Raw genomic sequence first — 57,671 nt, 5'->3', positions numbered from 1 at the left:
GCCCTGGTGCCCTCCCCGGTCTACCAGGCCATGGAGCAGGGCAGCATCGTGCGCTTCGAGGAGATCACTCGCTGCCCGCCCGAGATCCAGGACACGCTCGTCTCCGTGCTCTCCGAGAAGCAGCTCATGGTCCCGGAGCTGGGAGACGGGTTCCGCGTCAGTGCCGCTCAGGGATTCAACGTCATCGCCACCGCGAACCTGCGGGACCGGGGCGTCCACGAGATGTCCTCCGCGCTCAAGCGGCGCTTCAACTTCGAGACGGTCCGCCCCATCGCAGACCGCGCCTTCGAGGCCGATCTCATTGCTCGTGCCCTGGACTCCGAGCTCGGTGAGCAGCGGGTGCCCATGAGTCCCCAGGTACTCGACGTCCTGGTCACCGCCTTCGCCGACCTGCGTACCGGGACCACGCAGGCCGGCACCCCGGTCAAGCGCCCCGAGACCGTCATGTCCACCGCCGAGGCCGTCAACGTCGGTGTGGCTGCGTCGTTGAGTGCCCGCTACCTCGGCGACGGCACGGTGAGGGCATCCGACATCGCCCGCCAGATGGTGGGAGTGGCACTCAAGGGCGAGGGCGAGGACGCCACACGCATCCGTTTCTACCTCGACTCGGTGGTGCGTGAACGGGCGGAGAGCAGCGCCGAGTGGAGAGACTTCCTGGTCGCCTCCCAAGGACTGTGGGAGTGAGTGCTTCGACGACGCAGGTTCCCGCCCGGCTCCAGCACGCCTTGGACTCCCAGCGGCGCTGGGGCGAAGCGGGTGTTCACCTCGTCCCCGTCCGTCACCACTCACCCGCCTGCGCTCTGGCCCTGTCGGCGCTTCTGGAGGAGGTGCATCCCGCCACGGTTCTCATCGAGGGGCCGGTCGAGTACGCCGCCCTCCTGCCCTCCCTCCAGGACCCGCGAACCGTACCGCCGGTTGCGCTGCTCTCCCTGGGTGAGCGCACCGCCTCCTACTACCCGCTGGCCGAGTTCTCCCCGGAGTGGGTGGCTCTGCGATGGGCCGGGCAGCACGGGGCCGAGGCCGCCTTCATCGACCGCAGCGCCTGCCTTCGAGATGATGACGATCCCCGCGACGATGCTCGCGGCGCGGTCGCCCGCACGCTCCAGGCCGAGCGGTACCTGGCCCGCTCGCGCAGCCTGGACGCCCTCGCCCGGCGCCTGGGCTGCCGGGACCACGACGAGGTCTGGGAGCACCTCTTCGAGGACCGAGCCACCGCCGATATCCGATCCTGGCGCGGCTTCTTCTCCGACACACTGGCATGGTCGGGGCTGGCACGGCTCGACGTTGAGCGCGAGGTCCTCGACGCCGACGGCACCCACGCCCGCGAAGCCGTCATGTCGGCCGCCCTGAGACGGCACCTGCCGGCAGCCGCACCGACCGGTGCCGGTGAGAAGGGCACCGCTGCTCCGGCCGCCCCGGTCGTGGTCGTCACCGGGGGCTTTCACATCATGGCACTGCTCGACTGCCTCGACGCGACCGAGCACGCCGCGTGGCTGCCCGAGCCGCAGCCCCAACCCGGCGGGCCGGCATGGCTCATCCGCTACGACTTCGCCCGCCTCGACGCCTTGCGCGGATACGGCGCCGGCATGCCCTCACCGGGCCTGTGGCAGCGAGCCTGGCGGGCCCGCACCGGGGCCAGTCCTCTCGAGGGCAGTGGCACAGGCCCTCGACGAGCCACGCGGCGGACTGCCAGGTCCGTCCCGGAGCCGGCGGGAGCCGCCCGGGCCTTCGCCACCACCGTGGTCATCGATGTCGCCACCGCCCTGCGTGAGCTCGGCGAACCACTGGGGACCGCCCAGGTGCTGGCCACTGTGGAGCAAGCCATGCGGCTGGCCGCACTGCGCGGCCGGGCATGGCCCGGACGCTGCGACATCCTTGACGCCCTCACCAGCTGCCTGGTCAAGGACGAAACCGGGCTGTCGGGCAATCTGGGAGCGGCTGTCGCCTCCGTCCTGGCCGCCTCCAACGTGGGAGAGGTGCCCGACGGCATCGCCACCCCGCCACTGGTCCGCCAGGTGCGTGACCGTCTGCGCGCCGCGCGCTTCATCATCGACGACGCCGTCGAGCACCGCGTCAGCCTCGACACCAGCCGCCGACCTCGCCACCGCGAGCGCCGCGAGCTGCTCGCCCGCCTGCGTTTCGTCGGCTCCGGCTTCGCCCACCAGATCTCAGGTGCCGACCTCGTCGCCGGCACCGGCATGGGGCAGTTCCTCGAGGAGTGGGTCTACAGCTGGACCCCCATGGTGGAGGCCGCACTCGTGCGCGCGGCACAGGAGGCCCCCGATCTCGATGTCCTCGTGCGAACCCGACTGGCTGAGCGGCTCACCGGTGAGCTCAGCGCCGCGACTCTGGCAACGCTGGTCAGTGAGCTGGCGGTCATGGGGCTCGACGCCGAGGCCGGCGACGTCTGCGACCGCCTTGAGAACAGTCTCGGACAACTCAGCGACCTGGGGGAGCTCGTTGAGGCCCTGCACCGGCTGGCGGGCCTGATCGAGTCCACGTCCCGACTGCGCCTGGACCATGCCGCTGCCCGGATCCGGTCCATTCTGCACCGGGGCGACGCCATGATCGCCCGGCGTCTTTCCGATCTGGTCGGCCTGGAGGGCCAGGAGGCGCTTCAGGCCGTCGATGCCCTCATCTCGGTACGGGACCTCATCATCCGATCGGCTGCCGATGATGAGCGCATGGGTGAGGCTGCCCAGGGCGCCGGCTTCGGGGCGGTACTGCGTCAGATCGAGGTTCTGCGTCGAAGCCGCGACGCAGCCGCGGTTCTTGTCGGCTGTGCCACCGGCATCGCGGCCTCCGTCAGGGCACTCAGCCAGGAGGAGGCGGTGTGCGCCGTCGTCACTCATCTCGCAATGGGAGCGGATCCGGCACGGGCCGCAGACTTCATCGTGGGCCTGGTGCGATCCGCCCCGGACGTGCTTCTGCACTCTCCCGACGCCGTCGAGGCCGTCACCGGGGCGCTGACCGGCCTTGATGATCGGGCCTTCGTCGCCGCACTGCCCGACTTGCGGCGGGCCTTCACCGCACTGAGGCCCGTGGAGACCCATCGCCTGGCAGAGATGGTGGCACAGCTCATCGGGGCCGCCGCCTCCGATCTCGACACCGTCTGGACCGTGGATCCGGCCCACGTCGCGCTCGGGTCTCAGATCGAACGGGACCTGGTCGCCTCCCTGGTGCGCGACGGACTGGGGGAGTGGGCAGGATGACGAGCGGCACGCCGTTGAACGCCTCCGCCTCCTGGGAGGGGCCGGAGGGTGACCTGGCAGCACGTCGCTGGCGCATGGTGCTGGGCCGATACGCCGAGCCGAAACTGCCGCGCAGGCACCAGGACGCCGACCTCGATGACGCCCTGGGCTACATCTATGACCGCGAGTACACGGGCCGCGGGCACCGGCTGGGCGCCGGAGGCGGCGACGGCACGAGAGCCACCCTGGGACCATCGGTCATACGGGCGGTCGACTGGCTCGATGGCGCCCGCAGGCTCTTCCCGGCCTCCACCCTGCAACGACTTGAGAGCGACGCGCTGACCCGATACGGGCTCTCCGAGCTGCTGGCCGACCCGGACGCCATTGAGGCCATCGACACCAGTCCCGAGCTCGGGGCCGCACTGCTGCGGATCAAGGGGACGATCTTACCCCAACTCACTGACGGGCTGCGTGCCCTCATCTCCCGGATCGTCACCGACATCATGGAGCGCCTTCAGCACCCCGTGACGACGGCCCTGAGCGGAGCCCGTCGGCGCAGCAACAGTCCTCATGCCTTGGCGCGCAACTTCGACTGGCGTCGCACTATTACCGCGAACCTGGGCAACGTGGACCCGGGCACGGGCCGCATGATCGTCGAGGACGTGCGCTTCATGTCCCGCCAGAGGAGACGCAACCTGACCTGGGACGTCATCATCCTGGTGGACCAGTCCGCCTCCATGGCCTCCAACCTGCTCCACAGTGCCATCATGGCCTCGATCCTTGCGGGTCTTCCCGGCCTGTCCGTACGACTGGCCGTCTTCGACACCACCGTCGTCGACCTCAGCCACACGGTTCACGATCCCGTCGAGGTTCTCATGACCAGTCAGCTGGGAGGCGGAACGGACATAGCCAACGCCGTCGGCTACGCCGCTGGAACGGTGACCAGCCCCAGTCGGACGATTGTGACGGTCATCAGCGACTTCGAGGAGGGGGGATCGGTGTCCACCCTCGTCAAACGGGTGCGTGACCTGGTTGCCCAAGGCATGACCGTGCTGGGGCTGGTCTCCTTGGACGACAGGGGACACGCCTGGTACGACCATGACGTGGCCGAGCGCCTGTCCGAGGTCGGTATGAGGATCGCCGCCATGACCCCGGACCGGTTCGCCTCCTGGCTGGCTGAGGTGACTGTATGAACGAGCGGACCGGCCAGTCTCAACGCTCCGCCGGCGCCCCCGATGCCTCACAGACCCCGGGAGCCTGCGGTGACTCCTGGGCAGCTGCTTTCTCGGTCTATGGTGCGCTTGACGATGTCGCCCTGATCGCCCTGGGCAACCGGGGCCTGCTGCGTCGCGGACGTGCCGAGCTGGCCGCCGGCCGGGTCGAGCCCGTCAACGGGCCCATTGATCCCGAAGCAGGGGAGCAGCCAGTACCCGGGACAGTGACCATCGGAGTCGGCCGGCCAGCGGTTCCCGTCACCCTGACCGTCTCCGGCCCGCAGGACGCGCGCTGTCCCTGCCCCGTGGCCGGCATCTGCGTGCACATCCTCGCCGCCTGCCTGTGGCTGCGCGAAGCCGTCAACCGGGACGGGGCCGACGAGAGCACCACGGCCGCCGAGACGCCGACGAACCCCGCATCCCCGGATGCCTCCGTCACCCCCGCACCCGCCCAAGGGCCCCCGAGCGATCCGGTCCTGGAGGAGGTCCTCGCCTGGAAGCCGGCCGACGTCGAGAAGTCCCTGGGGGCTGAGGCCCGGCGGCGCGCGCAGGCGTCCCTGGCCGGAACCGCACCGGACCGGCTCGCTGCCCCCACCGACGTGACCAGTGCTCCTGGACGCCTGAGCATCACCTGGCCCGACGCTCCCGAGATCGTTGTGATCGCGGGACTGGGGCCACGAGGCATGATCGTCTCTGGACGTCACTCCTCGGCCGCCAAGGCGGCCTGGTGCCTTCAAGCCGTCATCCGACTCTTCGCCCGCGCAGGCCGCCCCTGGCCGTGGCCGGATGAGAAGTCCACCTTCGACGACCGGAAGCGGGACGTCGTCTCAACGGTCGCAACCGCCATTGAGACTCTCCTCTCCGCGGGGATCTCACACGCCGGCCCCCGCAGCGCCACCGACCTGGAGCGCCTGGCCCAGGTCACCCGTCTGGAGGAGCTGCCCCGACTGTCCCGGCTGCTGACCTCCGCCGCCGGGAGGCTCCGGGCTCTCGCTGAGCGTGACGACGCCGTCGATGAGGCCACCGTCCTCAGCGCCCTGGCCGCGGCCTGGGCCCTGACCCAGGCGCTCACAGCCGTCACCGGCCCACCCGACCCCGCTCTCATCGGGCCAACCGACACTGAGACGGCCCACACCGGGCTGCTGCTCCCGCTGAGCGCCACCTGGTGGACGGCCCCCTCGGGAAGCCGAGGACTGACCGTCAGACTCTGGGACCTGGACCACGACCAACCGGAGATGGTCACCACCGGGCGAGCCGCCGGGACCGACGTCGCCTTCCACTACTCACTGGACGCCACCCTCCTGTGGGGCACATCGATGAGGAACATCCTGTCCGGCCCCCTACGCCTGACCGGTGCCGAGCGCCGGCCCGACGGCTCCCTGGCCCCCTCCAACCGCACGTCCGTCACCCGCCGCAGCGCTGAGGCCGGCTACGACGACATCGACCTGGAAGCCGTGGCCGATCATCTCCAACAGACCGGATCCGGGCCGGAGGTCGCCCGCTTCGAGGCGCCCGTTCCCCGGCTCCGTCTGATCATAGTTGCCCAGGACGGCCTGGGACCTATCAGCATCGACGAGGTCCACCAGCACTACCTGCTGCCGGTGACGAGCACCGACGGGCGCAGGCACCTGCTGTGTATGGAGGTCGGCGGCGGTGAGATGCAGATGGTCTCCGACGTGCTCTCCCGCGAACTTCAGGTGCATGCCATCACCGTCGAGGGCGACCATCCATCCGGTGTCTTCGTGCGCGAGCACGACCGGATCAGCCTTCTGGTGGCCACTTTCCCTCCTTCTCGCGGCGCTTCCGGGAGGGGATACGGCCGGCTGCGCAGACGCGTGGAGGAGACGCACACTCACGAGGCCCATACGAACCGGGGCGATCGCATGCCTATACGGGCACTGGTCCAGGACGTGCGCGAGGCGCTCACCGCGCTCGCGGCCTCCGGGACGACACGGCCCACGAGCACGGTGGCGCACGTGCTGCGCGCGCGAGTCCGCATGGCCGGTGACCTCCAGCTCACCACTCTGGCGGCCGTGCTTACCGAGGTGGACGACCGGCCGAGTCCCGGCGCTGTGCTGCGGGCCTGCGCCGTCATCGACCGGCTCGACGCCTTGACGCTCTGATATCACCGGAGCCTCCGGCCGAGTGGCACACGGCCCGCACAGCCTGCACGGACCTCTCGGCGGCGGGAACCGACAGCTCGAAATGGAGAAAGCGCTCAGGGCACGATACCGCACCTGTAGGATGACTGTCTGCTGACCGGTATATCGAGTCGGATGCATGCGCTGTGCGGATGCTTATGGAGAGTGTTGTGAATCGGGAAGAAGTCGCTGAAATGTGTGAGGTCGTCCCATCCGATGAACTGGCCAGGGCGCTCCTGCCCCTGCGGGTGATCAGTGCAGACCTCCATGAGAAGGCCGTCTCCTATGTGCTCTCGGGAGAGTCTGCGGATGTCGTGGAGCAGGTGTGGCAGGAGCCGGAGACGGACGCGTTGTTCGGTGGTGTTGGCGAGCTGAATAGAACACTTCCTGTGAGGGACGATCTTGCAGATCGGCTGTCTGCAGTAGGTGTCGCATGGTCGTCGGATATGAGGGAGCCCCCTCGAGATCGTCGCCGTGTTCTGTATTCACTACGTGACAGTCTGTATCGTTGTGATGCGTTCAGTGCTCAACAGTGGTGGCGATATGGTCAGCTCCTTCGTGCGATCTGGGCTGCCGATACTCCGGGAAAACAGGACTGGCGCCGGAAGGCTTTCACCCCTCTCTGGTTACTTCTCTTGAACGAGGATGTGGTCAGAACCGTCGACCCCTGGGAAGAGGCGGCGGTGAATATGGTGAAAGAGCGATTGATGTGGGGGCCTGAGCGCTTCGCTGAGGTCTTGGCCCTGGATGGAGTCAAAGCGGGCAAAATCCCCTCCCTGGTACTGACCTTGTGGTTGTCACGATACGCGTACTTAAATGACGACAGTCGAGTTCCCTGCCGTCTCCCGGGAATCGCGGAGTACCTGCAGTCACACGGGTCGCGGATTCCGGCGTCGTTCATCCGCAGCCTGAACGAGTACGACCGACGTGATCTTGTGCTGCTCCTGGCCGGTCTTGACATGGATCTTGGGCCTGTGGCCCACCTCCTGGTCCCACTGACGCTGGAGGAGAAGCGCACGACGCGTCTCCAAGCCATCGACCTGCTGGGGCGGGTTCCCGATACCCCACGCCGTGAGGCCCTCGCCGAGCTCCTGTCCGGGAAGGCAATCCGCAGCAAAGCAGGTTTCCAACGCTCCACCGACCTGCTCGACCACCTGGCCGAGGGAGCTGATGACGATCTTCTCGACGTCGCGGCCGAGAAAAACCCCGTGCTCGCCGTGGCGGTCGAGCAGCTGCGTGCCCGTGCGGCCTTCTCCCGGTGGGCGAGTGAGGAGTCCGAGCAGGCTCCCGTCGTTCTGCCGGAGGTCGAGCACATCGCTCTCGACCAGCCGGCCGATGCCGCACGGCAGCAGCTCTGGCGCATCCTCAACCGGCTCGTCGATGACGCCTGGGATCCTCAAGGTGCGGAATCTCGGGAGGAGATCGCCGCGAGGTACCTGGCCACTGAACAGGATGTGGAGGCCTTCATCGCAGTCGCCGAGGGTCGATCAACAGGAGTCCCGGCCATTCTCAGGAAGTACCGCCTTGGGTGGTTGGGCTCCTTCGTGCCGTCCCTGTCAGTCGTCCACCTTCTGCGGCTGACCGCCGACGAGCCCTCCACCAGATGGAGAGACGCTCTGTCGTGGGGAGAGGACGCGGATGCCGATCCTCGAGCCATTGAAGCGGTGCTGAGGCACTTCAACCTCCCGATTGACGGTGCGGTCCGTGACGTGGTCTGGCGTACGGGAGATCCCGTGATCCTTTGGCCGTGGGCGTGGGAGCACCTCGATGACCTGGCCGAAGGGCTCGATAGCTCGGAGAAGGTTCTTCGTGCGCTGGACATTCTGGAGGCATTCCCCAGACTGCCCGTCGACCTCCTCCCCAGGCTCGCGCGCATGGCGGTCACGGCCTCCCCACGGCTGCGACGTCGGGTGCAGCGGCTGCTCAGCGTCTCCCCGGCCGCACCCATCCTGGCCGAGCCCATGCTGAAGGACCCGTCAGCGGAGGTCAGGCGATCCGCGGCCGAGTGGATCGCCGCTCAGGCCCCTCAGCGATCCCTTGACCCCCTTCGCGCCGCCTACGCCACAGAAGAGGATGCGGCGACTCGTGCCAGCATGCTCAAAGCCATGCGGGCCTGCGGCGAGGATCTCACCGAGCTCCTGTCTCCCGGCCGTCTCCAGCAGGAGGCTGCCGAGGGACTGGAGGCCGATCCAGCAGCCGGTCCGGACTGGCTCGACTGGGACGGCCTGCCCACTGTGCGCTGGCGAGACGGCGCCCCGGTGAGCTCGCTGGTGATCCGCTGGTGGGTGAGCCTGGCCGTGATCATGAAGGATCCCGACGGTCGGGGCCTCATCGGCCTGTATCTGTCCCTCCTCGACCCGCACGATGCCCGTCGACTGGCCCTCCATCTGGTCAGAGCCTGGGCGGCGCGGGACACCGCTCACCCGAGCCCCGAGCAGAGCCTCGCCCATGCCCAGGACATCGGGCTGAAGCGGTATCAGTACTTCCAGCGGTACTGGACCTCGGCAGCCCAGAGCGACGATCCTGAGGAACGGGAAAGGGCCAGGCAGGGGCTGGCTCGACCTCTGGAGAGTTACGTCAAGCAGATCTACGACGAGCATCAGGGGACGTATCTGGGTTCGGCGATGGCGGACAAGGGCCTCATGGCCTTCGCCGTCGGAGCCGATGGCGGCGAGCTCGCCAGCCTGACCCACAGCTACATGCGGAGCCACCGCAACCGTCGTCCCCAGTACGAGGTCCTCATTCGGGCTCTTCGAGCCAACGGCCAGGATCCCGCTCTCCAGGTGCTGATCGGCGTGGCGCAGCGTCACAAGATGGCGAGCCTGCAGAAGACCGCCCGCGAGCTGGTGGACGAGGTCGCCGTCGAACGGGGCTGGAGCGCCGAGCAGCTGGAGGATCGGACCGTCCCCACTGCAGGCTTCGGCTCTGACGGCCTGCTGCACCTGAGCTACGGAGCCCGTTCCTTCACCGGCCGGTTGACCGCGGACTTCAAGATCGCACTGACCGGGCCGGATGGGAAGACCCGGGCCTCACTGCCGGCGCCCCGGGCCGACGACGATGCGGACGCGGTCAAAGCCGCCAAGAAACAGCTCACCGCCTCCCGCAAGGAGGCCAAGAACGTGCTCTCCCTTCAAAGCAGCCGGCTCTACGAGGCCATGTGCGTGCGACGCGGATGGAGTCCTGTCGAATGGCGTGACCTTCTGCTCGCCCACCCGCTCATGAGGCACCTCGTCACTCGGGTCATCTGGCAGCTCGACCCGGCTGACGGCGGCGAGTCGATCGTCTTCCGTCCCACACCGGAAGGGGACCTGCTGGGAGTCGACGACGCCGTCGTCGACCTCCCGGGCCAGGGGGAGATCACGGTGGCGCACGGGACCATCATCTGGCCCGACGCCGTGGCGGCGTGGCGAGAGCACCTGGCCGACTACGAGGTCGAGCCGCTGTTCGACCAGCTCTCCGCGCTCGCACCCGTCATCACACCGGGCCAGCAGCGGCTCACCGATCTTCGTGGGCACATGACCGACGCCTACTCCGTGCGCAATGTCGCCTCTCAGCGCGGGTACCGTCGCGGGGGAACGGAGGACGGGGGTTGGTTCACCGAGTATCTCCGCACGATCCCCGCAGCGGGCCTCACTGTCGCGCTGACCTTCACCGGTGCTTTCGTGTCGTGGGGTAACAACCCGTGTGCGACCGACAGCCTGGAGCTGCGTCGCGGAACTGGTCGTCGTTTGGTGGCACTGGACGAGGTGCCCACGCCGCTACTGGCCGAGTGCTACGCGGACTATGCGGCCCTGGCGGCGCTGGGGGCCTACGACCCGGACTGGGAGGACAGGACAAGACTGTTCTAGAGGCGGTGGTGAGGGCCCGCAGGGGGGGCGGCCGCGCTCGTAGGCGGCGCGGCTGAACAGTTCCTCCGACGTCATTGTGGGGGTGCACCATCTCGTCGACGGTGCACCCCCACAACGCGCCCGGGGCCGTCAGTTGACCTTGTGCTGCAGGTGGGTGATTCGGAAGCGTTCCATGTCAGAGCTCAGCAGTAGCCAGGACCCGTACTGCTTCTGCTCACTGTTGTTCGTACTCGGCCTGGGCGTCATCCACGGCTTCGACGGATCGTCCAGGGCGATCGGGCAGATGATCGTTCCCTGATCCAGGTCCATGGAGTTGGCGACCGAGGCGCCTGAGGAGTCCTTGGGGCCGGCCAGCAGGCAGGCGACCACCTTGCCTCCCTCGGGCAGGAAGGCGGTGCACATCGTGTCACCCGTCGGTACCCGCTCCGCGGGCTGATCCATGAAAGGCAGGATCGTGGGATCGATGTGCTCGGCCGCCTTGTCGTCCTGCCCCGAGGCGAGGGCGTCATAGACCTTCTGCACCTCGGCCAGGGACGGGCGCCGGTGGTCCCCGCTCATGGGCAGGCTGCCCGGAATGTGGTAGACGACGTCGGCGAGCGTCAGGGCCTGACCGTCCCATTGCGCGGTGACCGTCGCTGAGGCGCTGCCGCCGCAGGTCCGGCAGGACTCGTCACCGTAGAGCCGCAGCTGCGGCTCGTCGAAGATGACGGTGCCGCCGACAACGCGCAGGTTCTCCATGTGCGGGGCGGGAACGCAGCCGATCTCGTTGCTGCCCTCCATCATGAGGGAGCCGACCATCTCCTTGTCAGCGTTGTAGGCGACAAGAACATCGAAGCCGTAGTCGGGAAGGTCGGCGTTGCAGTCCAGGACGGCGACCATCACCGGTGAGGTGCCGAACAGACCCAGCTGTGTCGACTTCATGGCGATCGTGTTCGACGAGCCGCCCCCCAGGCCGTTACCTCTGGCGGTGCCGGCGGCCTTGCCATCGGAGAAGGTGACTTTCGTCTTTTCCGGGGCCTGCTCGACTATGTCGGCCCTCGTCATCCCCGACCCCCTCGGCTGAAGGCCTCCGCGCAGATACCCGGGACGTCGAGGTCCGCGTTCTTGAGCTCCTTCAGGTCGGGAGCATCTGCGGAGACTGGGGCCGAGGTCGGCAGAGCCGTGGCGCGGGTCGAGCTCGAACCGGAGTCGAAGGCCAGGACTGAGGTCGTCGAGCCGTTGAAGACCACGACGTAACCATCACCGGCCGCCCATGAGGTCACTGGGGTGGAGACCCGCCAGATCGTGCTTCCATCGACTGGGTCGAGGGCGCGCAGCGAGTCCGGGTAGGCTATGACGATGGCGCCCTTGCTCGTCTGCCAGCGGGGTACCACCTCGGTACCCAACGTGTTGAGGGCGCCCACGTCCTTGGGGAGCTTGCTCGACCACAGCACGCTGCTGCCGTCGAGACCTGCCACGGTGACGCCGTCGCTGACCACCCAGATATCGCGGCTCATCGGCAGGCTGACACCGGCGAGCTTGCGGGACGCCTCGACTCGGGTCGCCCACACCGGCTTGGTGCCGTCAAGCTTCAGGCCGGAGACCTTGTCCCGGTTGACACTCACGGTGCCGTCGGAGCTGACCGACAGGGGCTTTCCGCTGCTGGGGGTATCGCCGAGCCGCACCGAGGCGGGCGCCGGCGCCGACGTCGCCGTACCTGGTGACGCTGTTGCGGCAGGAGTGGAGGACGAGGTGGCGGAGGGGGCCGCGGGGTTCGCAGAGGTCGTGCCGCTGGGAGCACTCGGAGTCCCGGTCTGGGCGGGCGCGTCGGAGCTGTTGTCGCTCGGCTGGGCCGGAACCGCTGAGGCGGGCGTCGTGGGGGAGGCGGCGGAGACGGTCGACGGCTTGGCGGGGGCGTTGATCCCCGAGGCCAGGTCGACGCTGATCTGGTCACCGCAGTCGAAGGTCTTGGCGTTGATTCGACAGTTGAGGTGCTGCCCCGCCAGGTTGTCAGGGACAGGAACCTGCCAGGCGGCGTAGGACGACGATGAGCTCGCGCTCAGGGCCACCAGCGTCTCACGGTGATCGGCGATCACCCGCAGGATCGTCAGCTGCTTGTTGGTGATTGCCGTGGTGCCACTCGCGTCGAAGGGTGCTGCCGCAGGCTCCTTGCCGAGGTTGGACAGGTCCTGCTGAGCCTTGAGGATCGGGGCCTTGACCATTGAGAGCGGGTTGGAGCCGCGCGTCAGTGCCCACAGCCCTCCACCGCCGAGTGCCAGGACCAGAACGACGACGACGCTGAGAATTCCGAGCCGTGCCCGATGCCGTCGTTGAGGTGATGGTGTTAAGGCGGAGACCGGGGCGACCTGGGTTGGTGCCGTGGGTGGCGGGGTCGTGGATGAGGGGATCTCGGGAGAAGAGAATTCGGGGGAGGAGGAGTCAGGAGACGGAGACAGGGCCGTAGCGTAGAAGGAAGCGGTCCGGCCGAGAGGCGAAATAGATGACCGATCAACTGGTGAATATACCTTCGTCTAGAAGGACGTATGTCCGGAGTAATGCTCCGTCATTTCCGCATCCGGTGCTCGTGAGGGCCGGCACAATACGGCTATGCCGGTCACGCCCAGGTCTCAGAACCCGTCCGACGACACAAGTCAGGAAGTCGTGAAGCAGGTGGAACAGGCAGGAGCGGAGTCGGGTGACACTTCACCGGTCGTGGTTCCCCCGATGATTCCTCTTCCTGAGGCTCGCGCTGCGGCGCTCGATGACCTGTGCCGCTCCCTGAACATATCTGACGGGGACATCGGCACAAGTACTCACCGCCACAGCCTGGAGGAGGGCCTGCCGTGGGACACCGATCCGCGCCTCGTCGCCGACGCGTTGGCCCGGGCGGGGCATCCGCCCGAGGTGGTGCGCACGATCACCTGGGGCTGGGCCCTGTGGACTTGTGAGTCCGAGGACAGTTGGCCGTGGATGGCCCAGGACCTGGCCAGGGCCCGTGACCTGCTGGAGGATTCCACGTCGGCGACGCGAGTGCTGTGCGCGCTCGCCCACTTCCCCGCCGTTCCCCAGAGCATGGTGCCGGCCCTGGCGCAGGTCGCGGTGGGGCGCTCCGAGTTCAACCGGATGCTGGCCCAGGAGCTTCTCTCAGGCCTCCCCGAGGTCGGGGATCTGGCCCTTGAGGCGGTGATGAGTCCGATTGCGCACGTGCGCCGGGTGGGTGCGGCCTGGCTGGCCGGTCTGATGATTCCCGACGGCGTCGCCCGACTGCGTGCCGCCCGCGCCCAGGAGAAGGACCGTCTCGCGCGGGCCAACCTGCTGCGCACGTTGCAGGTCTACGGGGATGACGTCACCGACATCGTCACAGCGGAGGCCCTCACACCTCCCAAACGGCGACTGAAGCGCCCTCCGGTGGCCCTGGACTGGTTCCCCTTCGAGGCTCTGCCCCAGGTGAGGCTCGCCGACGGGACGCCGCTCGACCCGGACATCGTGCGCCACTGGGTGCTCGAGGCCTACAGGCTCAAGACCCCCGACGGGGCCGGCACCATCGAGCTCTACCTGAGCCTGCTCGATGCGGCGGACGCCCGTGAGCTGAGTGCCTTCGTCGTCGAGTCCTGGGTCGCCCATAACCGTGAGGCCGTCAAGGGGGAGAGCCTGAAGAACAAGGGGCTGCTCGCCTTCGCCGTCGGGATGGAGGGTGAGCGTCTTGCCGCCGCCGCCAGGAGCGCCCTGAGCCGCCATGCCACATGGCGCGCCGAGTCCGAGACCGTCCTGACCGCCGTCGCCGCGAACCCGTCCGCCGAGGCCCTGCAGGTCATGGTCTCGGCTGCAGCCCAGCACCGCTTGCCGCAGGTGCGTGGTTTCGCCAACCTGCTCACTCGGGCTGTGGCCGCCGAGCGAGGCTGGAGTGAGGCCGAGCTCGGTGACCGCAGCGTCCCCACGGCCGGTTTCGGACATGACGGCCTGCTGCACCTGTCCTACGGCGAGCGCGAGTTCCTGGGGCGCCTGACCCCTGAGCTGACCATCGCCCTGACGGACTCCGACGGACGGGCACGCAAGAGTCTGCCCGCCGCACGCAAGGGCGAGGACAGTGAGATCGTGGCGCAGGCCAGGCGCCGCCTGACCTTTGCGCGCAAGGAGGTGGCCGCTGTCCTCAAGGTCCAGAGGCGGCGTCTGTACGAGGCCATGTGTGTCGGGCGCTCCTGGCCGTTTCCGCTGTGGCGGGAGCTGTTCGCCGACCATCCGCTGGCCCGGCACCTGGCGGCTCGTCTGGTCTGGGTGGCCCGCCGTCAGGACGAGGGTGGGAGTCCTAATGAGCTGGAAGGCGGCGGCGAGGCGCCCCAGGCCTGGACCTTCCGCCCCGCCGAGGACGGTCAGCTTCTGGGGGCTGACGACGCCGTCCTGGAGCTGCCTTCGGAGGCCGTGGTCGGACTGGCACACGGGACGCTGTTGTCGGAGGCGGAAGTGGCCGACTGGTGGGAGCACCTGGCCGACTACGAGGTCGCTCCGCTCTTCGACCAGTTCTCTGCTCGGGTCCCGAAGGTGGGCAAGGGGCAGCGGGGCATCGACGATGGGGCGGGAAGGCGTGTCATTGCCCGTGACCTGCGCAAACGGGCCAAGTCCCGTGGCTACGAGCCCGACTCCAACATCCACTGGTACAGCACGTTCCTCAAGGACTTCCCGGTAGCCGGTCTGTGCAGCGTCATCGATTTCAGTGGGGTGGACGTGTGGAGTGAGGACCAGGTAGTGACCACTGGTCCCCTGTGCCTGGTCGATGGTCGTCGGGTCGTGCCCTTGGAGCAGGTGCCGCCTGCGCTTCTTGCCGAGTGCTATGCCGACTACCGCGCCATCGTCGATCCTCCTGACTGAGCCTTCGGTGGGAAGGGGTGGTCGACCCTGACCGACGAGGAGCTGCGGCCTCGAGTCCGAGTGTGGGCTCGAGGCCGTTCGGGTTGACGGCAACCCCTCCTTGTGTCACTGTATTAGTGCAGTAATACAGGTGGTCTGCTGAGGCCGCCTGTGCTGCGCTCATGAGCACTTCCCGTCCCCGAGCACTAGGAGAGCCATGGATCTCGACGACTCGCGTCCGATCTGGATCCAGCTGGTCGATGATTTCCGCATGCGGATCGTCACCGGCATCTGGCCCGCCGGAACCCGGATCCCCAGCGTGCGCGATCTCGCCACGCAGGCCGGGGTCAACCCCAACACCGTCCAACGCGCCCTCGCCGAGCTCGATCGCAGCGGCCTGACCGTTACCGAGCGCACTGCCGGGCGCTTCGTCACCGCTGATGCCGCGGTGCTCGACGCCGTCCGACGTGAGCTCGCCGTCGGCGCCACGGACACCTTCATCGCCGCTGTCACCGCCATCGGTATGGATCTCGCTCAAGCGGGCGAGACCCTTGCCGAACGGTGGCCGGCTTCCACCACTGACGAATCAGGAGAGCCCTCATGAGCAGTTCGCTGACGGCGGCGCCGTCGGATGTGCAAGGCTCCGATGCACGCTTCAATACCATTCCGTCCCTGGATGGCGCCCCGCCCCTGGTGACCGTGCGCCACCTGACCAAGACCTATCGCGGGCGTCCTGCCCTGCGCGATCTGAGCCTGTCGCTGCCCGCCGGACGCATCGTCGGCCTCATGGGCGCCAACGGTTGCGGCAAAACCACTCTGCTGAAGATTCTCGCCGGCGTCCTGGCCGACTACGAGGGTCAGGTGCGCATCGCCGGGCATGCCCCCGGGCCGCTGTCCAAGGCGCTGGTGTCCTTCCTGCCCGACGCCGACTTCCTGGCCACCAGCCTCACCCCGCCTCGGGCGATCGCCCAGTTCTCTCGGCTCTTCGCCGATTTCGACGCCGCCAAGGCCCGCCGGCTGGTCGACTTCTTCGCTCTGCCCGCTGAGCGCTCCATCAAGGAGATGAGCAAGGGCATGGGGGAGAAGCTGCGCATTGCACTGATGATGAGTCGCCGCGCCCGGGTCTACCTGCTCGACGAGCCCATCTCCGGTGTTGATCCGGCCGCCCGCGAGATCATCCTCGACGGCGTCCTGCGCGACTTCGAATCGGATTCCCTCATGCTCATCTCCACTCACCTCATCGCCGACGTCGAGCCGATCGTCGACTCCGTCGTCTTCCTCAAGGACGGTCGCCTGCTCCTGGCCGGCGATGCCGACGATCTGCGTCAGACCCATTCCACGAGCCTGGACGCCCTGTTCCGGAAGGAGTACCGCTGATGCTTCGCACGCTCTTCATCGAGGAGGCTCGTACCCAGGTGGGGCGCAATGCCTCTGTGACAGGGGCCTGCTGCCTCGTTCTGCTCGGGTTCCTCGGCCTGTGGTGGCTGCTGGCCGACGTGCCGGCGCTGGCCGGCCTCATGCAGCTGGCGTCCATGGCGGTGATCATCGCGATACCGGTCGCCGTCATGGTTCAGGTCGCCGTCGACTACTGGCAGTCCATGTACGGGCAGCGCGGTTACCTCACCATGGCCGTTCCGGTTCGCGGACGGGTGCACTTCGCGGCCAAGGCTCTTTACGCCTGCGTAGTGGTGCTGGTCGAGGGTGCGATCTGCCTGGGTGGTCTCATCGCCTGGTGCGCCGTTCTCGCCCACAGTATCGGGTCCACCACCGAAGATGTGCTCCAGCCGGTGCTCTGGGCCATTGATACGGCCGGACCGGGCAAAACGGCCTTGTTCGTCCTGATCGTGCTCATCGGGCTCTTCTCGCTTGTCATCGAGGTCGGTGCTGTGATGAGTATCGGTGGGCAGGGCCGTTTCAACCACCTCGGGTTCGGGGCACCCATGATCGGGCTCGTCCTGCTCTACGCGGTCAATCAGGTACTCGCCCTGATTGCCGTTCTCTTCGTGCCGCTCAGCATGGATGTCACCACCGGCGATTTCACGAGCCAGATGATGTGGCCGCAGTTCCTTGAGGCGCTCCGAACCGGCGTCCAGCCGTCGGTGATCGGTGTCGGGTCCGTGGTCGTCGGGCCGGTGCTGGCTGTGGTCCTGGCCTGGTGGGCGGTGCGCGCGATCGAGCAGCACACCTCCCTGCGCTGAGGCGGGGGCGTGGTGCGCCGGCCTGGCATCGGTTCTTCTGCTGATGCCGGGGCGGCGCACCAGTCGTGCGGCCGCGCCTTTCCTTCGTGCTGGCAGGCAGGGGATCGTCGGCTGAGCGCCCCCGTCCTGCGACGCGCAGCTCAGGCCACGGTTGCCTGAGCCAGTACCTGGTCACCGGAGTCGCCGCCGTAGACGACGACGGATTGGCCGGCCGCCAGGCCTCGCAAAGGGTGGTGCAACTTGGCCCGCAGCGTTCCGGTCTCGACATCGACGGCAACGTCAGCGGGGAGGGGGCGTCCGTGGGCGCGCACCTGGATGGTCACGTCCTGCCAGCCGAGGTCGCCGTCGTTGAGGGGGAGGGGGTCGGCCAGGAGGATGAGGTTGTTGCCGTCGACGCTCTTGCGGCTGAGCAGTTCTTCGGGGCCGACGACGACTTCGTTGGTGGAGGGCCGGGTCTCGATGACGTAGCGGGGCCGTCCGTCGGGGGCCGGGCGGGTCAGGCCCAGGCCTTTGCGCTGGCCGACTGTGAAGCCGAAATAGCCGTCGTGGGTGCCGAGGACGTCGCCGTCGGGGGAGACCAGGGTGCCTTCGTGAACGCCGAGGCTGCGGGTGAGGAAGCCGCGGGTGTCGCCGTCGGCGACGAAGCAGATGTCGTAGGAGTCGGGCTTGGAGGCCACCGGGAGGCCGCGTCGCTCTGCTTCGGCGCGTACATCTGCCTTGGAGGGGGCGTCACCGAGTGGGAAGAGGGCGCGGGACAAGCCGTCGCGGCCGGAGACCGCCAGGACGTAGGACTGGTCTTTAGCTGCGTCGGCGGCGCGGCGCAGTGTTAGGCCGGTGGTCTCGCCTGGGCGACTGGAGGCGGCACCGCCGGTGAGGCGGGCGTAGTGGCCGGTGGCGACGGCGTCGAATCCCAGGGCCAGGGCGCGCTCGAGCAGGGCGTCGAACTTGACGCGCTCGTTGCAGCGCACGCAGGGGTTGGGGGTGCGACCGGCGCGGTACTCGTCGAGGAAGTCGGCCACGACGCGCTCCTCGAACTCCTCGGACAGGTCCCACACGTAGAAGGGGATCCCCAGGATCTGGGCGGCCCAGCGGGCGTCGGCGGAGTCCTCGATGGAGCAGCAGCCGCGCGAGCCCGAACGGGTCTGGGCGCGGTTGCGGGTCAGGGCCATGTGGACGCCCACGACCTCGTGACCGGCGTCGACGGCGCGCGCCGCGGCCACGGCGGAGTCCACTCCGCCGGACAGGGCGGCAAGGACGCGCACGAGGGTCTCCTTCAGGCAGGCGGGTAGCCGTTGCTACAGGCCGTGGCAGGCTACCGCAGGTTGACCGCGACGGGGCAACCGGAACAACCCAGGGGACCTCGTGGTGCCCGGCATAGATAGCGCTGAGGAAGGAGCTGTCATGCCTGATGAGTACTCCATCGGCGCCCATGGCCTCTCCCGGACCGTGCGCGATCAGCACCGATGCTCGGCGTTCTTCGTTTTCCGTCGGGGGAGTACAAGCGCGTTCTCAGCGTGGTGGGCGAGCATGCCGACGGCAGCGCCTGAGCATGTTCCAGCGGCGTCTGGACAACGGCATCATGCCGGTCGTCGTGCTCGACTCGACAAAAGGGTGGCAGTCCGTGTCAGTGTGCTCATGCCTCATCGTTCACGAAAGGAGCTGCGATGTCTGATACGTGGTTGGCCTTCTTGGTTATTTTCGCCATGCTGCTGGCGATCTGGCGGATAGCAGATGGTCGAGAGCGTCCGATGACGAAGAGCGAGCAGGAACGAATGTTCTTCCGGCAGACCTACAGCCTGTCGATCGATCGCATGCTCTCGGAGAGCCCGCTGGATCGTGCCGAGGTACGGAGTCTGCGTGACTCCGGGAGAAGAGACGGGCATGTGCGAGCCATTAGGTACGTACGAGAATGGGACCCCGTTCCTCGGGAGATCGCCGCCCAGTTCGTCGATCGTGTGTGAGAGGCGGATCCGCGAACAGTTAGTCGGCTGTATGGCGCCATTGCGCTGCTGTTGAGGACTGATCAACGGGCGGCGAACTCGTGGCCGGCGCGAATGAGGTCCCGGAGCCAGTCGCTCTGCGTGGCCTCCATCGTCTTGACGACGACGTGGTGGTTCCACCTGTTCGCACTGACCTGGTCGACGCGGTGGAAGTGCGGATCCTCCACGGGTCGGTCGAGCCTCACGTTCAGGAACAGGGTGCCGTCGCCCGTCTTCTCGTAGGCCCAGATCCACAGGAACTTCCGGTTGACGGAGAAGCTCACCTGGGCCGTCAGGTGCTTCGTGACGGCGCCAAGAGACACGACGTAGGACTCGATCACCGCGTACATGGCGGCCGATGCCGGCTTGCCGCTGAAGTCGCCGATCATTTTGTTCGAGGCGGTTGGCATGCGGCTCTCCTCACCTTTCGTCGGACTGGAGGCTGCTACAAGTGTGTCCCTGCCGCCTTGTGCGTCACCTTCCAGGCTCGTCTGGCTCCCTCCAGGGCGGCGGGCAGGGCGGCGAGCAGGCGCTCGACGTCCTCGGGGCTCGTCTCCCGGCCAAGGGAGCAGCGCAGCGTGGAGCGGGCCGGCCCCTCCTGAAAGCCCATCGCCAGGAGCACGTGACTGGGCTGGGTGACCCCGGCGTGGCAGGCCGACCCCGCCGACGCATCAATCCCCGCCAGGTCCAGGGCCATGAGCAGCGCCTCGACGTCGGCCTCCTCGAACCACAAGTGCGCCGTGGAGGCCACATGATCGGCGCCCTCCGGCAACGTGGCGTGAACGCCCGGAAGCGCCCCGGCGCCCTCCAGGATCCGACGTCGCAGCACCGCCAGCCGGGCCTCCTGCTCCTCCCGCTCGGCGACCGCCAGCTCCACCGCCAGCGCCAGCGCCCGGGCCGCCACCACGTCCTGAGTGCCCGAGCGGATCCCCCGCTCCTGACGGCCCCCGCCCGTGGCCGGCGTCAACGCCAGGTCGCGGCGAAGCACCAGGGCCCCCACGCCCACCGGCGCCCCCAGCTTGTGCCCCGTCAGGCTCATCGCATCCAGACCCCAGCCATGGAAGTCCACAGGAACCTTCCCCAGCGCCGCGACCGCGTCGGAGTGGACGGGCACGTACCCGGTCTCGCCGGGGCGCCCGGCACCACTCGCCTCCCGCACGTGCGCCACCAGCGCCGCCATGTCCTGAACCACTCCGGTCTCATTGTTCGCCGTCATGACCGAGACCAGGGAAGCGGGGGAGTGGCCTGTATCGGCTGCCGGCGCCGCCGCCCGATCCACCGAGTCGAGCTCGACTCTCCCCGCGCCGTCGACCTCCAGCAGGCTCAGCCCCGCGCCCAGCTCGGCCACGGCGGTGTGCGCCGAGTCCAGCACCGCCGGGTGCTCGATCGGAGAGAGCACCAGTCGCCCGCCCGGAACCGCTCGCGCCCGGCCCGAGACCACCAGGGCATCGGCCTCCGTGCCGCCGGAGGTCAGCAGCACCTCATGCGCATCCACCCCCAGGGCACTTGCCAGGCGGGCACGCGCCTGTGCCAGCAGGGCTCCCACTCGCCGGCCCGCGGTGTGCTGCGCACTCGGATTCGCCCAGCCACCGAGCCCACTGGCCAGGTCCTCGGCGACCTGCCGGGCGACCTCGGGGCGGACCGGGGAGGTGGCTGCGTGATCGAGATAGGTGCGCACACCCCCAGCCTAGACGGCAGCTCAGAAGAGCCGGACTTTGTCCACATGGGACGACTTTGAAACCGCTTTTCGCATGTGGAGCCGGCCCGTAACGCTCTGACCTGTACAGATGCCAATGGCGCTCGACCGGCTCGTCGCCAAAGCCGTCCCATAAGGACACGTTCCCGCCGGCCTCGCCTCGCACCCGCGTGCCTCCGAGCCCCAGGCCGCGTCGTGGACGTCGCAGAGGATGCCGAGTTCCATATTCATCTCCTATCGGTATGGGCGTGCCCATGTGCGCTTCGAAGCGGGGGGTGGGAGAGTGACCCCATGCGCACCGACCAGCTCGCCCTGTCCCGCTCCGCCACCGACCGCGACGCCGAGCGACGCAGTGAGCCCGGGCTGCTGGAGCGCCTCGCCGCCGACCCCGAGACCCGCCTGCTGCTGGTCGACGCCCGCGGCCGTGTCGCCCTGACCGGTCCGGCCATCCACCCCGACCTGCCCGACGACGGCCTCACCCCACCCAGCCTCATCGGCAGCCCCGGCGCCACCGCCTGGGAGGGCCCCGGCACCCGCAGCGGCTGGGGTCTGCCCGATCTGCGCGTCGGCTACCTCGGAGCCTCAGCCCCCACCTGCTGCCCCGACCTGACCGTCCTCTACATGGGTCGCGAGCTCGTCGACGACGCAACCCCCGCCGGTCCGAGCTGGATCGCCGTCGTCGTGCCCCAGGCCCTCGAGGTGCCCGACGCCCCCGAGCCGCCCGCCACCGGCTCCGATGCCGAGGGCACCGCCGTCGACCACCCCGACCTGCGCCGCCTGCTGGAGCGCTACCCGCTCTCCGCCCTGCGAGCCATGGGCGCCCAGATGACGGCCCGCGACGCCGGCCTGGCCACCACGGCCACCGCCCTGGCCGCTTGGCACGCCCGCTCCGCCTACTGCCCGAGCTGCGGCGGACGCACCGAGATCATCGAGGCCGGTTGGGCCCGTCGGTGCAGCGACTGCGCCACCGTCCACTTCCCGCGCACCGACCCGGCCGTCATCATGACGGTCACCGACACCTCCGACCGCCTCCTTCTTGTGCGCGGTGCCACCTGGGCTCCCCGGCGCTACTCGGTCGTGGCCGGCTTCGTCGAGGCCGGCGAGTCCGTCGAGGCCGCCGTGGCCCGAGAGGTGCGGGAGGAGACCGGGCTGCGCGTCGCCGAGGTCGAGTACGTCGTCTCTCAGCCCTGGCCCTTCCCGCGCTCCCTCATGCTCGGCTGTCGCGCCCGCCTGGCCCCCGGTGAGGACTGGCCCCGACCCGACGGCAAGGAGGTCGTCGAGGCCCGCCTCGTCTCCCGTGACGAGCTCACCGCGGCCGCCGACGACGGCAGCATCCTCCTGCCCGGCCCCACCTCCATCGCCCGACTCCTCATCGAGGACTGGTACGGCGGCCCCATCGTCAGCTGACCCCGCCCGGTGCAGGCCACCAGCCGTCGATTCCTGTCACCGCCCCGTGGCAGGCTGGTCCCGATGAGCCCGACCACCGCACGCCCCGCCCCGACCGGCACGCCCACGTCCGGTCCCGGCCGTCGCAGCACCCCCCTGGATGCCGCCGGCCTCCTGGAGGCCCTCGACCCCGACCAGCGCGAGGTCGCCGAGCACCTCGAAGGACCCCTGTGCGTCCTTGCCGGCGCCGGCACCGGCAAGACCCGGGCCATCACCTATCGCATCGCCCACGGCGTGGCCACCGGCGCCTACCAGGCCACCCAGGTCCTGGCCGTCACCTTCACCGCCCGCGCCGCCGGCGAGATGCGCTCGCGCCTGGCCGACCTCGGCGTCCCCGGCGTCCAGGCCCGCACCTTCCACGCCGCCGCCCTGCGCCAGCTCACCTACTTCTGGCCCACCGCCATCGGTGGACGCCGCCCCGACATCCAGGCCCACAAAGCCCCCCTGGTCGGCGCCGCCGCCCGCCGCCTGGGCCTGCCCACCGATCGGGCCACCGTGCGGGACCTGGCCGCCGAGGTCGAGTGGGCCAAGGTCACCATGACCCTGCCCGAGGACTACGCCCAGGCCGCCGTCGCCGCCGGCCGCACCGGCGTGGCCGGTCAGGAGACGGCCACGGTCGCCCAGGTCCTGTCACTTTACGAGGAGGCCAAGAGCGAGCGCGGCGTCATCGACTTCGAGGACGTGCTCCTGCTGACCATCGGGATCCTCCTGGACCGCGAGGACGTCGCCGCCCAGGTGCGCGGCCAGTACAAGCACTTCGTCGTTGACGAGTACCAGGACGTCTCCCCGCTCCAGCAGCGCCTGCTGGACCTGTGGCTGGGGCGGCGCCGCCAGTTGTGCGTGGTGGGGGACGTCTCCCAGACCATCTACTCCTTCACCGGGGCCACGCCCGCGTTCCTCACCGGCTTCACTACCCGCTACGAGGGCGCTCGCACCGTGCGCCTGAGCCGCGACTACCGCTCCACCCCGCAGGTCGTCTCCCTGGCCAATCAGGTCCTCTCCCGCTCACGGCGCGGAGGCGGCGGCCTGCACCTGCCCGCCGGCGCCGTCGAGCTGGTCGCCCAGCGTCCCAGCGGCCCCGCCGTGCGCTTCGAGACCTACGACGACGACATCGCCGAGGCCGAGGGCGCCGTCGCCCAGGTGCGCCGCCTGCAGGCCGCCGGGGTCCCCCTGAGCGAGATCGCGATCCTGTACCGCACCAACTCCCAGTCAGAGGTCTTCGAACAGGCCCTGGCAGGTGCCCAGATCGGCTACCTCGTGCGCGGCGGTGAGCGCTTCTTCGAGCGTGAGGAGGTCAAACGCGCCATGGCCGTCGTCCTCGGGGCGGCCCGTACCGAGAAGGCCTCCCTGACCGGCGACCTCAGCCTGGATGCGCGCACCGTCCTGTCCCGTGAGGGCTGGAGCGAGGAGCCTCCCGCACCCCGCGGAGCCGTGCGCGAGCGGTGGGACGCCCTCAACGCCCTGGTGGCCCTGGCCGATGAGATGGCCCAGACCCGCGGCGCTGACCTCGACGCCTTCCACACCGAGCTGCGTGAGCGCGCAGACGCCCAGAACGCCCCCACCGTCGAGGGAGTCACCCTGTCCTCCCTGCACGCCGCCAAGGGCCTGGAGTGGGACGCCGTCATCCTCGCCGGCGCCTGCGAGGGGCTGCTGCCCATCTCCCTGGCCGAGGGACAGGCCGCCATCGAGGAGGAGCGGCGTTTGCTCTACGTCGGCGTCACCCGCGCACGCGAGCACCTCATCATCTCCTACGCGCGCGCACGCAACGCCGGAGGGCGGGCCGCACGCAAGCCCTCCCGCTTCCTGGACGGCCTGTGGCCCACCGGCCACGGCACCCGAGACGCCTCCCGGCGCCAGGGCCGCCAGAGCGCCAAAGAACGCTCCCGGCAGTCCGCGGCCGACTTCGAGGCCAGTAACGACCCCCGCACCATCGCCCTGTTCGAGGAGCTGCGGGCCTGGCGCTCAGGCGTGGCCAAGGAGCGCTCCAAGCCCGCCTACACGGTCTTCGCCGACGCCACCCTGCGGGACATCGCCGTCGTCAAACCCACCAGCCTGTCCCAGCTCTCCCTCATCCGCGGTGTGGGCGCCACCAAGCTGCAGGAGTACGGCGGGCCGGTCCTCACCCTCCTGCGCGACTTCGAGGCCGAGAACTGAGCAGCGGAGGACACTCCTGTCCGACGGCGTTCACAGCTGTGAGCACAGGCACTCGGGGTGACGCTCCCAGGTCCTCTGCCGTCCCCGGGGCTCCTGACCGGTGACCTCCACCGAGTGCGTGGACCACCACGCGGCCGAGTCCCCGTTCTTCTCCCCGTCCGGTTCGGCGCCGTCCTTGGCATCGTTGACATCGGCGGACTGTCCCACCAGCGTGTCGATGACGGCCCGAGCCGTTGACGCCGCGGCCTCGTGCAGGACCAGGTGCTCGACCTCCGGCATGGGCAGGGTGCGCATCTGCGTGGCCAGCGCCGGCCAGCACGGGTCGGCGTCCCTCTCCCACAGATCCAAGCAGGTCGAGCACGGGCCGCCACCGCCCAGGACCGGGCCGACGCGCACCCCCGTCTCTCCGACGACGACCGGGAGGTGAACCACGTCCTCCTGAGCGAGCCTGCGCGCAAGCAGCGGCTCGACCACATGCGGATCCACCGTCACCATGACATCGGGACGGGTGCGCAACGGTGCACGCGTCCTCAGAGCCGGGAAACGTGCCGACAGGAGTGGAGCCAGGCCCCCGTCCTGCGGGGAGCAGGTGGACAGGATCGTGCCCACCCCGGCCTCTGCCAACCACAGAGCAGTCTCCTGAGCCAGAGTGGTCACGCCGTGAAACGCCAGGACGGCCTGCGACAGAACCGCGCCGCGGGCCTTGGCGTCAACGCCCAGCCGGTCCCAGTAGACGCCGTCGACCCCGCCGAGCTCGCTGGTCGCCGAGGCCACCAGCGCCCCCTGACGTCTCAGGTCCTCGACGATCTGACGTGCCCGCGCCACCGGTACGCGACTGCGCCGGGCGGCGCGGTAGACACCTGCGCTCTCCAGGTTGCGCGCGAACTCATCGAGCAGGCGCTGCTCGGCCAGACTCAGGTCACTGACGATGGTGCGTCGCCCGGGACTCGTTCCGATCTGGCTGACGCCCTGCTGACGCCACAGGATGGCGCACCCTCCACGTACACGCATCGTGCCTCCTCACAGGTCTCCTGGCACCCGAGGGGGCGCTGGGAGCTCGATGTCCTGACGAGTGCGTCAGGGTCTGTGGTGACAGTGGCACGGGGCGGAGCCGAGCCGCCAGAGGCAGTTGTCGGGCTGTGGATAACTACTTCCGGCTGAGCGCCGGTCCTGCGGGAGTCACTGGGTCGAGCAGGTGGCCAGGCCGGAGGTGTCGCCCGAGGCGATCGCCTTGGTGGCGGTGACGGCCTCGTGCAGCGTACCGACGGCGAAGACCTTCATGCCCTCGGGCTCATGGCCCTTGACCTCGTCGCAGTTGCTCGTCGGGGCGAGGAAGAACGTGGAGCCCGTCTTGCGTGCGCCCGCCATCTTCTGCCGGATACCGCCGATGGGGCCGACCTGACCACTGATGTCGATCGTCCCGGTTCCGGAGATGTCCTTGCCCCCGGTCAGGGCCCCTGGAGTGATCTCGTCAACGACTCCCAGGGCGAACATCATGCCGGCACTGGGGCCGCCGACGTCGGACAGGCCGAAAGTGGCCTCCACCTTACTGTCGATCGAGATCTTCAGGCTCAGCCCCAGGAGGGAACCCGTCGTCCCCTCCTGCGGGGCGATCGTTGTGAGTGCTGCGCTCGCCTTCTGATCGCCACGGCGCACACCGAGCGTCACCCGTGTTCCCTCGGGGATCGTGGTCATCAGCTCACGCAGCTGGGAGAAGGAGGCGAGGGTCGTCGTCTGACCGCCCTCAGGGGTCATGGTCTCCAGGACGTCCCCGGCCTTGACCTCGGTCGAGGTCTGCTGCTCGGTCACCTCAGTGACGGTCAGGTGCATGGCGCCGGCCTTGCCGGTCTCAACGAGCGCGGCGATGACGGCGGCATCCTGTGAGGCGGTCATCTGGGCCTTACCGGTCTCCTCGACCTGCTCGGCGCTCTGATCCTGAGGACACACCTCGTTGCGCTCCACGATCCGCTTGTCCGCCGAGAACCAGGCGGCGATGAGGTCGGCGGTGGTCACCGGGTAGCCGGGGCAGCCCGACACCGAGACCGTCGTCATCCGCAGGGCGCCCTCGGTCGGGTAGGTCTCGGTTCCTGAGACCTTCAGGACGTCCTGGCTCGACGACGAGCCGTTGTCCAGCACGTTCCAGGTCGGGCCGGGGGCCTCGATGACCACGTTGATCGGCACCGTGAAGACGGCGCCGATGAGGGCCGCGGCCAGGATGACCGCCCCGGCGGCCACGGAGCGCCGCAGCCTGCGCTGACGCCGGTCCTGCGGGGAGAGCTGCGCGTGCGGGGTGTCAGCGTGCCCGGCCTGGTTGCGCCGGTCGCCCTCATGCTCCCGCACCGGCTGGGCATCGTCCGGTGCGTCTGAGTTCGCAGCGTCGCTGGCGTCGTACTTGTCTGGGTGCGTCACGCGCTCATCATGCGTCATCTTCCTGGGGAAGACGGACAGTTATCGACACGAACTTGGCACGAAGTCGACACAATGTTGGCACGGAGAAGACCTGAGCCCCACCGAGGCGGTGCGGGCACGCCGTCGGCGAACGGGACATGGCCCCGGCACAGGAATGGGTGCGACCATAAGGCCGTTAGAGACAGTGTCCTGACGGTCCAGACGATGTCCCAGGACGACCCGGCGAGAGGAAACCCCGTGAGCGAGGACGCCTTCGACGAGCTCGAGAAGATGCTCGCATCACTGTTCGGCGAGCAGATGGCCTCCGACGCCGTCAGCGCCCTGCGCTCATCCGGGGTGGATCCCAGCTCCATCGCCCAGATGCCGGGGGTGGGGGACGTCTCCCAGCTCAGTCCCGCCCAGCTGCTGGCCATGCGCGCCCAGTTCCAGCAGATGTTCTCCGCCTCCACCGCCGAGCCGGTCAACTGGCAGATGGGGCAGGAGCTGGCCCTCCAGCAGGCGCGCGGCACCGGTGATCCCACGGTGACCGCCGCGATCGCCGACTCCACGCGCCAGGCCCTTCAAGTGGCCGACCTGTGGCTCGACACCGCCACCGAGTTCATGCCCGCCCCCGGGCAGCGGGAGGCCTGGAGCCGCAGCACCTGGGTCGAGCGCACACTGCCGGTGTGGAAGGACGTGTGCGCCCCCGTGGCTGAGGCCGTCACCGCCGCCCTGGCCCGCACCCTGGAGAAGCAGATTCAGGACATGCCGGCCGAGATGGAGCAGGCCGCCCAGCAGATGGGCGCGCTCGGATCCATCATGCGCACCATGGCCGGCACAGCCTTCGGCCTCCAGATCGGCCAGGCCATCGGTGAGCTCGCCAAGGAGGCGCTGGGAGCCACGGACACCGGCCTGCCCTTGACCCGTGAACCCGGCACGGCACTGGTTCCCGCCAACGTGGCCGCCTTCGCCGAGGGACTGGAGGTCGATGAGGACGAGGCCCGCATGTTCCTGGCGGTCAGAGAGGCAGCCTCCGCCCGCCTCTACGCCCATGTGCCGTGGCTGCGTGGGCAGGTGCTTCAGGCAGTGGTCGCCTACGCCCGCGAGATCCGCATCGACACCGACACCCTGGAGTCCGCCGTGGCTCAGGTGGATCCCAACGATCCTGACGCCCTGCGCGAGGCCCTCGAGAGCGGGCTGTTCGCGCCCCAGGAGACGGAGGCCCAGCGTGAGGCCCTCGAGGACCTGGAGACACTCCTGGCACTCGTCGAGGGCTGGGTCGAGGTGGTCACCGCCCGCGCAGCCGCACCGCACCTGCCCCACCTCATGGCGCTGGCCGAGATGATGCGCCGGCGCCGTGCCCAGGGCGGCGCCGCCGAGCAGGTCTTCGCCCGCCTCATCGGGCTGACCTTCCGGCCCCGCCGGGCCCGGGAGGCCGCCGAGCTGTGGTCCCATTTGGGCGCCCAGGCCGGTGATGCCGAGCGCGACGCCTTCTGGAACCACCCTGACGTCATGCCCACGGCCTCCGAGCTCGCCAACCCCAAGGACTTCCTCACCATGCGGCGCATGGCCCAGGACATCGACGCCGAGATCGACGCCGACCTGGCCTCCCTGCTGGACGGGACCCTCGGGTACGCCGAGGGCGCCAAGGAGGCGGATGAGAACAGCCCCGAGGGACTCGGGGACCGCATCTCCACCTCCGCAGATGATGCCGCCTCCTGGGAGCCCGGCCAGTCAGCCGATCCCGCCTCTGACGGTGCCGGTGACAGCGACTGCCCTGATGAGCCCGATGAGCAGGACCCGACCGGCACGGACCAGGCCTGAGACAGACAGGGCCACGCGGCGACGCGACCGGCGTCGGGCGCTCGCCCGACGCTGACCCGCTACAGGAGGGTTGCGGCCAGGGCCTCGACCAGGCCGGGAACCAGGCGCTCGCCCTGGTAGACCGAGGCGTCGTCGTCGTGACTGCGTGAGCGCAACGCGCACCAGGACTCCCCGCCGCGCAGGACTCCTACCACCATGCGGATGTCCTCGCGGTCCGGGTGCTCCTGGAGGAAGGTGAGGAGCTCGGCGGCATCGGTGATGGCCTCGGCCTCCTCCTGGGCCGCCGGCGGCAGAACCAGCCGCTCGACGCTGATCGCGGCGCCGTGGACGGAGTCGGGCCAGGCGAGCTGGGCCAGCAGGTGCTCCAGGTCCGCGGCGGGTGGCAGTCCCTCCTGCTCCACCACCATGAGCAGCTCGGGGTTCGTGCGGGCCTCCTCCACGGTGGCGGTGTCCAGGAGGCCGGCCACGTCCGGGTCGGTCTCAAGGGCCTCAGCGGTACGCACCAGCGCGAAGACGCGCACCGGCTGGTCCCAGCCGTGGACCGCCACATGGGTCTCCGTCTCGGTCACCGCACGGGCGAGGGCCCGCACCGCGGAGGAGACGGATCGGGCCGCCCCCGGGGTGGTCGCTTCGTCATGCATCTTGTCGGTCACGCCGTCATCGTCTCACTGGTGGTGCCGGCTCCTCCAATGAGGCGGCTTCGTCGGCGAGGCCATCGCGGCGACCCCGCCCGAGGCGTTCTTTCATCCTGGAGAAGGTTATGGCCGTGTCAGGGGTGTGTGGGACGATGGCCCGAGCGGCCCCTCCGGCCGACGACGCCGCGTTTCACCGTGTGCGAGGCGGCGCCACCACGCACGTCAGACAGGGAGCAGGATCGTGAGCACCAGGCCCGACGACGAGTCCCGGGACTCAGCCTCCGAGGAGTCCTCGAGCAAATCCGCCGGCTCGTCCCAGCAGGGGAAGCCTGACAACAGGACCGGACTGTTCAGTCTTGGACGCATGGGCGGGGGCGGGCCCCGTCCTCCCCGCGCGCCGCGCAGCAGGACAGGCGGTGGCCGTCCCGGCCCATTGGCCCTGACCATCTCGATCATCGTGGCCATTGCCGTCGTCATCGGCATCATGTCGCAGGTGTGGACCGAGGTCCTCTGGTTCAGTCAGATCGGGTACGCCCGCGTGCTGTGGACGCAGTGGATCGCCCTCATCGTCCTCTTCCTCGTGGGATTCGCCATCATGTTCGGGGCCGTCTTCGTCTCGATGACCACGGCCTACCGGGCCCGGGAGATCGGGATGCCCGACGACGAGGCCACGCGCAACCTCGAGGCCTACCGCACCGTCATCGAACCCGTGCGACGCCGCCTGACCTGGGCGGTGCCCGCGGTGCTGGCCCTGTTCGGGTCGGCCTGGGAGCTGGCCCCCAGCTGGCGAGAGATTCTTCTGGCCTTCAACTCCCAGTCCTTCGGTGTCAAGGACCCCCAGTTCGGGATCGACATCTCCTTCTACGTCTTCATCCTGCCCGCGGTTCTGACGCTCGTGTCCTTCCTGGCCGGCGTCGTCCTGTTCTCCGGGGTGGCCTCCATCGTCGTTCACTACCTGTACGGCGGTATCTCCGTGGCGCGCAAGCCCCACTTCACCAAGGCCGCCCGCATTCACCTGGCGGTCTTCCTGGCGCTGTACGCCGTCATCCGGGCCGTGGGCTACTGGTTGGGTCGTTACAGCGCGCTGTACGCCTCCAACTCCAAGTTCGACGGCGCCAACTACACCGACGTCAACGCGGTCATCCCCGCCAACGCGATCCTCGCGGCGATCGGACTGGCCGTGGCCGTCCTCTTCGTCGCCTCGGTGCGCTCCAGCTCCTGGCGCCTGCCGATCATCGGTGTGGCCGTCATGATCGTCTCCTCCCTGGTGGTGGGGACCGCCTACCCGCTGGTCATCCAGAAGTTCGTCGTCGACCCCAACGCCCAGCGCCAGGAGGCCGAGTACATCCAGCGCAACATCAATGCCACCAAGGCCGCCTACGGCCTGGAGAACGTGGAGACCACCAACTACGACGCCACGACCAAGACGGCGGCCGGCCAGCTGGAGAAGGACGCCGAGTCCACCACCTCGATCCGGCTCCTGGACCCCGGACTCATCTCCCCGACCTTCCAGCAGGTCCAGCAGAACAAGCAGTACTACTCCTTCGCTAACCGGCTCAACGTGGACCGCTACAAGGTGGGCTCCACCAGCCGGGACACGGTCATCGCAGTGCGCGAGCTGAACCTGTCCGGTCTCGGTGAGAAGCAGCAGACCTGGGTCAACGAGCACACCGTCTACACCCACGGCTACGGCGTCGTGAACGCCTACGGCAACACGGTGGCCACCCGCGGCTACCCCTCCTTCTGGGAGGGGGGCATCCCGTCCAAGGGGGACCTGGGCGAGTACGAGCCCCGGATCTACTTCGGTCAGTCCTCACCGTCCTACTCCATCGTGGGCGGCAAGGACAACGGCTCACCGCGCGAGCTGGACTACCCCGACGACGAGTCCAAGACCGGGCAGGTCAACACCACCTTCGCCGGCAACGGCGGGCCGAGCGTGTCCAACCCGTTCAACCGTCTGCTCTACGCCGCCAAGTTCCGGGAGGCCAACATCCTCTTCTCCCAGGAGGTGCGCGAGGGCTCCCAGATCCTCTACGACCGGGACCCGGCCAAGCGCGTCTCCAAGGTGGCCCCTTGGCTGACCCTGGACAACAGCCCCTACCCGGCCGTCGTCGATCACGATGACAACCCGGCCACTCCCAAGCGGGTGATGTGGATCCTCGACGGTTACACCACGACGAACAACTACCCGTACTCCCAGCACGAGTCCTTGGCCAGGGCGACGGCGACCGCCGACAACAAGGGCGGGCTTCTCAGGGCTCCGGAGGAGTCCAACTACGTGCGCAACTCCGTCAAGGCAGTCGTCGACGCCTACGACGGGTCGGTCAAGCTCTACCAGTGGGATGACAAGGACCCGATCCTCAAGGCCTGGCAGAAGGTCTTCCCCGGGACGGTCACGCCCATGAACGAGATGAGCGCCGATCTCATCGCCCACATGCGCTACCCCGAGGACCTGTTCAACGTCCAGCGCACCATGATGGCGACCTACCACGTCAACGACGCTGCGGAGTTCTACTCCGGTGGAGACTTCTGGAAGATCCCGGACGACCCGACCACGCCCGGCCAGGACCAGCAGGCCCCCTACTACCTGACCCTCAAGATGCCTGGGCAGGAACAGGCGAGCTTCTCCCTGTCCAGCGCCTACATCATCGGAGGAAACACCAACCGCAACGTGCTTACCGGCTTCCTCGCCGTGGACTCCGAGACCTCTCCCGGCACCGGGAAGAAGGGGCAACGCAGTCCGAACTACGGCAAGCTGAGACTTCTGGAGCTTCCACGGTCCTCGAACGTGGCCGGGCCCGGGCAGGTGCAGAACATCTTCGACTCCAACCCGGAGATCTCCAAGGAGCTGAACCTCCTCTCTCAGGAGGGCTCCCAGGTCATCAAGGGCAACCTGCTGACGCTGCCCGTGGGAGGAGGCCTGCTCTATGTCCAGCCGGTCTACGTCCAGTCCTCTGCGAACACGCAGTATCCGCTGCTGCGCAAGGTACTGGTCTCCTTCGGTGACAACGTCGGATTCGCCGACACCCTCTCAGGGGCGCTCGACCAGGTCTTCGGCGGTAACTCCGGGGCGACCACGGGCCAGGAGACCATCGACGGCGATGCCGCTGCGGCCAATGACACCAATGAGACGACCGACGGCAAGGATCCGACGGCTGATGGCGGGGCCAAGACCTCGCCGACACCGAGCGCCGCGCCCACGGCCTCGGCGAGCGCACCGCCGTCTGCCTCCGCCAACCCGTCGGCCTCCGGATCCTCGGATCCGAAGACGGAGCTCAACCAGGCGCTGTCCGACGCTCAGACCGCGATGACCGACGCGGACACGGCCAGGAGCAAGGGCGACTGGTCGGCATACGGTGATGCGCAGAAGCGCCTCAACGATGCCGTCCAACGGGCCGTTGCGGCCCAGCAGAAGCTGGGCTGAGCCCTCTCGGCCGTCACGGAGGGCGTGCCCTGCGACCCGCCTCACCAGGCGGTGAGCAAGGGCACGCCCTCGCCATTTGCCTCGAGGGCGGGGTGACCCCTAAGGTTAGTGACACCGACGCGGGGTGGAGCAGTTCGGTAGCTCGCCGGGCTCATAACCCGGAGGTCGCAGGTTCGAATCCTGTCCCCGCTACCACTCCAGAGGAGTCCAGTCCTTCCCAGGACTGGGCTCCTCTGATTCTGTTTCCGTTGATGGTTACCCTCGCGTCCGGGGGTGTGCTGTGCGAAACTCAAGCATGGCAAAGAAGCACCCCACCATGGACCGTTCCCTGTACGAGGCCGAGCTGCTGAGGCTGCAGGCGGAGCTGGTCGAGATGCAGGAGTGGGTCAGGGCCACCGGAGCCCGCGTCGTCGTCATCTTCGAGGGCCGCGACGCGGCCGGCAAGGGTGGGGCGATCAAACGGATCACCGAGTACCTCAACCCGCGTATCGCGCGCGTCGTCGCACTTCCCGTACCCACCGAGCGTGAGCGCACCCAGTGGTACTTCCAGCGCTACATCGCGCACCTGCCCGCCGCCGGCGAGATCTGCCTGTTCGACCGCTCCTGGTACAACCGCGGCGGTGTCGAGCACGTCATGGGCTACTGCACCCCGGAGGAGCACCGGCGCTTCCTCCAGCAGTGCCCGGTCTTCGAGAGGATGCTCGTCGACGACGGCATCCTGTTGCGCAAGTACTGGTTCTCCGTCCCCCAGAAGGAGCAGTACAAGCGCTTCAAGTCGCGCATGACCGATCCCATGCGACGTTGGAAGCTCTCACCCACCGACCTGGAGGCCCTGCCCCGTTGGGAGGACTACTCGCGCGCCAAGGACGAGATGTTCGTCCACACGGACATCGACTCCGCGCGCTGGCACGTCGTGGAGTCAGCCGATAAGCGCAAGGCCCGCCTCAACATGATCCACCACCTGCTGGAATCCATTCCCTACGAGCACGTGGAGCGTCCTGAGATGACCTTTCCGAAGAAGTCCTCGTTGCCGTCGTCGGGCTACCGTCGTACGGACCGCTCCCTCCAGAGCGAGGTGCCCGACTACGCGGCCACCCTCAGTGCGGCCGCGGCGCCCGAGCACTACGTGGACCTTGAGGACCAGGGGATCGCTTAGGGCCGCCGGCTCCTGCGTTCCAGCTCCTGGAAGACCTGCCCGACCGGCTCACGGATGATGAGGTCGGCGCGGGAGTCATACGGTGTGGGAGTCGCGTTCATGAGGACCAGGCGCTCACCGGCGTAGTAGTCGATGAGGCCCGCCGCCGGGTAGACGACCAGGCTCGTGCCGGCCACGATCAGCAGGTCCGCCTCCGAGATGGCCCGGACGGCGCCCTCCATGACATCGCTGTCCAGCATCTCCCCGTAGAACACGATGTCCGGGCGCAGCACCGAGGAGCACCCGGGGCAGCGGGGAACCTCGCCGGAGCGGGCTTCGTCGACGTCGTCCAGGGTGAAGTGCTCACCGCAGCCGGTGCAGGTCAGACGCGACCAGTTGCCGTGCAGCTCGAGGACCCGCTCGGAGCCGGCCCGCTGGTGGAGGCCGTCGATGTTCTGCGTGACCACGGCAGACAGCTTCCCGGCCCTCTCGAGGCCGGCCACGAACCTGTGCGCCGCGTTGGGGGCCACGCCCTCGCGGGCGTTCTCCTGGACGAACCACTCCCAGTAGGCCTGCGGGTGCACGGTGAAGAAGTCGATGGAGAGGACCTGTTCCAGGGGAATCTCCCGGTCCTGGTGGTAGAAGCCCTTGGCGCCCCGGAAGTCTGGGATTCCCGACTCGGTCGAGACCCCGGCGCCGCCGAAGAAGACGATGCGCTGCGACTGCGTGATCCACTGACTGAGCAGGCCCCACTGGCCGTCCTGGTGGTCCATGCACCCCAGCCTACTAATGGTGGCGACCGGGCCTGCCGGGCACCGGGCGGCCTCGAGGGGCATCGGTTTGCTTGCTCCCGACTCACGTCAAACGGCGCCGCCTCCCGTTCTGGGAGGCGGCGCCGATGTGGAGAGCTCAGGGCTCAGATGCCGAAGCCGACCCGGCGGGGCTCGGTCTCGCCGAGCTCCACGTACGCCAGGGACCCGGCCGGGACGAAGACCTTACGACCCTTGTCATCAGTGAGGGTGACGGCCTTGGTCTCGGCATCGGCCACGGCGGCCAGCACCTTCTCCTGAGAGTCGGAGGTCTCCAGGGAGAGCTCGCGGCTGGCGTGCTTGATTCCGATCGTGACCTGCATGGGGCTCCTTCGCATCGTCTGTGTGCCGTTTGAGCGGCATAGCGCCCATCGGGGGAGAGGGGCGTGAACCTGCCATGATCCTAGAGGGGCCCCGGCCGCACCAGCCCTTTGAGCGCCTCAGGAGCCGCGCCGTTTCGCGCCACGCGGAACATGAGTCGTCGGTTCTCCTGGGTTCTGGGTCCGCAACCGGTGACGATCCGTTAACGGTGCGCGTTCCTGTCAGCGGCCCGTGGTGAGATGGTCCCATGCCCCAGGATCCCGTCCGTCTCCTTCCGCCCACCGAGGTGGCCGAGCTGCCCGCCGCCGACGCCGATGGGCAACGGGTCCTGGATCGCGTGGCCGAGGGCTCCAACGTCGTCGTCCTGGGGGCTCCCGGGACGGGTAAGACCTCTCTGGCCCTCCGGCTGTTGGCTGAGGCGGTCGCCGGCGGCCGGGATGCCGTCCTGCTCGCCCCCACCCGTGCGCGGGCCGACTGGCTGCGTGGCCGAGCAGCCCACCTGCTGCGTGAGGGCCATGGCGACGGCGTCGTACGAGTGCGCACTCCCGCGGCCCTCGCCCTGACGATCCTGACCACCTCCTTGACCATGCGGCCAGACCCGCTGCCGCCCCCGGTTCTTCTGGCCGGGGCGGAGGAGGACTCCGCCCTGGCCTCGATGATCAGTACCGTCACCTGGCCGGGGCTGCCCACCGAGGCAACCGGGTCGCGGGCATTCCGCTCCGAGCTGCGCAACCTCCTGGCGCGCGCCGGAGAGCTCGGCGTCAATGCCGACGAGCTGGCCGACCTGGGACGCCGGCTCGATGTCCCCATCTGGGGGCCCTCGTCCCAGCTCCTGCGCACCTGGGACGCGCAGGGCCGGGCCAGCGCTGAGCGCAGGGCCCAGACCCGCAAGATGGACACGGCTCGTCTCCAGGACCGAGCCGTGGAAGCCCTGAGCTCCTGGGACTCCGACGCCGTCACGGCCCCTCGCCCCGTCCCGGACCTCGTCCTCGTGGACGACTATCAGGACTGCACGGCCGCCACCGCCAGGCTCCTGACGGCCCTGGCCACCCCGGATCCCGATGGGCGTCGGGCGCAGATCGTGGTGCTGGGAGACCCCGACGTCGCGGTGGAGACCTTCCGCGGCGGCACCCCCAGCCTGCTCATTGAGGCCGAGGACCGCTCAGGGCTCGGAGCCACCCGCCTGCGGCTGACCACCTGCTACCGAGGCAACCCGGCCATCACGGCGGTGGTCGCCGACCAGAGCGCCCGGGTCCCGGTGACCGGCACGACGGCCCACCGGCAGACGACTCCGGCCTCCCGATCCGCGGCGAGGCCTTCCTCCGATGCGACCGGTGACGAGCGCCCGGCGGCAGCAGCCGGCGTCGAGGTGATCCTGGCCTCCTCCACCTGGCAGGAACATGCCCACGTCGCCCGGGCACTCAGGCTCGAGCACGTCCACCACGGCACCGCTTGGTCTCAGATGGCGGTCATCGTTCGCAGCGCCGCCGACGCCGAGACACTCGCCAGGGATCTGCGCAGACGAGGTGTGCCCCTGGCCTCCCGTACGCCCGCGGTACTGCTGCGCGCGGAACCGGCCGCGGCTGCGCTCCTGGACATCGTGCGTGCCGCCATCCGCGACCAGCTGGGTGGGCACGGTGAACCGCCTCAGCGTGACGCCGCCCTCAACCTCCTCGCCAGCCCCCTGGTGGGGCTGACCACCATGGACCTGCGCCGACTGCGCCGCAGACTGCGCCAGGACCCGGAGGCCACAGCTACCCGCGTCAGCGGGACCGAGACCGGCGAGCTCAGCGCCCGTGCCGAGCCCACCGTCGGGACCGGGACTCGAACCGGTGCCGACGCCGCCCTCCTGACCCTGCTGGCCGACACCGAGCAGGCATCCGCCTTCGCCCGGTCCCTCGACGGGGAGCCGCTGAGTACCCAGGCGGACCGGCTCCTCACCGCGGCCCGGATCATTGCGGCTCTGCGCACTGCCACCGGGGAAACGCCTGCAGACGCCCCTCGCGATGTCGAGGCCCTGCTCTGGGCCGCCTGGAACGCCTCTGACCGGGCCGAGGCCTGGCGGGCCACCGCCCTGCTGCCCTCCGCAAGCTCCGTGCGATCACTCCTGTCCGAGGCCGCCGAGCACGACCTCGACGTCGTGACGGCCCTGTTCAAACGGGCCGAGGTCTGGGCCGAGCGCCATCCGGGCCAGGACGCCTCCAGCTTCCTGGCCGAGCTCGACGCCGAGGTCCTGCCCTCGGACTCCGTCGCCCCCCAGGGCCGGCGCCCGGAGGGCGTCGCCGTCATGACCCCGGCGCGTTGCGCGGGCCAGGAGTGGGAGCTCGTCGTGGTCGCCGGGCTGGAACGGGACCGCTGGCCCGACCTGCGCCTGAGGGACTCCCTGACCCGCACCGGCCTCCTCGTCGACGCCGTCACCGGACGCCTGACAGCAGGCACCAACGCCCCGGGGGACGGGACCGGCGGCAGCGGCGCCATCGCCGCCGCCCGGGCACAGGTGCGCGCCGACGAGCGCCGCATGCTCATCATGGCCCTGTCCCGCGCCACCAGGCGCCTCCTACTGACGGCCACCGCCGACGCCGAGCACGCCCCCTCGCCCTTCCTGACCGAGATCGCCCACAGTGCCGGGATCTCCCTGACCGACGCCGACGGAGCCCCCCTCCTGAGCCCCGACACCGGGGACCTCACCCTGCGCGGCCTGGTGGGGGAGCTGCGCCACGCCGCCATCTGCGGGAACCTCGAGGGGGCCACCGACACCGAACGCCGGCGCGGCCGGGTCGCTGTCGACCTGCTGGCCGACCTCGCCCGCCAAGGCGTATCCGGTGCCGATCCCGCCACCTGGATCGGCGCGGCCGGCCCCACCTCCCACACCCCCCTCGTCGCCCAGGGGGAACGGATACGGGTCAGCCCCTCCGACGTCGAGGGTCTGGCCGCCTGCCCGCTCAAGTGGTTCCTGACCCGCAACGGCGGATCGGCGCCCGCCAGCGACGCCCAGGCCCTGGGCAGCCTCGTCCACGAGATCGCCGAACGGGCGGAGAGCGAGCACCTGCGCGGTCCCGCTCTGCGAGAGGCCTTCGAGGAACGCCTGACCGACCTGGGCTACCCCGCCACGTGGCAGGGGGGTCTGGCCACAGACCGTGCTCGTGCCATGATCGAGCGCCTCGACGCCTACCTGAGTGACTGCGACGCCCTGGGCGTGCGTGCCGACGTCGAGCAGCCCGTCCGTGCCGACGTGGACATCCCCCTGCGCGTCCTCAGCCCGGAGGTCCGCGAGTTGGCCGGCCTCCGCATGCCGGTGGAAGGGGGTGACGCCGTCCCGGTCAGGATCTCCGGGCGTATCGACCGTCTCGAGCGCCCCGGCGGCCGCACGGGAGACGACCCGGACGACCCCGCCGGTATCGGCCGGAACGGCACAGTGCGCGTCATCGACCTCAAGACCGGGCAGCGCGTCCCCAAGGACGTCCAGCGCCACCCCCAGCTGGCCACCTACCGGTTGGCCCTGAGCGCGCAAGGTCTCGACGTCGTCGGCGGAGCCCTCGTGCTCCTGGGCAAGGAGCCCTCCAAACGTTCAGGAGACGGCTACGTCCTGGCTCCGCCGGGCGCCGCCCTCGACCCCAGCCCCGCAACCACCGAAGCCACGGACGAGCCCACGGAGAAGGTGGGGGACAGTGAAGCGAACGGTGCTGCCCGGAGCCGTGAGGAGTACTGGGCCGAGGACCTCGTGGCCTCAGCAGCCGTGGCCGGAGTGGGCCCCGTGATCGAGGCCCGCACCGGTGAGCACTGCCGTACCTGCAGGGTCAAGGACTCCTGCCCCGTCCAGGTCGAGGGAAGGAGAGTCGTCTCATGACCCCCACCACTGGCTCGCGCGAGCTCACCCCGCAGGCCTTGGCGGCAGCGCTCGGCATCCACACGCCCACCCAGGAGCAGGCGCGCGTCATCGCCCACCGGCTCAGCCCCCTCCTGGTGGTCGCCGGAGCCGGCTCGGGCAAGACCGCCACCATGGCCCAGCGGGTCGTCCACCTGGTCGCCACCGGGCAGGTCCGCCCCGACCAGATCCTCGGACTGACCTTCACCCGCAAGGCCACCGCCGAGCTCGACCAGCGCGTCGCCTCCCGCCTGGCCGGGCTCAGCGCGGCCGGCCTGCTCCCATCCACCGCGCCGGATGATGACAGCGGAGCGGGCGGCGCCGCTGACGCCACCGACGTCGGCGAGCCGATGATCGCCACCTACAACTCCTTCGCCGGCACCCTGGTGCGCGACCACGGTCTGCGCATCGGCGTGGACCCCGACTCGACCCTCATCACCCAGGCCCGCTCCTGGCAGATCGTCGCCTCCCTGCTCGAGGCGCGCACACTCCCGCTGCCCAACGAGAGCCTCAGCCACAACGCGAGCGCCACCCTGGTCCTGGGCGACGCCCTGAGCCAGAACCTGCTGACCATTGAGGACGCCGCCAAGGACCTGGCCGACCTGACCGAGCAGTTCACCGCCCTGGCCGCCATCAAGGGCTGCAAGACCCTGATCGGCAAGGCTCCCGCCGTCATGGCCGAGTGGGAGGCCCTGCTCGACGTCGTCGCCGAGCTGCATGAGCACAAACGTCGCCACGGCCTGCTCGACTTCGGTGACCATATCGCCCTGGCCTGCACCATCGCCGAGTCCGTCCCCGAAGCCGCCGCCCAGGTGCGGGCCCAGTACCCCGCGGTCCTGCTCGACGAGTTCCAGGACACCTCGGTGGCCCAGGTCCGGCTCCTGTCCGCCCTCTTCGCCGACTCCGGGGTGACTGCCGTCGGCGACCCCCACCAGGCCATCTACGGGTGGCGAGGAGCGAGTGCCGGAGCGCTGGACACCTTCCACCAGCGCTTCAACCCCACCGGCACCGCGCGCCTCGACTCTGGGGCGTCACCGGCCGACGCCACCCCCGTCCTGGAGCTGTCGACCTCCTGGCGCAACGACTCCACCATCCTGGACGTCGCCAACGTCGTCTCCGGGCCCCTGCGCTCCGGCGTCGTCGAGGACGGGGACCCGGTGGGCGAGCACATCACCGTGGCCCCCTTGCGGGCCCGCCCCGCAGCCTTCGGCCTGGAGCCCGGGGCGGTGCACGGGGCATTCCTCCAGGACCCCGCCGAGGAGGCCCGCACGGTCGTCGCCTTCCTCTCCGAGCGCTGGTCTCCCAGTGCCGAGATGGCCGTCCTGTGCCGCACCCGGGCGCAGATGGATCCCATCGCCGCCGAGCTGGAGGAGGCAGGCCTGCCCTACACGATCGTCGGCCTGGGGGGGATGCTCTACGTCCCCGAGGTCGCCGACGTCCGCGCCCTGCTGACCGTGGCCTCGGACCCGGAGCGCGGGGACCGGGCGGTCAGGCTGCTGACCGGTTTCGGTATCGGCGCCAGCGACCTGCGCGCCCTGGCAACGCTGGCCCGCGAGCTCACCCGTCCCGCGCCCGAAGGCGGCCAGGAGGGACCGGGGGCTCACGGCGACCAGGTCGAGGCCGACTCCCCGCTGCTCAGCGAGGCCCTGGACACCCTGCTGCGATGGGATGAGGAAGGTGCGCAGGAAGAGGCTGCGGCGACCCGGGACCTGACCGAGGCCGGGCGGGCCGTCGCGTTGCGCACCGCCCGGGCGATCCGACGCATCCGGGAGGCCGTCTCCCTGCCTCTGCCAGACCTCGTGGCCCTGGCCGAGCAGGCACTCGACCTCGACATCGAGATCGCCGCCCGGGTCGGCCACCCGATGGGCCACCGAGCCCTCGACTCCTTCCACGAGACGGCCCGCGCCTTCGCCACGGACACCGACGCCCCCACACTCACCGGCTTCCTGGACTGGCTCGACGCCGCCGAGGAGCACGAGGACGCCATGAGCGCCCCCGAGGTCGAGCCCTCGCCCGGGGCGGTCCAGCTCCTCACCGTCCACGCCGCCAAGGGCCTGGAGTGGGATGTCATCGCCGTCCCCGGCATGGACGAGCAGGTCTTCCCCTCCTACACCAGCGCCGTCAAGGACGATCTTCGTGTCGCGGAGACCGGCTGGATGGGCAGCACCTCAACCTTCCCCTTCCCACTGCGGGCCGACGCCGGTGACCTGCCCCCTTTCACCGTCGGGGGCCTCGACCCGGCTGTCACGGACAAGCCCCTCCTGACCGAGACGATGACCGCCTACAAGGAGGCCCTCGGGCGCCAGAGCCTGCGCGAGGAGCGCCGCCTTGCCTATGTCGCCTTCACCCGGGCCCGCCACGAGCTCCTCCTGACCGGCTCCCACCTGTCCAAGACCGCCTCCAAGCCCCGCCGGCCCTCACGCTTCCTCACCGAGCTCCAGCGACGCGACCTCCTCCTTCCCTACGCGGACGGCTGGGTCGACTTCGATGAGTCCCGCCCCAACCCACTGACCGCACTGACCCAGGTGGGCACCTGGCCCCTCGACGCCACCGAAGCGGAGGCGCCGGGCAGCCGGGCCCCGGAAACCGGGGGAGAGGACGCACCGATCGCAGACCGGGTCGCCGCTGCGCGCCGGGCCCGGTACGCGGCCGCCGTCCAGGTCGCCGCGGCCATGAGCGGAACCAGCCCTGCCGAGGAGGCACCTGTGCAGGCGGATTCCGAGGACGAGACGATGCAGCGGTGGAGACTCGAGGCGGGACTCCTCCTGGCCGAGCGCTCCCGGGCCCTGAGCAGCGGACCTGCTGTCCGTCTGCCCGAGCACCTGGCCGCCACCCGCCTGGACGACCTGCGCGCCGACCGCCGGAAGTTCGCGCTCGACCTGCGACGTCCGCTTCCACCTGAGCCCCGCGCCGCCGGACGGCTCGGAACCGTCTTCCACGACGCCGTCGCCCAACGCCTGAGCGCACGCGGCACCCTGTTCGGTCTGGTACAGGCGGGCGTCCCCGACAGCCTCGGGCCCCAGGACCGGGACCGCATCGAGCGCTGGCTGGACACCGCCGAGAACCTGCCGCTCCTGGAGGGTTACGTCTTGGCCGAGACCGAGACGGACCGGGAGATCACCATCGGTGCCACCACCCTGCGCTGCCGCATGGACGCCGTCTTCCACAGTTCGGACGGGGCCGGGTGGCTCATCGTCGACTGGAAGACCGGGCGACGCCAGGTGCCGGTGGACCAGCTCAGCGTCTACGTCCATGCCTGGGCGGCCTCCCAGGGCGTGCCCACCGGCTCGGTACGCGCCGCCTACGTGTACGTCGACTATCCCGGAGGGCGCGTCGATGAGCTCACCGCCGCGGGCCTGCTCGACCTCGACCAGATCGAGTCAGCTCTGACACCGGGCTCCCCACCCGACGAGATGACACCTCTTCCCGCACCCGAGCAGCAAGGCTAACGTCAGCCTCAGGGCCGCCCGGGCTCGGCCGTTCGACCAGAGGCACGGCCGGTCCTGGCCCGGCGCACCGACTCTTCGCACCCGACGCCGCAAGGAGAACCCACATGCTGGTGACCTGGTCGATTGTCGCCTTCCTCATCAGCGCCCTGTGCTGGATCCTCGGCGACGCGCTCATCGTCGGATTCCGTCGGCCTGACCGGCACGAGCACGGCGAGTTCATCGACCTCATGGGAGACGACGCCTACGCCTTCTACACGCGCGTCAACGAGCCTCGCCTGCGATGGGGCGCGCTGGTCGCCAACTACTCCATCCCGCTCATGCTCGCCGGTCTCTATGCGCACTGGGCGCTGTTGCGCGGATCGCCGGTGGGGGTGGCGGGCGCGGTGCTGCTCGGCGTCGGGTTCAGCCTCTCGCCCCTGGCCCACGCCTCCTTCTACCCGCTCGCTCTGGCCTCGGAGCGCGCCCACACCGCCCATCAGGCGTACGTAGCCGCCAGGGCGGTGAGCAGCGGGAAGGAGGACAGCGAAGGGCCCGACCCCGCCGCCCTGGAGCACGCGCGCAGGCTCTACCGCTTCCTCATGCAAGCCTGGGGCCCCGCCATCGGGCTGACGGCGCTGGGCTGGCTCCTCGTCTGCATTGCTCTGGGCTCAGGAGCCACCGCCTTCCCTCGATGGTCGCTGCTCCTGACCCCACCGGTGCAGGCCCTCCCGTGGTACGCCCTCACCCGCCTGCCCTATCCCGGCAAGCCACTGCTGGACGGGGCCCTGTTCAACATCGTCAACCTGGTGTGGGCCATCGCCTTCCTGGCACTCATGAGCCACAACCCGCTGACCTGATCCCGGGCGAGGCGCCGACGCGGCGTCAGTCGTCCTCGTCGTCGACGCGCACCATGGCCACCGGGTTGGTGACGGCGTCGGGCTCAGCGGGTTCGCGGACCCCGGGTACCGGCGCCAGTCGGGGTGTGGCCGGCTCCACCAGCGGGGCGTCGCCCACCTGGGCGGCCAGGTCCTCCAGCATCGCGACCGCGTCGTTGATGACCGGCTTGTCCCCGGTTCTCACTCCGTGCAGCAGCCAGCGCGCCAGGCTGAGCTCGCTGACCAGCTCGGCCCGCTCACGCAGGTGCCGGTCGACGCCCTCGGAGCGGGCGATGTCGTAGGCATCCTCAATGGAGTCCAGGCAGTCCACCGGTGCCGAGGAGTACACCCAGGCCAGGTCCTCGGCCGGGTCTCCCACATGCGCCTGGGACCAGCCCCGCACGGCGACCACCGTGCCGCCGGCCACCAGGACGTTCTCCTCGGCGAGGTCGCCGTGGACCACGGTGGGGCGGAAGCGCCACAGGGCGGTGTCCTCCAGCGCCTGCTCCCAGCGCCCCAGCAGCGCTGGCGGGGTCCTGCCCGTTGCGGCGGTGTCGTCCAGCAGGCTCAGCCAGCGCCGACGCACCTCCTCGGCGTCGTAGACCGGCATGCCCGCCTCGGAGATCACCGTCATGGCCAGCTCGTGGATCTCACCGAGCGCCTTGCCCAGGCCCGCCGACATCCCCGGCCCCGGTCGAAGCGTCTCCACCGGGATCGGCTTGCCCTCCACATGGGAGCGGACCTGGATATGGGCGTCCTTCTGCCGCAGGGACCCGGCGACGCGAGGAACATCGAAGGAGAGCCGTCCGTCGTCGACGACCCGGCCGATGCGGCGCAGCACCTCGGCCTCGGCCTCCAAGGAGGCGCCTACGGCATCGGTACGGGCCTCATGGACCTCCCAGTGCCGGCCCTGGGTGTCGATGACGCCGATGATGTGCCGCTCGGGGGTCTCGGACTGCGGAAGCGCCAGCCGAGTCGGGTTGAGGCCGCCGACGGCGACGCTCGCCATCGCGGCCAGGGACAGCGCGGAGTGATGGGGGCGGGGAGCCTCGGCGACCTGGGGCGCCGAGGCCCGCTGGCCGCCCCGCGCAGGGCCGGATGACGCCCCGGGCAGCGGAGCGACGACGACGGGGGCGCGATAGTCGTCGTCATAGCCGGCGTCCTGGTCATCGGGGGGACCGCTGTGCTCACTGCGGTCGTCGGCAGCTTGAGCCGCAGCACGCTCGACGTCGGAGGTCGCCTCGTCGGTGAGGCTGTCGATACCGCCGTCGACATCAGTGGTGCCGGGGGCGTCCGGGGACTGCGGAGGCTGTGACATGGTCCAACCGTAGGCGACAGGTCCTATATCTCGCAGGACAGCCGCGCCCGTCCGCTGGCGGCAAACGTCCGCGGCCGTGGGAGGCGGCTTGAGGAATACGCCATGAGGTCGAAGTTATCCACAGGTTCTGCGGAGGTGGTGGCCATGGAGCGACCAGGTGCCCTAAAGTTTATCCGTGACACTGGTCACCGACCGGCCGGTGTGTCACGGTTCAACGCAGAACCCCTGGTCGGTCCTCGCTCATCCTGACTCATCCCTTCACCCAACATCCACGCTGAGAGGCATCATGGACGCTGCCGATCTTCTCCTGACGGAGATTCGCGAGCTGGTGCGCGCTCGCGGCATCGACCCCCTCAAGGACGCCTCCGACCTCGAGCAGCTCATCACCGAGGCCGAGGAGGACTATCTGCGCCGTTCCGACGCCGGACTCGTCCCGCCGCTCATCGATCCTCCGGGGGCGCGCTCCCACGTGCTGGACTCCATGGCGGGGCTGGGACCGCTCCAGAGCTACCTCGATGACGAGTCCATTGAGGAGATCTGGGTCAATGCCCCCGGCCGCGTGTTCGTCGCCCGCTCCGGACGCCCCGAGCTGACCACCACGATCCTGGAGAGCGAGGACCTCACTGTTCTGGTCGAGCGGATGCTGCGGGCCTCCGGGCGCCGCCTGGACCTGTCCAGCCCCTTCGTCGACGCCCAGCTCGCCGGGGGACAGCGGCTGCACGTCGTCATCCCGCCCATCACCTCCCAGCACTGGGCGGTCAACATTCGCAAGCACACCTCCCGTGCCTCACGCACCAGCGACCTCGTACGCATGGGGTCTCTGACCAGCCAGGTCGCCGCCTTCCTGGACGCCTCCGTACAGGCCGGCCTCAACATCCTGGTCTCGGGTGCCACCCAGGCCGGCAAGACCACGATGGTGAGGGCGCTGGCCGGAGCGATCCCGGGCGCGCAGCGGGTCATCTCCTGCGAGGAGGTCTTCGAGCTCGCTCTGCGCAACCGGGACTGCGTGGCGATGCAGACCCGGCCGCCCAACCTCGAGGGTGTCGGAGAGATCAGTCTGCGGCGCCTGGTCAAGGAGGCCCTGCGCATGCGTCCCGACCGACTCCTCATCGGAGAGGTCCGTGAGGCCGAGGCTCTTGATCTGCTCATCGCCATGAACTCCGGTCTTCCTTCGATGTGCACCATCCACGCCAACTCTGCTCGGGAGGCCGTCATCAAGATCTGTACGCTCCCGCTGCTAGCGGGGGAGAACGTCTCGAGCGACTTCGTGGTCCCCACCGTCGCCAGCGCCATCGACCTGGTCGTCCACCTCGACCTGGATCGCAGCGGGCGCCGCACCGTCCGAGAGGTCGCGGCCCTGTCCGGTCGGGTCGAGAACGGCATCATCGAGCTCTCCAACGTCTTCCACCGCGACCCCGCCGGCAACCTCGTACGGGGAGCCGGAGCGCCCGACGCCGCCGAGCGCTTCAACCGGGCCGGTCATGACCTGACCGCCTTGCTCAACGCCCGCCCCGCCAATGCCCAGGAGGCCTACTGATGGGCGCCGTCGCCGGGCTCCTGGCCGGAGTCGGGATGCTCCTCATCTGGATGGCCTGCACCTCCGACCCGCCCCAGTGGCGGTCGAGGCGCTCCCGTCTCCTGGCCGACATCCTGGTCCAGGCCGGCGCCGGCCGCACCAGCCCCACGATGTTCGTCCTGGGCTCGATCGGTCTTGGGCTGCTCATCGGCCTGGTCTTTCTGGGAATGTCTCGGGCCTGGCCGGTGGCCCTCGCCTTCGCCGCCATCTTCACGTCCATCCCCTTCCTCATCATCTCCTCGCGAGCGCGTAACCGCCGTACCCGACTGCGCGAGGTGTGGCCCGAGGCTGTCGACACCCTCGTCTCCGGCGTTCGCGCGGGCATGAGCCTGCCGGAGGCGCTGACCAACCTCGGCGAGCGCGGACCGGAGGCCGTCCGCCCCCAGTTCCGGGCCTTCGCCGCCGACTACGCCGCCTCCGCCCGCTTCGACAGCTCCCTGGACCGGCTCAAGGCCCGTTTCGCCGACCCTGTCGCCGACCGGATCGTTGAGGCTCTGCGCCTGGCTCATGAGGTCGGTGGCACCGACCTGGGGACGCTGCTGCGCTCCCTGTCGCAGATGCTGCGTGAGGACATGCGCACCCGAGGGGAGCTCGAGGCGCGCCAGTCCTGGACCGTCAACGGTGCCAAGGTCGCGGTCGCCGCCCCGTGGCTGGTCCTGGCGCTGCTGTCCACCCGGCCCCAAGCGGCGGCGGCCTATGCCACTACCGCCGGAGCCATCATTCTCCTGGTCGGCGCCGTCGTATCGGTCATCGCCTACCGGCTCATGCTGCGCCTGGGACGGCTCCCCGAGGAGGAGAGGACACTGCGATGAGCCCCATGAACGCAATGCTCACCGGAGGACTCGCCGGGCTGGTGGGGGCCGTGGGCGTCCTGAGTGTCATCTCAGCCCTCCGCCGGCGCCGGCCCACACTCATGGCCCGCCTGGAGCCCTACGTCCACCGCCGGCCCACGACCTCCGGCCTCCTGACCGCTCCGGCGGGGCCGGCCTCGGACGGCAGCACCGTCGTTGGTCTGCTCATGACCTCCACGGCAGGTGCTCTCAGTCTCGGCAGGCTGATGGACTCCCTGGGGTCGTCGGCCGACTCGGTCCGGCGGCGCCTGACGCGGTCGGGCTCACCACTGGGGGTCGACCAGTTCCGGCTTCAGCAGGTCCTGTGGTCGACGACGGCGCTCCTGCTCGTCCTGGCCTCCGGAGGCCTGGTGGCCCTGGTCCGGGCCGTCAACGTGCCCGGGCTCGTTCTCCTGTGCCTCATGGCGACGGTGGCCGGGGCCGCTGCGCGTGACTGGTGGCTCAGCCGGGCAGTGGCGAAGCGGCTGTCACGGATCGAGGCGCAGCTGCCCGACGTCGTCGAGCTCCTCGCCCTGGCGGTGGGGGCCGGCCAGGGCCCGGTACCGGCCATCGAGCGCATCGTCGCTCTTGGCCACGGAGACCTCATCGACGAGCTGGGCACCACTCTGACCGACATCCGGTCCGGCACGGTCCTGTCCACCGCCCTGGACCGTATGGAGCGGCGAGTCGGCTCTGTCCACGTCACCCGGCTGTGCGAGGCGATCGTCGTGGCCCTTGAACGCGGTACACCACTGGCGGACGTCCTGCGTTCCCAGGCCACCGATGTGCGTGAGGCGGCGCGCCAGGACCTCATGGAGGAGGGCGGCAGACGTGAGATCGCCCAGATGGTCCCCGTGGTCTTCCTCGTCCTGCCCATCACCGTTGTCTTCGCCCTCTTCCCGGGGCTGTTCGTCCTCAGGCTGGGGGTGTGAGTGTCACTGTCGCCCTCCTGCGCCTCCAGAACCTGACCATCCATCATCCTCTCGCTCAGATTCCCCCCCGACAGCAAGGAGCAGTCATGAAGCGCCTCATCCCTCCCTCGTTTCGCCCTTCTCAACACGGTTCCCGGTCATGGCGTGCCGCCGGTGCGGCCCGGATCGATCTGCGCGATGAGCGTGGTGACGTCCCCGGCTGGGTCCTGGTGACCCTCATGACCGCCGGTCTCGTGGTGGCACTGTGGACGGTGGCCGGCAGCGCGTTGACCGAGGTCTTCCTCAACGCCATTGCGAAGGTGACCGGTGCGATCTGAACGAGCCCCTCGCCGAGGCGCGTTCCCGCGGGGCGGTTGCGCACCGCGTCGGCTGGTCCCCAACCGCCTCAGCGCGCAGAACGACTCGGGCTCGGCCGTCGTTGATTTCGTCATGGTCGGTGCGCTCGTCATCACCGTGTTCGTGGCGCTCATCCAGGTCGTCCTGGGGGTCTACGCCCGCAACGTCCTCACCGATGCCGCAGGCGACGGCGCCCGTCGAGCCGCTCTGGTCGGGGGCACGGAGGCCGAGGCGCGCCAACGGGTGCAGGTTCTGTCCGACGCCGCCCTGAGGCGCGGCTACGTGGACACCGTCACCGTCTCGCGGGTCCCCTCGGGTGAGCTGATGATCGTCGAGGTGACGGTGACCGCTCCCTTTCCGGTCCTGGGGCTCTTCGGACCCGGAGGGACGCTAAGGGCCACCGGGCACGCAGTCGATGAGTCCTCCTTGATTCGGGAGAAGTGAGTGCGGGTGATGTCCATGACCGGTTCACGGCGTCGCGGGCGCGGTGCCGTGTCGCGGTTGCCCAGGGTGATCCCGGACTTCGTGACAGCCGGGCAGCCTGTCAGCCGGCGCCGAGAGGCCCTGAGGGCAGGTGGCCGGAGCTTCCGGCGGCTCGTGATCCGGGAGGAGGGCAACGCGATCGTCGAGTTCATCGGGTGGAGTGCCGTCCTGGTGGTGCCTGTGCTCTACCTGGTGGTCACGCTCGCTCAGATCCAGGCCACGACCTTCGCCGTCGCCTCGGCGGCTGACGCCGCCAGTCGGGTCCTGGAGGTCGATGACTCGCCCTCCGCGATGGATAACGCGCGGTTGGCGATGCAGCTGTCCCTGTCCGATCAGGGCGTCGACGCCGATCCCTCCGGCTCCCTATCGGTGAACTGTGCTCACGGCTGCGCCCGGGGGCAGCCGGCGACGGTCAAGGTCTCAGCCGGTGTGGACCTTCCGGGCTTCGCCTCGCTGGGGATCGGTCGCGACGTCGTCGTCGTGGACACTGAGCGCTCCATCACCCTGCCGGGCAAGGAGGAGCAGTGAACAGGGCGACCGGCCCCAGAACCGCTCAGCGGCGGGCCCGCGCCTTGGTGCATCGGTTACGCCGCGAGGAGGACGGGCAGACGCTTCTTCTGGGAGTCGGACTCATCTGCGTCGTCCTCGCGCTGCTGTTCGTCGCTGCCTCGGCGACCGCCGTCTACCTCGACCTCAAAACCCTCACATCGCTGGCGGACTCGGCCGCGGCCGCGGGAGCAGACAGCATGGATGCACACCCCTACTACGGGGGCGGCGCCACGGATACCGTACCGGGAGCCCTTACCGACATGGGGGTGAGAGGCAAGGCGGCCGAGGACCTGTCCGCCCAGCCGGCAGCCGCCAGGTTGGAGGGGATCACGATGATCAGTGCCCGAGCCGCCGACAGCCGGACCGCTGTGGTGACGCTGCAGGCTCGTTCCCGGCCGCCCTTCCTGCCCTGGGGGATCCTTCCGGCAGAGGGTTTCACCATCACCGCCACTGGCTCGGCCCGGATGACGACGACGCAGTGAGCCCACAGGGCTCACTGCGTCGAAAAGGGCAGGTGGAAGGTGAAGTGGGGAAGGAGGCCTGTGCCCTCAGGCCTGCTCGACGAAGCCTGCTGAGACCACGGAGGAGCGTCGGCGCGGGTGCATCCGGGACCACAGCTCCTCCTTCTGCCGGCGCGAGAGCTGGGCGATGTAGGCCCGCTTCACCGTGAACAGGATGTTGAGACCCACCAGGAGGTAGAAGGCGTTGGCGATGACGCTGGGCCAGGCCCCGGAGCTCGCACAGTTGATCGTCAGCAGCACGGAGCCGGTGATGTTGAGGGCCTGGTACTTGAGTGAATCGCCTGCGATCGTGCCCTTGGAGACCAAGAAGTAGGCCACGAGGAGCTCAGCGGCACCGATCCAGCCGCCGATAGAGATGAGGGAGGAGAGCACGTCGTTCACGAGGACGATTCTTAGACACCCCCGGATGAAGGTCAATCACATCTATCTGCATAAGGGATGTAGATTTACTTCATGCAGGTATTGCCTCAGAGACTCTCGGTTCTATTGGCCGTCCACCGAGCCGGAGGGGTCGTCGCAGCGGCAGATTTCCTTCATATAACGCCGTCGGCCGTCTCCCAGCAGATTCGTCTCCTGGAACGCGAGTGCGGCGCCCGGGTCCTGGACCGCACACCCGCCGGAGCCGTGCTCACGGCGGCCGGGAAGGTTCTGGCGGACGCTGCCGAGCGCATCGAGGACGAGCTGACCACCGTGCGCCGTGAGCTGGCGGACCTGGACGACTCCATCCCCTCCGGCGTGGTGCGTGTCGGGGGCTTCGCCTCCGCCGTCCGCGCGCTGCTTCTGCCGCTCCTGAGCTCCCTGGCGACCACCAGCCCGGAGCTGGAGGTGATCGTCGAGGAGGTCGAGGAGCGCAACGCCTTGTCCCGGCTGCGTCGGGGCGAGCTCGACATGGTCCTCATCGAGCGCGACGAGCACACGCTTCCCGCGGCGCCTCGGGGCATGACTGACATTCCATTACTGGACGAGTCCTGGCTCGTCGTCGTGCCGGCTGAGCAGGCGGCCCCCTCGACCTTGGCGGACCTGGCGCGTGCCACCTGGATCGATCTGGCCCCGGAGACCGCCGGCGCCTTCGCCCTGGACCGTCTGGAGCGTCAGCTGGGGGTGCCGTTGACGATGCGGCATGTCGCCTACGACTACGACGTCGTCCTGGCCATGGTCGGTCAGGGCCTGGGGTGCGCGCTCCTGCCCGAGCTGGCCGTCTACTCCGGACTCGTCCCCGATGAGGTCAGCGTGGTGCGCCTCCCCGGGCTGGGCGTGCGTCAGCTGGTGGTGCGCCACCGTTCGACCCGCACCGAGCCGGGTCCCGCGACACGCGCTGTGCTCGAGGCTCTGCTCGCCCAGGCCCAGGGCATTGAGCTGGGGTGACGGTCAACGGTGGTGTCGTCGATCCGTCTGAGCGGGCCGAGCCCGCCCTGACGGCGCCCCTCGCACGTTCTGCCGTAGACTTCCCTCCGTGGCCACTGACTTCTCCTCCGAGATCGAACGACTCCGACACACCTACGCCTCCATTGCCGCGGTGACCGACCCCGAGGCCCTGCGCTCCCGCATTGCCGAGCTCTCCGAGCAGGCGTCCGCCCCGGACCTGTGGGACGACCCCGACTCCGCCCAGGTGGTCACATCCGCGCTGTCCCACGCCCAGGCCGACCTCAAGCGGGTCGAGAGCCTGGGGGAGCGCATCGAGGACCTCGAGGCGATGGTCGAGCTCGCCGGTGAAGAGGAGGGGGAGGACGCCGCCGAGATCCTCGCCGAGGCCGAAGCCGACCTGTCAGCTATCAGCAAGGACCTTTCCGACCTGGAGATCCGCACGCTGCTGAGCGGCGAGTACGACCCGCGCGACGCCGTCGTCACCATCCGCTCGGGCGCCGGCGGTGTGGATGCAGCTGATTTCGCAGAGATGCTCCTGCGCATGTACACCCGCTGGGCCGAGCGGCACGAGTACTCCGTCAAGGTCCTCAACACCTCCTACGCCGAGGAGGCGGGCCTGAAGTCGGTCACCTTCGAGGTTCACGCCCCGTACGCCTACGGGACCCTGAGTGTCGAGGGCGGGACGCACCGCCTGGTGCGCATCAGCCCCTTCGACAACCAGGGCCGCCGCCAGACCTCCTTCGCCGCCGTCGAGGTCATCCCTCTCATCGAGTCCACCGACCACATCGACATCCCCGAGACCGACATCCGCATCGACGTCTTCCGCTCCTCGGGACCCGGCGGGCAGAGCGTCAACACCACCGACTCCGCCGTGCGCATCACCCACCTGCCCACGGGGCTGGTGGTTTCCATGCAGGATGAGAAGTCCCAGATCCAGAACCGCGCCGCCGCCATGCGCGTTCTCCAGTCGCGCCTGCTTCTGCTCAAGCAGCAGGAGGAGGACGCCAAGAAGAAGGAGCTCGCCGGGGACGTCAAGGCCTCCTGGGGGGACCAGATGCGCTCCTACGTCCTCAACCCCTACCAGATGGTCAAGGACCTGCGGACCAACTTCGAGGTCGGTAACCCCGACTCGGTGTTCGACGGCGACATCGACGGCTTCATCGACGCCGGCATCCGCTGGCGCAAGCAGCAGGAGACCGCAGAGGACTGAGCGGCTCGCTTCATTAGAAGCGTCACCGGAGTCAGGGATCCCCCGGAGGGATCCCTGATTTCTTTTCCACGCGCCCCTGATTCCTTCAAGGTTCGATTGAGGGCACAAAATATGAGGCGTACCGTGAATTTTATGAGCGCATCACATGAAAAACCTCGGTCGGTGGAAGTATCATCAACATTCTCGTCTCTCGAGTCCTCGGATCTCAGTGGGGATCGATCGGATCAAGGTCATCACCTCACTGTGGGCGGCAAGGTTCTGCGCATCGTGATTGCCTTTGTGATGATGTTCGCCTGCGCGCTCGCTCCGCCTTTACTGAAGCAGATTCCTGTCATCCACTCTTTTGCTCTCGCACATGAGAATCCCGATGATCTCGTGGAGTCATTCGCGGTGGGGGCGTGTGTGTTGCTGATCTATGGGGCGGCGGTGGTGGTCGCTCTTACCCTGTGTTATGTCTTGGGTCGCACGCTTGACCGAGGCCGGCATGTCAGTATGGGCCTGCGCATCGACAGACGTGCGATGCTTTGGCTGGCAGGGATGATTCTGGCTGCGCTCGTCGTAGACCTTGTGGTGGCCAGCATGCTTCAAGTGTTCGGGTTTGCCGGTGGCGACCAGTCGGTACCCCAGAGTCCACTGTGGCTCGCGATCGTCGAGTCCTTCTCCATAGCCTTCCTTCTTCAGGGAATTCCTGAGGAGGTGATTTGGAGAGGCTGGCTCTTCTCCTCATTGGGTGAGGCGCGTTTCGCAGCAGTGTCCAGCGTTCTCGGATTCACCGTTCTTCATCTCTTGTCCCAAGGAGGTCAGCAGAATCTTCTCGAGCACCTCACGTATCTCGCTCCACCGTGCGGATTTGCGGTGACAGCATTGATTGTTCGAACGATCTCCGGGTCGACCTGGGCGGCCATCGGCGTGCACGGGGGATTTCATGTGGCGAACGACTTGTTGTCGGATCGGTTGCATCTCCCCGTTGGGTCGATCACCTGGGTGCTCCAAGGTTTGATCTGGGTCGCGGTCGGTCTCCTCATTCTCGTGTTCCACCGCCGTCGTCAGCGGCTGGCGGCGTTAACAGACCGGACACGTTGACCCCCTCCATCTCCAGGAGCCGTTCCTTGCGGTCAACCCCTCCCGCGTAACCGCGCAGGCTCCCGTCGGAGGCGAGCACACGGTGGCACGGCACGATGAGAACGATCGGATTGCGCCCGACCGCGCCACCCACGGCCTGGGCGGACATCTGCTTCCGGCCGGTGCGGCGCGCAACGTCGGCGGCGATGCGGGCATAGGTGCTGGTGGCGCCGAAGGGGATGGACAGCATGATGGAGGTGACCGTCTTTTTGAAGTCGGAGCCCTCGATGCTGATCGGCGGAGTGAAACCCGGGTCAGCACCCCCGAAGTATGCGTCGAGCCACTGGGCCGTCTGTGTGAAAACAGGTAGACGGGGCTGGAGTACCGCGTCGTCGTCGATCGTCGAGCGGTCGTACTTCTGACCGTCGAACCACAGGCCCGTGAGGTGCTCGCCATCGCTGGCCATGGTCATGGCGCCAAGGGGTGACTCGTAATGGCTGAGGTAGTGCATCTCTTCCTTCTTCTCGTTCCGCTTCTTGCTCTTGGTGGCGTGTTCGGACGCTGATTCTGCCTCTGCCCGGTTCCACAGGTGCATGACGGCGTAGGCCCGCCACGGTTTCCAACATTCAGCCAGGGTGAGGATCTTCCCCGGGGGCGGGGTTCCCAGCGCCTTTCTGACCTCCAGGTCGGTGGCGAGGAATGCATCGGGCCAGGCCAGGCAGCGCATGGCGATATAATTGGCGGTCCAGGCTCCAATGCCCGGGATCTCCATGAACCGAGTAACTGCGGCTTCAGGGTCGGGGCAGCAGGAGGCGTCGATGATGCCAGAACTCATCATCGCGGCCAGGCCGTGAATAGCCCGTGCCCGGGCAGCAATGATGCCGAGCGGTCCTAGATGCTGCTCGATCGCACCGTCGAGGTTGAGGAGCTCCTGAACCATGGGGAAGGTCGTGGTCAGTCCGTCGATTCCGGTGTCCAGGGGTGAGCCGAGGGCCTGGACGAGCCGACCGGCCAGTGTCCTGGCCGCCTGGATCGTGACCTGCTGACCCAGGACCGCGAGGACAGCGGTTTCGAAGGCGTCGAAGCAGCCCGGCACACGTGTGCCCGGGATGAATGGTCCGAGCGTGGAGTCGTCCATGCTTGTGAGTGCGCGAGCCACGGTATCGGGCTCGCAGTGGAGATCGAACAGATTCTTGATCCCGTCCAGCACCACCGGTAATGCGGACAGCAGTGAGGCGGAGACGGTTACCGCCAGCCGATTGTGCTCAGAGTCGTTGCCCACGGCCACCCAGCCGGTGAGATCACGTCCTGAGGAGCGCAGGCGGATCGTCCTGGCGTAACGATCGTCTTCGACCTTCTCGACGCCGGGGATGGCTCTGCGTGCCAGGAACTTCAGCATGAGGTCCCAACGGTATGGGGGACGGTACCCCAGACTGAGCTGGACGGTGTCACCGTCGGCCCTGTTGAGCCGTGCTTGGCTGCGCAAAGCGGTGGGCGTCAGCCGGTAGCGACGTCGGAACACCTCGTTGAAGCGGCGCAGGCTGCCGAACCCCGCGGAGTAGGCCACGTCCACCACAGATAGGTCCGTGTCGGTCAGAAGACTCTTGGCCAGCAGAAGTCTGCAGGTCTGGCGGTACTCCACGGGACGCACGTGATAAGCGTCCTCGAAGACACGGCGCAGGTGGCGGTTGGAGCAGCCCAGATGACGGGCGATGTCCGTCAGGCTTCCCTGAACACCACAGTTCCTCTCGATGTACCGTGCTGCGGCGCGAGCTAGTGACGCTGAGGAGTCCACGGGGGCGTACCCGGGTGCCAGCTCGGGCCGGCACAGCAGGCAGGGGCGGAAACCCGCCTGTTCGGCCTCGGCTGCCGTGGCGTAGAAGGAGCAGTTGACCGCAAGCGGTTTCCGCGCCCGGCACACTGGGCGGCAATAGACACCGGTCGTTGCGACCCCAACGAAGAACCGTCCGTCGAATCGGGTGTCCTTGGCCAACAGGGCCTTATACAGCGATTCGTTGTCCAAATCCGGCATGATCCTCCTCAGAAACGTTCCAAGCATGGCATCGGGGTCTGAAGGAGTCCGGCCGTTTTCGGACATTGATGTCCAGCCGTTGACGCGCTTCTGGTTTAGGCGGCACTGTCTCCTCCCGGTTCGCCGGCGAGTGGTCCGAGAACATGAGCGTCCTCAGCGGGGAGCCGTGGATCCGCGTGCACCGTCTCACCTCCGCCGTCGTCGCCATTGCTCCAGGGCTCCCTTAGGCTTGGCCACGGTGCGCACGGAGGGGACCGGTCGGTCGCCGTCGTCGCGCAGAACCTCCGCTCACACCCTGACGAAAGGCGCATACGAGCAGTGGCTGAGTACATCTACCAGATGATCAAGGCGCGCAAGGCCCACGGCGACAAGGTCATCCTCGACGACGTCACCATGGCCTTCCTCCCCGGAGCCAAGATCGGCATGGTCGGCCCCAACGGTGCCGGCAAGTCCTCCATCCTCAAGATCATGGCCGGCATCGACCAGCCCTCCAACGGCGAGGCCCGCCTGACTCCCGGCTACAGCGTCGGCATCCTCCTTCAGGAGCCCCCGCTCAACGAGGACAAGACCGTTCTGGGCAACGTCGAGGAGGGCGTTGCCGAGATCAAGTCCAAGCTGGACCGCTACAACGAGATCAGCGCCGCCATGGCGGACCCGGACGCCGACTTCGACGCCCTCATGGCGGAGATGGGTACTCTCCAGGACGCCCTGGACGCCGCCAACGCCTGGGACCTCGACTCCCAGCTGGAGCAGGCCATGGACGCCCTGCGCTGCCCCCCGCCGGACGCCGAGGTCAAGAACCTCTCCGGTGGTGAGCGCCGCCGCGTCGCCCTGTGCAAGCTGCTCCTCGAGGCCCCGGACCTCCTTCTCCTGGACGAGCCCACCAACCACCTCGACGCCGAGTCAGTTCTCTGGCTCGAGCAGCACCTGGCCAGCTACCAGGGTGCCGTCATCGCCGTCACCCACGACCGCTACTTCCTCGACCACGTCGCCCAGTGGATCGCCGAGGTTGACCGCGGCCACCTCTACCCCTACGAGGGCAACTACTCCACCTACCTGGAGACCAAGGAGAAGCGCCTCGAGGTCCAGGGCAAGAAGGACGCCAAGCTCGCCAAGCGCCTCAAGGAGGAGCTCGAGTGGGTGCGCTCCTCGGCCAAGGGACGCCAGGCCAAGTCCAAGGCCCGTCTGGCCCGCTACGAGGAGATGGCCGCCGAGGCCGAGCGCACCCGCAAGCTCGACTTCGAGGAGATCCAGATCCCGCCGGGGCCCCGACTGGGCAACCAGGTCCTGGAGGCCACCAACCTCAACAAGGGCTTCGACGGGCGCACCCTCATCGACGGGCTCTCCTTCACCCTGCCGCGCAACGGCATCGTCGGGGTCGTCGGCCCCAACGGCGTTGGGAAGTCCACCCTGTTCAAGACCATCGTGGGCCTGGAGCCGCTCGACGGCGGAGACCTCAAGATCGGCCAGACCGTCAAGCTCTCCTACGTCGACCAGTCCCGCGCCGGTATCGACCCCAAGAAGACCCTCTGGGAGGTCGTCTCCGACGGGCTGGACTACATTCAGGTCGGCAACGTGGAGATGCCCTCGCGCGCCTACGTCGCCTCCTTCGGCTTCAAGGGAGCAGACCAGCAGAAGCCGGCCGGCGTGCTCTCCGGCGGTGAGCGCAACCGCCTCAACCTGGCCCTGACCCTCAAGCAGGGCGGCAACCTCATCCTCCTGGATGAGCCCACCAACGACCTCGATGTCGAGACCCTGGGGTCCCTGGAGAACGCCCTGCTGGAGTTCCCCGGCTGCGCCGTGGTCATCACCCACGACCGCTGGTTCCTCGACCGCGTGGCCACCCACATCCTGGCCTGGGAGGGAACTGACGAGAACCCGGCCAGCTGGTACTGGTTCGAGGGGAACTTCGCCTCCTACGAGGAGAACAAGGTCGAGCGCCTCGGCCCCGAGGCGGCCCGCCCCCACCGGGTCACCTACCGGAAGCTGACCCGCGACTGAACCCTGAGCGATCGAGCTCCGGCTCGAGCCGCCATCTCAGACGGATATGCCATTCCCACAG

The 57,671-nt window shown here is 68.9% G+C and carries 42 protein-coding genes and 1 tRNA gene (1 of these 43 running past the window's edge); 30 read left to right on the top strand and 13 right to left on the bottom strand.

The features are described from left to right. From BKH28_RS10420 to BKH28_RS10395, 5 genes are all read left to right on the top strand, one after another. Positions 1 to 684, top strand: the 3' portion of a protein-coding gene (locus BKH28_RS10420; protein WP_075418742.1) for an ATP-binding protein. It extends 441 nt beyond the left edge of the window; the window shows 684 of its 1,125 coding nt (coding positions 442–1,125); the start codon falls outside the window, past its left edge; it ends in the stop codon at positions 682 to 684. After that, entirely contained in the window at positions 681 to 3,212 is a 2,532-nt protein-coding gene (locus BKH28_RS10415) for a DUF5682 family protein (RefSeq protein WP_075418725.1), read from the top strand. Before BKH28_RS10420 ends, BKH28_RS10415 begins: the two co-directional genes overlap by 4 nt. Beyond that, complete coding sequence (locus BKH28_RS10410; protein WP_009397876.1) at positions 3,209 to 4,384, top strand: VWA domain-containing protein; 1,176 nt, start codon at positions 3,209 to 3,211, stop codon at positions 4,382 to 4,384. Before BKH28_RS10415 ends, BKH28_RS10410 begins: the two co-directional genes overlap by 4 nt. Continuing rightward, the gene (locus BKH28_RS10405) at positions 4,381 to 6,528 is read left to right on the top strand and encodes a hypothetical protein (protein WP_009397877.1); all 2,148 of its coding nucleotides are present in this window, start codon (positions 4,381 to 4,383) and stop codon (positions 6,526 to 6,528) included. Before BKH28_RS10410 ends, BKH28_RS10405 begins: the two co-directional genes overlap by 4 nt. A 977-nt stretch (positions 6,529 to 7,505) precedes the next feature. Continuing rightward, on the top strand, positions 7,506 to 10,394 hold the full coding sequence (locus BKH28_RS10395; RefSeq protein ID WP_178388865.1) for a DUF4132 domain-containing protein: 2,889 nt from the start codon (positions 7,506 to 7,508) through the stop codon (positions 10,392 to 10,394). Between the two features lie 129 nt (positions 10,395 to 10,523). Here BKH28_RS10395 and BKH28_RS13860 read toward each other — a convergent pair whose 3' ends face one another. Then, a complete protein-coding gene (locus BKH28_RS13860) occupies positions 10,524 to 11,438 on the bottom strand; it encodes a hypothetical protein (RefSeq protein ID WP_256695760.1) in 915 nt (304 codons plus the stop codon). Then, positions 11,435 to 12,595 carry a hypothetical protein gene (locus BKH28_RS13855; protein WP_256695758.1) on the bottom strand — a complete coding sequence of 387 codons (1,161 nt, stop codon included), beginning with the start codon at positions 12,593 to 12,595 and terminating at the stop codon, positions 11,435 to 11,437. Before BKH28_RS13855 ends, BKH28_RS13860 begins: the two co-directional genes overlap by 4 nt. A gap of 502 nt (positions 12,596 to 13,097) precedes the next feature. Here BKH28_RS13855 and BKH28_RS10385 point away from each other — a divergent pair. The 4 genes from BKH28_RS10385 to BKH28_RS10370 all read left to right on the top strand — a co-directional run bounded on the left by BKH28_RS10385 (position 13,098) and on the right by BKH28_RS10370 (position 17,416). After that, positions 13,098 to 15,239, top strand: a complete 2,142-nt coding sequence (locus BKH28_RS10385) for a DUF4132 domain-containing protein (RefSeq protein ID WP_256695756.1) — start codon at positions 13,098 to 13,100, stop codon at positions 15,237 to 15,239. A gap of 196 nt (positions 15,240 to 15,435) precedes the next feature. Further along, positions 15,436 to 15,822 (top strand): GntR family transcriptional regulator, encoded by a 387-nt coding sequence (locus tag BKH28_RS10380; protein ID WP_009397883.1) that lies wholly within the window; start codon positions 15,436 to 15,438, stop codon positions 15,820 to 15,822. Beyond that, positions 15,819 to 16,595 carry an ABC transporter ATP-binding protein gene (locus BKH28_RS10375; protein ID WP_009397884.1) on the top strand — a complete coding sequence of 259 codons (777 nt, stop codon included), beginning with the start codon at positions 15,819 to 15,821 and terminating at the stop codon, positions 16,593 to 16,595. Before BKH28_RS10380 ends, BKH28_RS10375 begins: the two co-directional genes overlap by 4 nt. After that, positions 16,595 to 17,416, top strand: a complete 822-nt coding sequence (locus BKH28_RS10370) for a hypothetical protein (protein ID WP_075404201.1) — start codon at positions 16,595 to 16,597, stop codon at positions 17,414 to 17,416. Before BKH28_RS10375 ends, BKH28_RS10370 begins: the two co-directional genes overlap by 1 nt. Before the next feature lie 140 nt (positions 17,417 to 17,556). On the opposite strand, the gene mnmA is transcribed toward BKH28_RS10370, so the two are convergent. Next, positions 17,557 to 18,678, bottom strand: coding sequence for a tRNA 2-thiouridine(34) synthase MnmA (gene mnmA, locus BKH28_RS10365; RefSeq protein ID WP_075418721.1), 1,122 nt, complete (start codon positions 18,676 to 18,678; stop codon positions 17,557 to 17,559). Positions 18,679 to 19,080: 402 nt separating this feature from the next. Between mnmA and BKH28_RS10360 the strand changes: the two genes are divergently transcribed. Next, positions 19,081 to 19,377 (top strand): hypothetical protein, encoded by a 297-nt coding sequence (locus BKH28_RS10360; protein ID WP_075418720.1) that lies wholly within the window; start codon positions 19,081 to 19,083, stop codon positions 19,375 to 19,377. A 62-nt stretch (positions 19,378 to 19,439) separates the two neighbouring features. Here BKH28_RS10360 and BKH28_RS10355 read toward each other — a convergent pair whose 3' ends face one another. Beyond that, complete coding sequence (locus tag BKH28_RS10355; RefSeq protein WP_075418719.1) at positions 19,440 to 19,805, bottom strand: DUF5655 domain-containing protein; 366 nt, start codon at positions 19,803 to 19,805, stop codon at positions 19,440 to 19,442. A gap of 35 nt (positions 19,806 to 19,840) precedes the next feature. Further along, the gene (locus BKH28_RS10350; RefSeq protein ID WP_075418718.1) at positions 19,841 to 21,073 is read right to left on the bottom strand and encodes a cysteine desulfurase family protein; all 1,233 of its coding nucleotides are present in this window, start codon (positions 21,071 to 21,073) and stop codon (positions 19,841 to 19,843) included. A gap of 309 nt (positions 21,074 to 21,382) precedes the next feature. On the opposite strand from BKH28_RS10350, the gene nudC reads away from it, so the two are divergent. Beyond that, the gene (gene nudC, locus BKH28_RS10345; protein ID WP_075418717.1) at positions 21,383 to 22,498 is read left to right on the top strand and encodes an NAD(+) diphosphatase; all 1,116 of its coding nucleotides are present in this window, start codon (positions 21,383 to 21,385) and stop codon (positions 22,496 to 22,498) included. Positions 22,499 to 22,561: 63 nt separating this feature from the next. Continuing rightward, a complete protein-coding gene (locus BKH28_RS10340; RefSeq protein WP_075418716.1) occupies positions 22,562 to 24,691 on the top strand; it encodes an ATP-dependent helicase in 2,130 nt (709 codons plus the stop codon). A 30-nt stretch (positions 24,692 to 24,721) separates the two neighbouring features. Here BKH28_RS10340 and BKH28_RS10335 read toward each other — a convergent pair whose 3' ends face one another. Further along, positions 24,722 to 25,702: a hypothetical protein gene (locus BKH28_RS10335; protein ID WP_075418715.1), complete on the bottom strand. Its 981-nt coding sequence runs from the start codon at positions 25,700 to 25,702 to the stop codon at positions 24,722 to 24,724. A gap of 168 nt (positions 25,703 to 25,870) precedes the next feature. Beyond that, positions 25,871 to 27,118 carry a YlbL family protein gene (locus BKH28_RS10330; RefSeq protein WP_178388864.1) on the bottom strand — a complete coding sequence of 416 codons (1,248 nt, stop codon included), beginning with the start codon at positions 27,116 to 27,118 and terminating at the stop codon, positions 25,871 to 25,873. A gap of 219 nt (positions 27,119 to 27,337) precedes the next feature. On the opposite strand from BKH28_RS10330, the gene BKH28_RS10325 reads away from it, so the two are divergent. Beyond that, positions 27,338 to 28,903: a zinc-dependent metalloprotease gene (locus BKH28_RS10325; RefSeq protein ID WP_075418714.1), complete on the top strand. Its 1,566-nt coding sequence runs from the start codon at positions 27,338 to 27,340 to the stop codon at positions 28,901 to 28,903. Between the two features lie 59 nt (positions 28,904 to 28,962). On the opposite strand, the gene BKH28_RS10320 is transcribed toward BKH28_RS10325, so the two are convergent. After that, positions 28,963 to 29,544: a PPA1309 family protein gene (locus tag BKH28_RS10320; protein WP_081380116.1), complete on the bottom strand. Its 582-nt coding sequence runs from the start codon at positions 29,542 to 29,544 to the stop codon at positions 28,963 to 28,965. A gap of 235 nt (positions 29,545 to 29,779) precedes the next feature. Here BKH28_RS10320 and BKH28_RS10315 point away from each other — a divergent pair, with 235 nt between their 5' ends. The 3 genes from BKH28_RS10315 to ppk2 all read left to right on the top strand — a co-directional run bounded on the left by BKH28_RS10315 (position 29,780) and on the right by ppk2 (position 34,118). Continuing rightward, complete coding sequence (locus BKH28_RS10315) at positions 29,780 to 32,962, top strand: UPF0182 family protein (protein WP_075418712.1); 3,183 nt, start codon at positions 29,780 to 29,782, stop codon at positions 32,960 to 32,962. Between the two features lie 118 nt (positions 32,963 to 33,080). After that, positions 33,081 to 33,157: transfer RNA gene (locus tag BKH28_RS10310), tRNA-Met, on the top strand. Between the two features lie 121 nt (positions 33,158 to 33,278). Then, entirely contained in the window at positions 33,279 to 34,118 is an 840-nt protein-coding gene (ppk2, locus tag BKH28_RS10305) for a polyphosphate kinase 2 (protein WP_075418711.1), read from the top strand. On the opposite strand, the gene BKH28_RS10300 is transcribed toward ppk2, so the two are convergent. Together BKH28_RS10300 and BKH28_RS10295 are read right to left on the bottom strand one after the other, a co-directional pair. Beyond that, positions 34,115 to 34,870, bottom strand: coding sequence for an NAD-dependent protein deacylase (locus BKH28_RS10300; protein ID WP_075418710.1), 756 nt, complete (start codon positions 34,868 to 34,870; stop codon positions 34,115 to 34,117). The genes ppk2 and BKH28_RS10300 overlap by 4 nt on opposite strands. A gap of 143 nt (positions 34,871 to 35,013) precedes the next feature. Further along, entirely contained in the window at positions 35,014 to 35,229 is a 216-nt protein-coding gene (locus BKH28_RS10295; RefSeq protein WP_075248588.1) for a DUF3107 domain-containing protein, read from the bottom strand. A gap of 245 nt (positions 35,230 to 35,474) precedes the next feature. Here BKH28_RS10295 and BKH28_RS10290 point away from each other — a divergent pair, with 245 nt between their 5' ends. The 3 genes from BKH28_RS10290 (at position 35,475) to BKH28_RS10280 (ending at position 43,377) form a co-directional block, all read left to right on the top strand. Next, the gene (locus BKH28_RS10290) at positions 35,475 to 39,074 is read left to right on the top strand and encodes a UrvD/REP family ATP-dependent DNA helicase (protein WP_075418709.1); all 3,600 of its coding nucleotides are present in this window, start codon (positions 35,475 to 35,477) and stop codon (positions 39,072 to 39,074) included. Continuing rightward, positions 39,071 to 42,541, top strand: a complete 3,471-nt coding sequence (locus BKH28_RS10285) for an ATP-dependent DNA helicase (RefSeq protein WP_075418708.1) — start codon at positions 39,071 to 39,073, stop codon at positions 42,539 to 42,541. Before BKH28_RS10290 ends, BKH28_RS10285 begins: the two co-directional genes overlap by 4 nt. Before the next feature lie 104 nt (positions 42,542 to 42,645). Further along, positions 42,646 to 43,377 carry a hypothetical protein gene (locus BKH28_RS10280; protein ID WP_075418707.1) on the top strand — a complete coding sequence of 244 codons (732 nt, stop codon included), beginning with the start codon at positions 42,646 to 42,648 and terminating at the stop codon, positions 43,375 to 43,377. Positions 43,378 to 43,402: 25 nt separating this feature from the next. On the opposite strand, the gene BKH28_RS10275 is transcribed toward BKH28_RS10280, so the two are convergent. Continuing rightward, a complete protein-coding gene (locus tag BKH28_RS10275; protein ID WP_075418706.1) occupies positions 43,403 to 44,713 on the bottom strand; it encodes a phosphotransferase in 1,311 nt (436 codons plus the stop codon). A 286-nt stretch (positions 44,714 to 44,999) separates the two neighbouring features. On the opposite strand from BKH28_RS10275, the gene BKH28_RS10270 reads away from it, so the two are divergent. The 7 genes from BKH28_RS10270 to BKH28_RS10240 all read left to right on the top strand — a co-directional run bounded on the left by BKH28_RS10270 (position 45,000) and on the right by BKH28_RS10240 (position 49,901). Then, positions 45,000 to 46,250 carry a CpaF family protein gene (locus BKH28_RS10270; RefSeq protein ID WP_075418705.1) on the top strand — a complete coding sequence of 417 codons (1,251 nt, stop codon included), beginning with the start codon at positions 45,000 to 45,002 and terminating at the stop codon, positions 46,248 to 46,250. Beyond that, positions 46,250 to 47,101: a type II secretion system F family protein gene (locus BKH28_RS10265; protein ID WP_075418704.1), complete on the top strand. Its 852-nt coding sequence runs from the start codon at positions 46,250 to 46,252 to the stop codon at positions 47,099 to 47,101. Before BKH28_RS10270 ends, BKH28_RS10265 begins: the two co-directional genes overlap by 1 nt. After that, positions 47,098 to 48,051 (top strand): type II secretion system F family protein, encoded by a 954-nt coding sequence (locus BKH28_RS10260; RefSeq protein ID WP_075418703.1) that lies wholly within the window; start codon positions 47,098 to 47,100, stop codon positions 48,049 to 48,051. The genes BKH28_RS10265 and BKH28_RS10260 overlap by 4 nt, the downstream gene beginning before the upstream one ends. Before the next feature lie 86 nt (positions 48,052 to 48,137). Then, positions 48,138 to 48,368 (top strand): hypothetical protein, encoded by a 231-nt coding sequence (locus BKH28_RS10255; RefSeq protein WP_075418702.1) that lies wholly within the window; start codon positions 48,138 to 48,140, stop codon positions 48,366 to 48,368. Beyond that, on the top strand, positions 48,358 to 48,831 hold the full coding sequence (locus BKH28_RS10250; RefSeq protein ID WP_075418701.1) for a TadE/TadG family type IV pilus assembly protein: 474 nt from the start codon (positions 48,358 to 48,360) through the stop codon (positions 48,829 to 48,831). Before BKH28_RS10255 ends, BKH28_RS10250 begins: the two co-directional genes overlap by 11 nt. A 153-nt stretch (positions 48,832 to 48,984) precedes the next feature. After that, positions 48,985 to 49,398 (top strand): hypothetical protein, encoded by a 414-nt coding sequence (locus BKH28_RS10245; protein ID WP_075418700.1) that lies wholly within the window; start codon positions 48,985 to 48,987, stop codon positions 49,396 to 49,398. Next, a complete protein-coding gene (locus BKH28_RS10240) occupies positions 49,395 to 49,901 on the top strand; it encodes a glycosyltransferase (RefSeq protein WP_075418699.1) in 507 nt (168 codons plus the stop codon). Before BKH28_RS10245 ends, BKH28_RS10240 begins: the two co-directional genes overlap by 4 nt. A gap of 66 nt (positions 49,902 to 49,967) precedes the next feature. Here BKH28_RS10240 and BKH28_RS10235 read toward each other — a convergent pair whose 3' ends face one another. Next, positions 49,968 to 50,321, bottom strand: coding sequence for a CBU_0592 family membrane protein (locus BKH28_RS10235; protein WP_075418698.1), 354 nt, complete (start codon positions 50,319 to 50,321; stop codon positions 49,968 to 49,970). Positions 50,322 to 50,393: 72 nt separating this feature from the next. Here BKH28_RS10235 and BKH28_RS10230 point away from each other — a divergent pair, with 72 nt between their 5' ends. The 3 genes from BKH28_RS10230 to BKH28_RS10220 all read left to right on the top strand — a co-directional run bounded on the left by BKH28_RS10230 (position 50,394) and on the right by BKH28_RS10220 (position 53,598). After that, the gene (locus BKH28_RS10230) at positions 50,394 to 51,305 is read left to right on the top strand and encodes a LysR family transcriptional regulator (protein ID WP_075418697.1); all 912 of its coding nucleotides are present in this window, start codon (positions 50,394 to 50,396) and stop codon (positions 51,303 to 51,305) included. A gap of 88 nt (positions 51,306 to 51,393) precedes the next feature. Further along, the gene (gene prfB, locus BKH28_RS10225; RefSeq protein WP_075418696.1) at positions 51,394 to 52,515 is read left to right on the top strand and encodes a peptide chain release factor 2; all 1,122 of its coding nucleotides are present in this window, start codon (positions 51,394 to 51,396) and stop codon (positions 52,513 to 52,515) included. Positions 52,516 to 52,758: 243 nt separating this feature from the next. Continuing rightward, on the top strand, positions 52,759 to 53,598 hold the full coding sequence (locus tag BKH28_RS10220) for a CPBP family intramembrane glutamic endopeptidase (protein WP_075418695.1): 840 nt from the start codon (positions 52,759 to 52,761) through the stop codon (positions 53,596 to 53,598). On the opposite strand, the gene BKH28_RS10215 is transcribed toward BKH28_RS10220, so the two are convergent. Beyond that, complete coding sequence (locus tag BKH28_RS10215; protein ID WP_256695743.1) at positions 53,537 to 55,609, bottom strand: methylated-DNA--[protein]-cysteine S-methyltransferase; 2,073 nt, start codon at positions 55,607 to 55,609, stop codon at positions 53,537 to 53,539. The genes BKH28_RS10220 and BKH28_RS10215 overlap by 62 nt on opposite strands. 318 nt (positions 55,610 to 55,927) lie before the next feature. On the opposite strand from BKH28_RS10215, the gene ettA reads away from it, so the two are divergent. Continuing rightward, positions 55,928 to 57,610: an energy-dependent translational throttle protein EttA gene (gene ettA, locus BKH28_RS10210; RefSeq protein ID WP_075418693.1), complete on the top strand. Its 1,683-nt coding sequence runs from the start codon at positions 55,928 to 55,930 to the stop codon at positions 57,608 to 57,610. The last annotated feature ends 61 nt before the right edge of the window (positions 57,611 to 57,671 follow it).

Source organism: Actinomyces oris, assembly GCF_001937665.1.
In the GTDB taxonomy this organism is placed as follows: Bacteria; Actinomycetota; Actinomycetes; order Actinomycetales; family Actinomycetaceae; genus Actinomyces; species Actinomyces stomatis.
This window is presented reverse-complemented; position numbering and strand designations above follow the sequence as displayed.

Bases quoted from the DNA above. Each gene is read 5' to 3' on its own strand.
- BKH28_RS10265 (WP_075418704.1), top strand. From the start codon at position 46,250: ATGGGCGCCGTCGCCGGGCTCCTGGCCGGAGTCGGGATGCTCCTCATC.
- BKH28_RS10260 (WP_075418703.1), top strand. From the start codon at position 47,098: ATGAGCCCCATGAACGCAATGCTCACCGGAGGACTCGCCGGGCTGGTG.
- BKH28_RS10295 (WP_075248588.1), bottom strand. From the start codon at position 35,229: ATGCAGGTCACGATCGGAATCAAGCACGCCAGCCGCGAGCTCTCCCTG.
- BKH28_RS10335 (WP_075418715.1), bottom strand. From the start codon at position 25,702: ATGCGTGTACGTGGAGGGTGCGCCATCCTGTGGCGTCAGCAGGGCGTC.
- BKH28_RS10320 (WP_081380116.1), bottom strand. From the start codon at position 29,544: ATGCATGACGAAGCGACCACCCCGGGGGCGGCCCGATCCGTCTCCTCC.
- BKH28_RS10330 (WP_178388864.1), bottom strand. From the start codon at position 27,118: ATGACGCATGATGAGCGCGTGACGCACCCAGACAAGTACGACGCCAGC.
- BKH28_RS10380 (WP_009397883.1), top strand. From the start codon at position 15,436: ATGGATCTCGACGACTCGCGTCCGATCTGGATCCAGCTGGTCGATGAT.
- BKH28_RS10290 (WP_075418709.1), top strand. From the start codon at position 35,475: ATGCCCCAGGATCCCGTCCGTCTCCTTCCGCCCACCGAGGTGGCCGAG.
- BKH28_RS10285 (WP_075418708.1), top strand. From the start codon at position 39,071: ATGACCCCCACCACTGGCTCGCGCGAGCTCACCCCGCAGGCCTTGGCG.
- BKH28_RS10405 (WP_009397877.1), top strand. From the start codon at position 4,381: ATGAACGAGCGGACCGGCCAGTCTCAACGCTCCGCCGGCGCCCCCGAT.
- BKH28_RS10340 (WP_075418716.1), top strand. From the start codon at position 22,562: ATGAGCCCGACCACCGCACGCCCCGCCCCGACCGGCACGCCCACGTCC.
- BKH28_RS10395 (WP_178388865.1), top strand. From the start codon at position 7,506: ATGGATCTTGGGCCTGTGGCCCACCTCCTGGTCCCACTGACGCTGGAG.
- BKH28_RS10275 (WP_075418706.1), bottom strand. From the start codon at position 44,713: ATGTCACAGCCTCCGCAGTCCCCGGACGCCCCCGGCACCACTGATGTC.
- BKH28_RS10375 (WP_009397884.1), top strand. From the start codon at position 15,819: ATGAGCAGTTCGCTGACGGCGGCGCCGTCGGATGTGCAAGGCTCCGAT.
- BKH28_RS13855 (WP_256695758.1), bottom strand. From the start codon at position 12,595: ATGGTCAAGGCCCCGATCCTCAAGGCTCAGCAGGACCTGTCCAACCTC.
- ppk2 (WP_075418711.1), top strand. From the start codon at position 33,279: ATGGACCGTTCCCTGTACGAGGCCGAGCTGCTGAGGCTGCAGGCGGAG.
- BKH28_RS10410 (WP_009397876.1), top strand. From the start codon at position 3,209: ATGACGAGCGGCACGCCGTTGAACGCCTCCGCCTCCTGGGAGGGGCCG.
- BKH28_RS10280 (WP_075418707.1), top strand. From the start codon at position 42,646: ATGCTGGTGACCTGGTCGATTGTCGCCTTCCTCATCAGCGCCCTGTGC.
- BKH28_RS10270 (WP_075418705.1), top strand. From the start codon at position 45,000: ATGGACGCTGCCGATCTTCTCCTGACGGAGATTCGCGAGCTGGTGCGC.
- BKH28_RS10370 (WP_075404201.1), top strand. From the start codon at position 16,595: ATGCTTCGCACGCTCTTCATCGAGGAGGCTCGTACCCAGGTGGGGCGC.
- nudC (WP_075418717.1), top strand. From the start codon at position 21,383: ATGCGCACCGACCAGCTCGCCCTGTCCCGCTCCGCCACCGACCGCGAC.
- BKH28_RS10355 (WP_075418719.1), bottom strand. From the start codon at position 19,805: ATGCCAACCGCCTCGAACAAAATGATCGGCGACTTCAGCGGCAAGCCG.
- BKH28_RS10360 (WP_075418720.1), top strand. From the start codon at position 19,081: ATGTCTGATACGTGGTTGGCCTTCTTGGTTATTTTCGCCATGCTGCTG.
- BKH28_RS10300 (WP_075418710.1), bottom strand. From the start codon at position 34,870: ATGGACCACCAGGACGGCCAGTGGGGCCTGCTCAGTCAGTGGATCACG.
- BKH28_RS10215 (WP_256695743.1), bottom strand. From the start codon at position 55,609: ATGCCGGATTTGGACAACGAATCGCTGTATAAGGCCCTGTTGGCCAAG.
- BKH28_RS10255 (WP_075418702.1), top strand. From the start codon at position 48,138: ATGAAGCGCCTCATCCCTCCCTCGTTTCGCCCTTCTCAACACGGTTCC.
- BKH28_RS13860 (WP_256695760.1), bottom strand. From the start codon at position 11,438: ATGACGAGGGCCGACATAGTCGAGCAGGCCCCGGAAAAGACGAAAGTC.
- BKH28_RS10230 (WP_075418697.1), top strand. From the start codon at position 50,394: ATGCAGGTATTGCCTCAGAGACTCTCGGTTCTATTGGCCGTCCACCGA.
- BKH28_RS10385 (WP_256695756.1), top strand. From the start codon at position 13,098: ATGATTCCTCTTCCTGAGGCTCGCGCTGCGGCGCTCGATGACCTGTGC.